A 57,671-nucleotide genomic window follows, 5' to 3' on the forward strand; every position below is an offset into this window, starting at 1 on the left:
GCCCGGTGCGGTAGTCGACGTGGTTGACCAGCGCGACGGCGGTGCGCTCGCCGGCCGTCACCGCCATCTCCGCGGCCGGCACCGCCCGTACGGTGTGGCCGGTCAGCCGGGCGGCGGAGGCGGCGATGTAGCCGTCGGTGGGGAAGGTCGCGGCGTCCACCAGGATCTCGGTCCGGCCGGGCCTGGCCATCCGGACGGCGGCGACGAGCGCCTTGAAGACGTTGACGCTGGTCGAGTCGCCCACGACGACCTGGCCGGGGGCGGCACCGACGAGCGGGGCGATACGGTCGCCGATCCGCTCGGGTGCGGTCCACCAGCCGCTCTCCTCCCAGGACCTGATGCGCAGCTCGCCCCACTCGCGGGTGACGACGTCGGCCAGGCGCGGCAGGACGGAGGTGGGCAGCGCGCCGAGCGAGTTGCCGTCGAGGTAGACAGTGTCCTCGTCGAGCGCGAACCGGCCGCGGACGGCCCCGAGCGGGTCGGCGGCGTCCAGCGCGGCAGCCCGGGCGTCGAGGCCGGCGGGGCCTTGCGGGCCCGGGCGCTGCGGGCCGGCAGCACCTCGGGCGTCCAGGCCCGGCGCGGGGCTCGCGGCCGGCGGGGCGTCCTGGCCCGGCGCGGGCGGGGCGTCGTACGGGAGGGGCTCAGACATGGCTGCGGGCCGTCCACAGTTCGGGGAAGACGTTCTTCGTGGCCCGCTTCTCCAGCCAGGCCACCCCCGCCGAGCCGCCGGTGCCCACCTTCGCGCCCATCGCGCGCCGGGTCGCCACGAGGTGGTCGTTGCGCCAGCGCCAGACGTATTCGGCGATGTCGGTCAGGGTCTCGCCGAGCCGCATGAGGTCGGAGTCCTGGTCGTCGGCGGCGTAGACGCGCTGCCAGGCCCGCTCGACCTCCGGGTGCGGCTCGTAGTGCTGCGTGAGGTCGCGGTCGAGGACGTCCGCGGGGATGCGGTAGCCGCGCCGGTCCAGCAGCCGCAGGACCTCGTCGTACAGGCTCGGCTCGCTGAGCGCCTTCTCCAGTTCGGCGTGCGCGCGGGGTGTGCCGCGGTGCGGGACGAGCATGGAGGCGGACTTCTCGCCGAGCAGGAATTCCACGTGGCGGTACATCGCGGACTGGAAGCCGGAGCCCTCGCCGAGCGCGGATCGGTAGGCGTTGAACTGCCCGGGCGTCAGATGGGCGATCGGCTTCCAGGAGCCGTTGAGCGCCTCCAGCTCCGGCAGGCTGCGGTGCAGCGCCGCCATCGCGGTGGGCAGGTCGTCCTGGCGCAGTGCCCGGGCCGCGGTGGTCCATTCGTGGACCAGCAGCGTGAACCACAGCTCCATGACCTGGGTGGTGACCAGGAAGGCCATCTCGCCGGGCTCGTCGGACAGCGGGTGCTGCAGATGGGTGAGCACGGACGCCTGCACGTAGTCCTCGTACGGCGTGCTGCCCTCGAACGAGAGGTTCGGGGTCGCCGCCTCGTCGGTCGGGTGGTGGGACATGGTTACCTCCAGTGCGGGTGCCCGGGGTCACCGGGCCACGCCGCGATCATCGGCCGTGGGCGCGGATCCGGCAAGGCCGGCCGCGGCGTGCCGCGGCACCCGACGGCCTGCCTCACCGGGGAGGATGCCCGCTCGGCCGCCCGTTCGGCCGCCTGCTCGGCGGAGGTGTGCCGTCCTGCGGCGGCAGGAGCCGTCAGGGGACGGGAGGCCCGGAGATGTAGTGGCCCTTGGCGTCGTACGGCCACTGGTTGGCGACACAGCCCTTGAGGCCCTTGATCTGCTGCATCATCACCGGCGCGGGCTTGCCCGGCCCCGGGCAGCCCTCGTGGTGGTGGCCGATGCGGTGGCCGACCTCGTGGTTGATGATCAGCGCGCGATAGCCGTCGATCGGGCCGTCGAACTCGGGCGAGCCGAGCATCCAGCGCTTGAGGTTGACCACGACGGTCGGGCCGACGTCGCAGTTGACCTCGCCGCGGGTGAGCAGGCCGGCGGCGCCGCATATCCGGTCCACGGTGTCGGGCGTGGCGATCTTGATGACGAAGTCGGCGTGCCCGGAGGAGACCAGCTGGAAGCCGTCATGGCCGTCGGCGGTCCAGCCGCGCGGGTTGGCCAGGATGTCGGCGATCTCGTGCGCGGCGTCGGTCGCGGACAGGGTGATACCGCCCTCGACCTCGACCTTGTAGCGCCGGATGATGCCGCGGCCCGAGGCCGTGCCGTTGGCCTTGGCGGTGCTGAAGCTGCCGCTGCCGTGCTGGGGCACCGACGTCGGGGCGGGCGTGGGAGAGGTGGTCGGCGCGGCGGACCGTGACGTACGGCCGGTCGTCGGGGTGCCTGCCGGGTGGGAGGCGAGGGTCTGGCCGCCGCGGTTCGAGGCGGCGGAGGGCGGCGTACTCGCCGTGGCGCCGGCGGCGCGGTCCGGCGCGGCGGCCTCCGCGGTGTCGCGGGACTTGTGCCAGGCGGCGTATCCGGCGCTCGCGCCGAGGACGAGGATGACGACCAGGCTCAGCGGCCCGGCTATCGAGGCGCGTCTCTTCGCCCGCCGCCGGCCGTGCCGGTGGCGGCTCCGCTGTGCTGACAAGGACTCCCCCTGGTGCCGCGCAGCGCAGGGGGCGGCCACGACCCAGGCCCCCCGATCCGGCCCCCCGTGGTGCATCCCGTGCTGCGAGTGGACATGCGATCGGACCTGCGCGTGAACGACACGAACTACTCGGGGCAACAATCGCACAGGGGTACGCCGCCGCGGCGCGCGCCCCCCTTCTGTGGCGATACTGCGACATTGCGACATTGCGCCCGCGAGCAGGCGCAAGGGGACGCCGGGGAGGGTGAGGGGGGCGCGGCGGGTGCCGGCTCAGAGCGTCAACTCAGGGTGCCGGCTCTCGGTGTCAGCTCTCGGTGTCAGCTCAGGGTGTCGGCGGCGGTCGGTGAGCTGTCGCGCAGGAAGGTCGTGCAGCGCTCGTACTCGTCCTTCTCGCCGATCGCCTGCGCGGCGCGCCCGAGGGCGTACAGGGAGCGCAGGAAGCCGCGGTTGGGCTCGTGCTCGAACGGCACCGGGCCGTGGCCCTTCCAGCCGGCCCGGCGCAGCGCGTCCAGGCCGCGGTGGTAGCCGGTGCGGGCGTAGGCGTAGGACTCCACCGGGCGCCCGGCCTCGTAGGCCTCGTCGGCCAGCCGCGCCCAGGCCAGCGACGACGCCGGGTACTTCGCCGCGACGTCGGCGGGATCGGCGCCGGAGGCGAGCAGTTCGCGCGGCTCGGGGTCGTCGGGCAGATGGGTGGGGGCCGGACCCCCGAGCAGGTTCTCGTGATTGGGCATGCGTTCCAGTCTGCCCGAGCCCGCACGCGAAGGGGCCCCCGGCGTCCGCCGAGAGCCCCGAACCGTATCCCGCGTCCGAACCGTATGCCGCGCCCTGCCCGGTATCCGGCGGGCGTCGCGGGCTACTTGCGCTTGTTGCCCGCTGAGCGCAGGTTCTCCGCGGCGACGACGACCCGGGCGGCCATGCCCGCCTCGGCGGACTTGCCCCACACCCGCGGGTCGTACGCCTTCTTGTTGCCGACCTCGCCGTCGACCTTCAGCACACCGTCGTAGTTCTGGAACATGTGCGCCGCTACCGGCCGCGTGAAGGCGTACTGCAGGTCGGTGTCGATGTTCATCTTCACCACGCCGTTCTCCAGCGCCTCCTCGATCTCCTCGATCGTGGAGCCGGAGCCGCCGTGGAAGACGAAGTCGAACGGGCTGGCCTTGCCGTACTTCTGCGCGACGGCGTCCTGCAACTCCTTCAGGATGCTCGGCCGCAGCACCACGTTGCCCGGCTTGTAGACGCCGTGGACGTTGCCGAAGGAGGCGGCCAGCAGGTAGCGGCCCTGCTCGCCGAGGCCCACGGCCTCGACGGTGCGGAAGGCGTCGTCGACCGTGGTGTAGAGGTGCTCGTTGATCTCGTGCGAGACACCGTCCTCCTCGCCGCCGGTCGGGGTGATCTCCATCTCCAGGATGATCTTCGCCTTCGCGGCCTGCGCCAGCAGCTCCTTGGCGATGGCGAGGTTGTCGTCGAGGTTCTCGGCGGAGCCGTCCCACATGTGGGACTGGAAGAGCGGGTTGCGGCCGGCGTCGACGCGCTCCTGCGAGATGGCCAGCAGCGGACGGACATAGCCGTCGAGCTTGTCCTTCGGGCAGTGGTCGGTGTGCAGGGCCACGGTGACCGGGTACTTCTCGGCGACGACATGCGCGAACTCGGCGAGCGCGACGGCGCCGGTGACCATGTCCTTCTTGTACTGGCCGCCCAGGAACTCCGCGCCGCCCGTGGAGATCTGGATGATGCCGTCGCTCTCCGCCTCGGCGAGCCCGCGCAGCGCGGCGTGCAGCGTCTGCGACGAGGTGACGTTGATGGCCGGATAGGCGAACTTCCCCGCCTTCGCCCGGTCCAGCATCTCGTTGTAGACCTCGGGGGTTGCGATGGGCATCGTTTCCGCTCCTCAGATTCGGCGGGGGTGGTGGTGCTGGCGTGGCGACGTCATCGTCGGCCCTATCTTCCCATTCTCGAACGGATACACCACCTCGGTACGGGGCCAGCCCGCCCCGACCTCCCGGGTGTTTCACGTGAAACATCCCAACCTGGACAAAGTCGCAGGTCAGGACGGCTGTGCAGGTGTTACGGCGAAGGGCGTACGGGCCGCCGCCGGACGTGTCGGACCGGCGGCGGCCCGGGGCTCACCTCAGGCCGAGGTCGCCCAGCGTGTACGCGGCGAGATACGGCAGACCCGCCGCCGTAACCTTCGGCTCCGCCCCGCGGTCGACGATGACCGCGACGGCGACGACCTCGGCGCCCGCCTCCCGGGCCGCCTCGACCGCGGTGAGCGGCGAACCGCCGGTCGTCGAGGTGTCCTCGACGACCAGCACCCGGCGGCCGGCGATGTCCGGGCCCTCGATCCGGCGCTGCATGCCGTGCGCCTTGGTGGCCTTGCGCACCACGAAGGCGTCCAGCCGGCGCCCGCGCGCCGCGGCGGCGTGCAGCATCGCACCGGCCACCGGGTCCGCGCCGAGCGTCAGCCCGCCGACCGCGTCGTAGTCCAACTCGGCGGTGAGGTCCAGCATCGCCGCGCCGACCAGCGGCGCGGCCTGCCCGTCCAGGGTGATACGGCGCAGGTCGATGTAGAAGTCGGCCTCCAGCCCGGAGGAGAGGGTCACCTTGCCGTGCACCACGGCCTTGTCCTGGATCTGCTGCAGCAGCGCACTGCGTACGTCGTCGCTCATGCCCACCAGTATCGGGGCTCAGGGCCGCACGGGTGCGCTCGGCCGATGCGCGGTCAGCCGATGCGGTGCCAGGTCCACAGGGTGCTGATCTCCAGCGGGTCGATCGGGGTGACCAGCCGCGGGGTGGTGTTGAGGCCGTTGGGCGGGCCGGACTGCGGCTCGACGCACACCGCCTCGGGCTGCTCGTCGTAGACGACGACCCACTGCGTCGGGCTCTGGATGTTGAGCCGCAGCTCACCGGGCCAGGTCAGGGTGACATCCACTCCGTCGGGCATGCCGAAGCAGTCGTCCCAGGGGCCGGGCTTGGGGGTGATGCGGTTGCCGGTCGGGAGGTGGTTGTCGCCGCGCTCCTCCTGCCAGCCGGCGCGGAAGGACAGCTCGACGTCCTGGCCGCCGTTGCCGAGGTTGCGGTTCCACCACGGGTGCCAGCCGGCCTGCGCCGGGAAGGAGTCGCCGCCGGCCGGCACCTCCACGCTGAGCGTCAGCTTGAGCGAGTGCGGCGCCAGTTCCACGGTGTGCGTGACCTTGCCCTGGTACGGCCAGGGGTCGGCGAGGTCGACATGGTAGGACGCGGTGGTGTCGGTCGCGGGGCTCGCCTCCTGCCACGCGGTGTGCCGCACGGTGCCGTGGATGGCGTGCGGCGGTGCGTCGACCGGGAGCTGGTGCGTGACGCCGCCGTTGCGGAAGACGCCGTTCTCGGTCCGGCCGGCCCACGGCACCATAAGAAATGCGCCGAAGCGCTCGCCCTGGCGCAGGAGTTCCGTCCCGGCGACCTTCAGCGAGGCGATCCGGCAGCCGTGCCCGGGCTCCAAGGTCAGTTCGGCGTCGCCCGCCGTCAGCTTCGTCTCGTTCTGCACGTCACGAGCCTAGCGGGCGGGGGTTCTGACGTTCACTTATGGTCCGGCGAGCGGGTGGCGGGGCGGACTTCCGTACGGGCGGGGGTGCGGGTTGCCGTACGGGGGTGGCGGGCCGCCGACGGTTGTCGGCGGGGTCGCGCGTGGCGCCGATCGCGGGGCTGTCCCGCGGAGCTGCCCGCGCAGCTATCCGCGGCGGCGCAGCACCCGGCTCACGACGACGGCCGACGCGACCAGGGCCGCCGCCACCGGGGCCGCCCAGCGCAGGGTGGCCGCCGCGGCGGAGGAGCTGTCGGGGGCCGGGACCGGGGCGTAGCGCCCGCGCGGCGGCGCGTGGTCGACCTCCTCGGCGCTGCGCCCGATCATCGTCCGCCGCGCGTGCGCGGCCTCGGCGGGCGGGACGAGGTCGTCCAGGGCGGCGGCGCTCTCCGGCACCTCCACCTCGACCTCGACCAGGTCGAAGTCCTCCAGTTCCGCGCCGGGCACGGGCTCCCCGGTGTCGTCGACGACATCCTCCTCGGACTCGTCCGCTGCTCCCGCGCCGGGCGCTGCGGCTTCCGCCTCCCGGAGCTGGTCGTCGTCGGCGCCGGGCGCGTCGGGCTCGTCGGCTCGGGGCTCGTCGGCCTGCTCGGCGGACTCCGCCGGCGCGGCCCCGCCCGCAGCGGCTGCCTCGCCCGCCTGCGTAAGGTCCGCCGGACCGCCGGACCGCGCCGGGCCCGCCTCCTCGGCGGCGTGCGGCGCGTCCCCGGCCGGGGGCTGCCCGGGCGCCTCCGCCGAGCCCGCCGCGGCAGCGGCTTCGTGCGGGTCGCGTACGTCGCCGGCCGGCGCATGCGCCGCCAGGTCCAGGCAGAAACGGTCCAGCAGACGCCGTACGGTCGCCTCGACGACCGCGGGCTCGTACGACATGACCCGCCCGTGCGCCTCGGCCTCGGCACGCCAGACCAGCGTCACGCCGGCCTCGGGCTGCACCGCCGTCACGACGCTGACCTCGGCGGCGACCGAGACGCCACCGCCGCCCCGCACCTCCGTACCGGCCGCCGACACGGTGAAGCCCGGGCCGTCGCCGCTCACCACGAGCGTGCCGCGATAGGTGACGGAGGAGCCGCCCACGCGCAGCCGCAGCCGTCCCACGGCGGCGGTCCCGTCGTCGGCGCCGCCCTCCTGGGCGCCCTCGGCAGCCGCCGAGTCCGGCTGCCAGCCGGGCAGGCTCGCCCGCACCACTTCCGGCGTGCGCAGCGCCTGCACCATCCGCGCGGTGGTCATCCCCGGAACGAAGGACTCATGCTCCATGCGGCGGAGCCTACCCACGCACGCGCCACCTTGACGTTTCCGCGGCCCGGTCTTTTTCCTCCGGAGCTGCCGGAGCAACGAGGGATACGTCCCCCGAGCCCGCGCCCGTACGCCTGACGCCCGTACGCCTGACGCCCGTGCGCCTTACGGTGCCGGCACCCGGGGCCGCAGCAGCGTCGAGGGCGGGAAGGCCCGCGCCGGCCGTGCGACCTCCCGGAGCTCCCCCGCCGCGAGCCCCGCCGCCCCGCCCCGCGCGCCCGCCCCGCCCGCCTCGCCCCCGAGCCTGGGCGCCGAACCCCGCGCGGCCAGCACATAGCCCCGGCCTCCGCCCCCCGCACCCGCCCCGTACGGCGTGGTCCGCAGCCCCGCCGCCCGCACCGTCGCGTCGATCGTCCAGAACGTCCGCGCCTGACCCGCCATCGCGCCCCCGGGCACGGCCAGCCGCCCGCCGGGGGCCAGCGCGCGGGCGGCGAGGCCGAAGAACTCCTGGGAGTAGAGCTTGGCGCTGCGCGTCAGCCCCGGGTCGGGCAGGTCGGCGAGCACGACGTCGTACGTCGCGTGCCGCCCGTACCGCAGCCAGTCGAACGGGTCGGCGGTCACCGTGCGCACCCGCGGGTCGGCGTAGGCGTGGCCGTTGAGCCGGCTGAGCCCGGGGTCCGTGCGGGCCAGCCGCAGCAGCTCGGCGTCGGGCTGGACGGCGGTGACGGCCGCGACGTCGCCGTAACGGAGCACTTCGCGCAGGGTGAGCCCGTCGCCGCCGCCGAGGAGCAGCACCCGGGCGTGCGGGCCGGCGAGCGCGGGCCGGACGAGGGCGCGCGCGGAGCGGACGGTCGCCGGGCCGGCCACCCGCAGCCGGCCGTCGAGGTAGAGCCGCAGCGGGTGGCCGGGCGTGTCGCCGCCGGTCAGGACGATGTCCTCGACGTCGCTCTGCTCGGCGACCCGGACGTCCCCGCCGTACACCGCCCGCCGCGCGGCCCGCTCGAACGGCCCGGCCGCCGCGGCGGCGCCGGCCAGCACCGCGAGGACCAGCACGTTCGCCAGCAGCAGCCAGCCGCGGGCCCGCCGGCTCAGGTCGCCGCGGAAGAGCCACAGCACGGTCGCGCCGCCGGCCGCCGCGTTGACCACCCCGGTGACGAGCGCGCCCGTGAGCTGCCCGGCGTGCGGCAGCAGCAGGAAGGGGAAGGCGAGCCCGCCGACCAGCGCCCCCACGTAATCCGCGGCGAAGAGGTCCGCGACCGCGCCGCCCGCGTCCTGCCGCCGGACCCGCTGCACCAGCACCATCAGCAGCGGCACCTCGGCGCCGGTGAGCACCCCGATCGCGAAGGCGCAGCCGACCATCGCCGCCGTGGCCTGCCCCCACCACGCGAACACCGCGTAGAGCACCATCACCGACAGCCCGCCGACCAGCGCGAGCCCCGTCTCGATCGCGGCGAAGGCGACCGCGGCGCGCCCGCGTAACCGTTTTGCCAGCAGCGAGCCGCAGCCCATCGCGAAGACCATCACCGACAGGATCACCGACGCCTGCGTCACCGAGTCGCCGACCAGGTAGGAGGCCAGCGCGACCAGTTCCAGCTCGTAGACCAGCCCGCAGGCGGCGCAGACGAAGACGGCGGCGAGCACCAGCGCCCGGGCCGCCCCCGCGGCCACCGGTAGCCGCGCGGCGAGGCTGGGTCCGGGGCGGCCGGGTGCTTCGCTGCGGTGGCGCTGGTCGATCATGAGTGCACGCTATGTCAGGGGGCAGCCGCCACCGGTCACCCACAGGAGTGCAAATCGGCGCCCGCGGGCGCGCCGGGGGCGGTATTCGGGTCAGGCCAGCGCGTTCACCCGGGTGCGGGTGGTGACCAGCCGCCCCTCCTGCGGATACGCATGCCATGTGCGCCAGCGCACGCCCCCGTCCGCGTACTGCACCAGCATCGCGGTGAAGGCGTGCGGGTCGCCGGGGAAGGTGCCGGCCAGCCCGTGCGGGTGGTCGGCGACGAGCGCGAGCAGCTCCTGGGCGCGGCCGGCGAAGGAGCCCTGCGACAGCGTCTCGATGCGCGCGGCGAACTCGTAGTCCCAGCCGCCCACCCGCCGCGCGACCCCGAACGGCAGCGGCGCCTGGCTGCCGGGCATGCACGCCACGGTCTCCGAGCAGTCGCCGCGCCCGGCGTCGACCAGCACCTGGTGCGAGGCGCCCAGCAGGCGTAATTCGACCTTGGCGCGCACCCGCAGGCCGTCGCCCACCTCGACGTTGAGCGTGGCGAGCGCGGGCAGCGCGTCTTTGCCGAGGCACCAGGCGAGGTCGCCCGCGCGGGTGTCGGTGTAGGAGGTATGCAGGGTGGTGAGCATGGATCGGCTCCGCAAGCACGCAAGTGGATGTCATGGGCCGGTGACGCCCGGCAGCAGGGCGCGTGTCGGCTCGTGCCCACGTGGGGTCTGGGACCCTGGACACGCGAGGGGCCCGGCGAGGGCCCGAGGAGGCCCGGCGCAGCCCGGGGAAGCCCGGACGTCGGTCGCCGCAGCCTCCGAGGGGTCCCCGCTGAAGCCCTCGAAATGGGTCCGAGAACTACGGAATCATGAATCGCGTGCCGCCTTCAGGGTTTTTACCCATCTGTGCGCACTTTCCATCCCTTGGAGCGCCCACGGGGTCAGGTGTTCACCCGCCCCCGTCCCGCGCGCTCCCCAGTACGCTCGCGTGACCCGGACAACGCGACGGCGGACCACGGAGAAGGCGAGCGCAGCGAGTGACTCACCCCATCAACCCCCCGACCGGCACCCCGACCGGCACCCCGGCAGGCGTCCCGGCCTGCGGCGGCCTCGCGAGCCCTCGCCGCCCGTTGCTCAACCGCAGCCTCGACGGCCTCGGGACGACGATCTTCGCGGAGATGTCGGCGCTCGCCGCGGCCACCGGCGCGATCAACCTCGGCCAGGGCTTCCCGGACACCGACGGCCCCGAGGCCGTCCGCGAGGCGGCGGTCCGCGCCCTGCGCGACGGCCGCGGCAACCAGTACCCGCCCGGCGCCGGCGTCCCCGAACTGCGCGCGGCGATCTGCGCGCACCAACGCCGCTTCTACGGCCTGGAGTTCGACCCGGACACGGAGGTCCTGGTCACGGCGGGCGCGACCGAGGGGATCGCCGCGGCGATGCTCGCCCTGCTCGAACCCGGCGACGAGGTCATCGCGTTCGAGCCCTTCTACGACTCCTACGCCGCGAGCATCGCCATGGCCGGCGGCGTCCGCGTCCCCCTGGCCCTGCGGGCCCCCGACTTCCGCCCCGACCTCGACGCCCTCCGCGCCGCGATCACCCGCCGCACCCGCCTGCTCCTCCTCAACTCCCCCCACAATCCCACCGGCACGGTCCTCACCCGCGACGAGCTCACGGCGATCGCCGCCCTCGCCGTCGAACGCGACCTCCTCGTCGTCACCGACGAGGTCTACGAACACCTCGTCTTCGACGACGGCGCACACATCCCCCTCATCTCCCTCCCCGGCATGCGCGACCGCACGGTCTCCATCTCCTCGGCGGGCAAGACCTTCTCCTTCACGGGCTGGAAGGTCGGCTGGGTGACGGGCTCCGCGGAGCTGGTCTCCGCCGTCCGCACGACGAAGCAGTTCCTCACCTACGTCGCCTCGGGCCCCTTCCAATACGCCGTCGCCGAAGCCCTCGCCCTCCCCGACGCGTACTACGCCGCCTTCCGCGACGACCTCCAGACGAAGCGCGACCTCCTGACCGCCGGCCTCACCGCAGCCGGCTTCGAGGTCTACCGCCCCCAGGGCACGTACTTCATCACGACCGACATCGCCCCCCTCGGCGAAACCGACGCCCTCACCTTCTGCCGCACCCTCCCGCAAAGGTCCGGCGTCGTCGCCGTCCCCAACTCCGTCTTCTACGACCACCCCACCGCCGGCCGCACCCAGGTCCGCTTCGCCTTCTGCAAACGCGAGGACGTCCTCAAGGAGGCGGCATCCCGCCTCCGCACGACATTCGACCGCTGAGGGAGGGCGCAGTGGACGCGTCGGACGAACCGGGCGGACCGGGCGGACCGGCCGGGGACTGCCCCTTCTGCGGGATCGCCGCGCATCCCGACCGGGCGCGCGTGGTGTACGCGGACGAGCACACCGTGGCCTTCTTCCCGCTGTCGCCTGCGACCCGTGGCCACACGCTGGTCATCCCCCGTGTGCACACCCCCGACCTGTGGGCGATGGACGGCGCCGCTGCCGAGCGGCTGACGCACATCGTGCTGAAGGTCGGCCGGGCCTTGCAGGACCTGCTGGAGCCGGAGGGCCTGAACGCCGTCAGTTCGGCCGGGAGGTCTGCCACGCAGACCGTCTTCCACACGCATGTGCATCTGGTGCCGCGTTGGCGGGGCGACGCGATGGGACCGATCTGGCCGCGCCCGGAAGCGGGCTTCGGGGACGACGCGGCGCTCGACGGGATCGCTCGGCAGCTCGCCGCTGTGCTCGGCGGCCCGCCGGGTGCGTGATCACAGCGTGGCGGCGAGGACTGCCAGGTCGGCTACCAGCAGGGCGCCGTGGAAGAGGATCAGCGTCCTCGACAGCGCGGCGTCCAGAAAGGAGGTGCGCGCCAGATAGGGCCCGACGTTCATCGACATCATCTCGACGCTGCTGTCGACGTGGCGCACATCGTCGTAGAGCCGACGGAAGAGGCGCTCCTGCTGGAGGAAGTAGCCGTCCAGGGACCAGAAGCAGAGCAGCGGCACCAGCCCGACCGTGGCGATCTTCCAGCTCAGCTGACTGGCCGACACCGTGAGGAGCCCGGCGGCCAACGTCAGCACCCAGCCCTTGACGAAGAACGAGTTCGTCGCCATCCGGTTGATGACCGCCTGGATGAACTCCAGGTGCTTGATCCGGTCTTCACCGAGCGGTGAGCGTTCGGCGCCGACCCGCATGTCCGGTCCGTCGCTGGTCGACGTCATCTGGCAACGGCCCCCCTCCGCGAACGCCCCTGCCGCAATCGTATCGGTACGGCCACCCCGAGGGGGCGAAGTCGCTTACCACGGGCGGGCGTTCAGGCACGCACGGCGTAGAGGCGACCGCTCGACGACCCGACGTAGACGATCCCGTCGGCGACAACCGGCGAGGAGCTGACGGGCCCGTGGGTGTCGAACCGCCACAAGCGGCGGCCCGTCGTGGCGTCCAAGGCGTAGAGAAGCCCGTCATGGCTGCCCACGTAGACGGTGTCGCCGACGACACAGGGTGTGCTGACCACCCTGCGGTCGGTGGGAAAGGCCCAACGGCGGGTGCCTGTCGCGGCGTCGAGGGCGTAGACGTACGAGTCGTTGCTGCCGATGTACAGGACGCCCTTGTGGAGCGCGGGAGACGAGTGCACGGGCGCGCCGGTCTCGAAAGCCCATAGCTCCTGCCCCGTGCCGGTGCCGAGCGCCCGGACTTGGCAGTCCTCGCTGCCGACGTAGACCGTGCCGTTCACCACCGCGGGGCTGGAGACGACCGTCTGACCGATCGCCTCGGACCACAACTCCTTCCCGGTGTCGGCGTCGAGGGCGCTGAGCCGGCCGGCGAGACTGCCGACGAAGAGCCGGCGGGCGGATATGCAGGGCGAGGAGGACAGGTCGTACGCCGGTGCGGCGGGCGACGCGGCAGGGCGCTTGTGACGCCATTTCGGCACCGGGGTACCGGCCCCGTCGGACAGCGAACGGGCATAGACGTTCGCGTCGTACCCGGCGGCGTAGACCATTCCGCCCCTGACCAGTGGCGTGGACCGGATGGGCTCCACGGTCTTGAAGGACCACACGGAGACGCCGGACTCGAGTGCGAAGGCGGCGACCCCGTGATCGCCGCCGAGCAGCACCAGGTCGCGCGCGACGGCCGGCGCGGCATGCGACCGGCCGTCGCCCGCAGCCTTCCAGACACCCGTCAGGTCGTGCCGGCTGACCGCGTGCAGCAGGCCGTCGTCGCTTCCGACGACCACCAGATCGCCCGCGACCACCGGCGAGGCCAGTATCGGCCCGCCCGTCGGGTAGGAGCCGACGAGTGAGCCCGGCAGCGTCGACGAGAAGGACAGGGACCTCTTCGGTGGCGTCGCCGCGGCGGACGGGCGAGGGGACGGTGCGGGCGCCTGGGGCGGCGGGGCCGATGCCGGCTGTACTCCCCCGGCCTGCCCGGGGAAGGGCGGCTCGGTGACCGGCGTCGTTCCCTTGCCCGCGGCGGCTGCGACCAAGCGGTCCCTGGCCACCTCGACGGGCACGCCGTAAAGGGTCACCGCGACGAGCGGGTGGAGCAGGGTGGGCACGACCTCCTTGGGCGTGTTCTCGACCAACACCGGGAGCAGCCGCTTCTCCTGCCGCATGCTCTGGAACGCGGTCCACTCGTCCTGTGTGAAGCGCTGCGGCTCGAAGTACGCGGGCGAGAAGAGCGCGACCATCCGGCGTGCACGCTGCAGCGCCTGCGACATACGGGCGACGGCGTTCGCACCGGCCTCCCAGTCCCAGTCGTCCAACTCGGCGGTGTAGCCCTCCTGACGCAGGGTCCAGGTGACCCACTGTGCCCAGTCCAGGTTCGGCCCGGCGTAGCTCACGAAGAAATCGAGGTCCCTTGCCATCGCAACTCCTTCGCTGCCCTATGCCCGGCTCCGTTTCCCATCATGCGCCGGAGCCGCTGTCCGGTTCCTTCCCGAAGACGCCTGTCTTTGGCGAATTGGCACCTCCCTGCGCATCCGCCCTTCCCGCTACCGTGCTTGCAGGGGGACGCCGCGCTACGCCCGCTTTCCGTCCCCGGCGTCGTGAACGACGGGAGGGAACGGGTGAAGCTCTCCCCCGACGGGCAGCGCGGGCCGACGTTCGACGACTGCACGCCCTCGGTCGGCCCCTGGCCGGCTCCGCGTCTGTCGCCGCGGGAGGACGGCGGCGTGGCGCTCCGGGCGTTCGACCAGTTCGTCGTGAAGCTCCACAGCCGCTGCAACCTGGCCTGCGACTACTGCTATGTCTACGAGTTGCGCGACAGCGGGTGGCGTACGCGGCCACGGACCATGCCCGTCCAGGTGCGTAGCCGCTTGGTGCGGCGGATCGCAGAGCATGTGCGCGGCAACGGACTCGACCGCATACGGGTGATCCTGCACGGCGGTGAGCCGCTGCTGGCCGGCCCGGACGTCGTGGCCGGGTTCTGCTCTGCGGTGCGGGAGGCGCTGGACGGTTCCGGCGCGGTGGTGGAGCTGGCGGCGCAGAGCAACGGCCTCCTGCTCACCGGGACGATGCTCGACGTGCTGGCCGGGCACGGCGTCACGGTCGGTGTCAGCCTGGACGGCGACCGCGAGGCGCACGACCGCCACCGTACGCATCGCGCGGGGCGCGACGGCCGCGAGGCGGCGGGCAGTTACCGGGAGGTGGTCGGCGCGTTGGAGCAGCTGAACCGGCGCCGCTACCGGCACCTGTTCGGGGGCCTGCTCTGCACGGTCGACACGGCCAACGACCCGGTCCGCACCTATGACGCCCTGGTCGCCCACCGGCCGCCCTTCGTCGACTTCCGGCTGCCACACGCCACCTGGGACGATCCGCCGTCGCGGGATCCCGGCCAGGACGCGTCGTACGGCCGGTGGCTCGCGTGCGCCTTCGACCGCTGGTGGCAGACCGGCCGCCCGGTCCGGGTACGGCTGTTCGACGCGATCGTGGGCCTGTGGGAGTCGCAGGCATGGGAGACGGCCGGCGCCGCGCCGATGGTCAGCGACAGCGAGGTGGTCGGCATGCTGCCGGCCGCCTCCGTGGTGGTCGAGTCGGACGGGACGATCTCGTGGGCGGAGTCGCTCAAGGCAGTTGCGGACGGCGCGGCCGGCACCGGGGTCAGCGTATTCAGCCACTCCTTCGACGCCGTGCTGTCGCTGCCCACCGCCCCCGGCTACGGCGTGAGCCTGCTGAGTCAGGAATGCCGGGCGTGCCCTGTGGTGGGAGTCTGCGGCGGAGGAGTGCGCGCTCACCGGCACGGCAGGGGGGCCGGCTTCGACAACCCGTCCGTCTACTGCGCGGACCTGGCCTTCCTGATCGGCCACATCGGTGACCAGCTGCGGGAGTGGCAGCGGCTCCCTCGTTCGGATGAGGTTCGGCCAAATTCGGCGTTTGCCAGGCGAGTGGTGGGCAAACTTCCTTAGAGTAGCCCTGAAGCGGTGTGAGTGCACGTGATGCCCTCGGCAGTCTGCAGCTGGCCGTTGCCGTGGGTCGGGAGCGCGAGTGGTTCCAGTCCGAGAAGGCTGGCCCTTGGGGGGTTGCGATGGGGCCGTCGTTCTACACCAGCTATGCCAGTTCAGCCGGTGACAGGGGAACGATCCAGCGGTTCCATTTCGATGTCCAGCACGAGCTTACCCGCCGCGGCGGGTCGTACGCCAACGTCCGCGGCAGCCTCCGGCGTGCCGAGCCGGCCTCGGGCCCGCCGCCGGATCTCCTCGACTGCGCCGCGCTCCTCGCGCTCTACTCCCCGGAGTATCTGGAGGAGGAGGCGTGCGCCCTGGAGTGGTCCGTCTTCGCCGAGCGCATGGACCGGCTGGAGCGCCTGACGGGCCGGCGGCCGGCGTCGCTGGTGGGGGTGCTGTGGCAGCCGGAAGGCCTGGTGCTGCCCCAGGTCGTCACAAGCAGCGGCCGGATTCTGGCCGACGTCTCGGGTCAGGGCTACCGGGGCCGCGGGGTGCGCGAACTACAGAGCGACCCGCACGCCCGGATGCTCTACCGCCGCACGGTGAGCGCCGTCGCGGACGAACTGCTGCGGGCCGTCGCAAGCCCGCTGCCCGCGATGAGCGAGGCCGCCGCCCGCGACGTACAGCCCCGCTTCGGCCCGTCGCGCGGTGGACGCCGTCCGGAGCCACCGCCCGCGGCGCCGACGACACCGGAGGAACGGGAAGGCCCCGTCCGCCGATTGGTGGTGGCCCTGGTCGCCGGCACCAGCGCCAAGATGGAGCAGTTGCGCACCTCCGTCGCGGCCTACGGCAGTACCCCCGAGGAGTGGTCGCCGTTCGCTCCGCAGAGCCTTGAGTCGGCGGTCTCGGTCGTCAGCCGCACCCTGCGGGCGTGCGGCCTCGACGGCGTGCGGTTCGTCGCGCTGGACGCCGACCACGCCCTCCCGCGGCTGCGGACCGACGACGACTCGGCCGTGGTGCTGGTCGTCGACCCCTGGCTGACGGAGGACGCCGCCTTCCCGGTGCTCTGGGAGCGGCTGGCCCGCTGCGAGGCGGGGGTGTCCGCGGTGATCGTGGTACTGCCACGCCAGGACGACGAGAGCCGACTGCACACCTCCCGGCTGCGGGACTCCTTCGCGCGCACTCCGGCACGATTACTCGGGGCCGCCCACCACGAAGTCGGCACACCGCAGGCGCTGGCCTATACCGTGGCGGGAGTGCTGGCCGACGTCGCCTCGGAGGGCGGCGGGCAGGGCATTCCGCTCGGTCCACCGGTCGAGAGCGCCGCGGAGAGGCGGTCCCGCAGACGCCGGGAACGGGCGGAATGGCTCACCCCTGCTACCGGGCAGCAGGCGTCACTTGTCGGCAGGGCTTCGGGAGAACTGTGGGGCGATGGATGAGCAGCACCGGCCATCCAGCTGAGATCATTTCGTTCTATTCCTTCAAGGGTGGCCAGGGCCGCACCATGGCCCTGGCGAACACCGCGTGGGTGATGGCCACGCACGGCAAGTCCGTCCTGGTCATCGACTGGGACCTGGAAGCACCGGGGTTGCACCTCTACTACCGCCAGTTCCTCGCGGACCCGGACCTGGGGAACACCGACGGCATCCTCGACATGTTCCACGGCTTCGTGACCGCGGCCGGCCCCCGCGACGCCGACGAGGCGCCCGAGGACTTGCGGGCCCTGCATGCCGAGCACGCCGCGTTCGAACGCTACAGCGTCAGCGTGGACCACCCCTTCCCCCAGGGCGGAAAGCTGCACTTCATCGGTCCCGGCCGGCTGGACGACGAGTACGTACGGCGTCTGCACTCCATCAACTGGAGCGGCTTCCTCAACAGCGAGGACGGACAGGAATACCTCGCGGTGTTACGCGGCAGGATGCAGGAGAGCGACTACGACTACATCCTGATCGACAGCAGGACGGGCTACTCCGACGGGGCCGACATCTGCACCCTGGCGCTGCCCGACAGCGTCGTCGTCGGCGTGGCGATGAACAGCCAGGCCATCGAGGGCGCCGCCCACATCGCGCAGCGACTGGCCCGCCACGATCGGGCGATCCGGCTGCACCTCGCACCCATGCACATCGAGCTGTCGGAGAAGACCCGGCTGGACGAGCGGATGGCCTACGCGCGCCGCGTCCTCGACCGCTATCTCCCCATGGACGACGAGGACGAACTGGCCTCCTACTGGGGCGAGGTGCAGGTGCCGTACCGGCCCTACTACGCCTTCGGCGAGGAACTCGCCGCGATCGTGGAGGACCCGCGGCACAGGGCCAGCGTCATCGCCCAGTACGTACAGCTGGCCGCACGTATCACGGACAGCGCGATCAACGACATGCAGCCGGCCACCGCCGCGCAGCGCCTGTCGTACGTCGAGGCCTACCGGGCGGCACGGCGCCCGGAGACCGCGGAGCAGACCGTCAGCATGCTCTACGACACCGGCGACCAGCTGTGGGCCGACTGGATCGCCCAGCAGTTGCGAGACGCGGGTGTGACCGTCACGAGCTGCAAGCCGGAGCACTGGGAAGAGGAGGCCGGCAAAAGCGCCGACCCGCTGCTCGTCCTGCTCTCCCCGCACCTCCTGTCGTCCGCGGCCGGCCACGTGGTCGAGCAGATCACCGCGGATGCGGACGCCGGCCGCGCCCCCGAACGGCAGCCCGTCGGCATACGCGTGAGCGGCGCCCGGCTGCCCCAGCAGTTCGACTGGCCGGGTGTGCCGGACCTCTCCGTGCTGGACGAGGACCGCGCCCGCAGGGCGGTACTCGCGCGCTTCCGCTTCTTCACCGGCGACGTCCCCCTGTCCCCGCCCGCCGGCGGTCACCTTTTCCCCGGCCGCCAGCCGGCCGTGTGGCAGGTCGCGCCGCGCAACGCCGACTTCGTCGGCCGCGAGGCGGCCCTGACCGGGCTGTGGGAGCAGTTCGCGGCCCAGCCGGGCCCGCAGGTGCTGTGGGGTCTGGCCGGTGTCGGCAAGACGCAGATCGCCCTGGAGTACGCGCACCGTTTCGCGTCGCAGTACGACATGGTGTGGTGGGTCCCCGCCACCGACGCGGACAACATCAGGGCCACGCTGGTCCGGCTGGACCACAAGGTCTCGACCGCCTCCGGAAGTACGCCGCGCAAGGACTGGGAGGCGCTGGTCGACGAGCTGCGCCAGGGCAAGCACTTCCAGCGCTGGCTGCTGGTGTTCGACGACGCCGACAGCTACGAGTCCATCGCCCCCTTCCTCCCCGGCGGCAACCACGGTCATGTGCTGATCGCTTCACGCAACCCCGACTGGGCCGGCCTCACCACGCGACAGGTGGAGGTCTTCACCCCGCAGGAGAGCCTCGCTCTGCTCAGCCGGAAGCTCCCCGGCGCCGGCGACTCCGAGCTGGATGCGCTCGCACAGCGGCTCGGCCACCTGCCGATCTGGGAGACCGCCACCACGGCCTGGCTCGTCAACACCGGCGAATCGGTCGCCGAGTTCATCGACCAGCTCGACGCCTCGGGCCCGCGGGTGGTGGCCGAGAGGCAGTCGCCGAGATTCGAGGAGGCGGCGGAGGCCTGCGTCCTGGCGTACGAGCGGTTGCGGGAGCAGGCACCGGCCGCCGCCAGGCTGCTCGAACTGTGCTCGTGCATGTCCTCCGACGGTGTGGGGCTGCGCATCGTGCAGTCCCCGGCGATGACGGCGCTGCTCGGTACCGTGGATGCCGCGGTGCAGGACTCCATGAGGGTGCCCGGCCTGGTGAACCAGCTCAGGGTGCAGACGCTGGCGGTCGTCGACCCGCACACCCACCTCCTCAAGGTCCACCGGCTCGTACAGTCCCTGGTTCTCGACCACATGTCGGAGGAAGAACGCCGGGCCACGCGATCGGACGCCCTGAAAGTGCTCGCCGCCCAGGTGCCCGACGCCCTCCGCCGCGACGCCCGGGAGTTCCGCGACGTCTTCGCCGAACTCGACAAGCATGTGACGGCCTCGGGTGCCCTGGACAGCGACGACCCAGGAGTGCACGACTGGTTGATCAGCCAGGTCCGCTACCGCTGGTTCAACGGCCAGTGGGAGGCCGGCCGCGAGCTCGGCACGCGGGTGCTCGACCGGTGGCGGACCAGGCTCGGCGAGGACCACTCCAGCGTGCTGAAGCTGGAAGCCCAGGTCGGCGCGGCCTGCCGGATGCTCGGACGCTACCGGGAGGCGCTGACCCACAGCCAGCATTCCTGGCGCGTCCAGCGCGACCGTGCCCCCCGCGACCCGTACACGCTGTTCGCGGCCCGCGGATACGCGGCCGATCTGCGGGCGCACGGCAAGTTCATCGAGGCGTACGAGGAGGACCGCGCCACCTACAGCGGCCTGTGCGCGGAGATCGGCGAGGACCAGGTCGAGACGCTCAACGCATCGTCCAACCTGGCGCTGTCCCGCTACTACTGCGAGTCGGCGGAGAGCGCGGCCCGCCAGGATCTGAGCACCTTCGAACTGCGACGACGCGTCCTGACCGACGACCACCACCTCACCTGGAAGTCGTGCGCGAGGGTCGGGGCCGACTACCGTGAGGCGTGGCAGCTCGACCTGTCGGAGCAGTATCTGGCGCAGGCCAGGGACGGGTTGGTCTCTTTGCAGGGCCCGACCGACCCCCTCACCCTGCAGACGGTGCAGAACCTGGGCATGACCTTGCTGCGGCAGGGCCGTACCACCGATGCGCTGGCCATGATCCAGTCGACGCACCTCTGCTTCCAGCAGTGGCAGGACGACCACCCCCTGACGATCTTCTGCCGCATGGCCATGGCAGCCGCTCACTACGCCGCCGGCGCGCCCGACGCCGCGGTCGGGTATGCGAAGCAGGCACTCGCCCAGCTCGTCGAGGTCTTCGACGCCGGCCATCCCTTCACGGGTATCTGCTCCACCAACCTGGCCCTCTACCTGCTCGCCGACGGCGACGCGGAACAGGCCGCGACCCACGCCCGCAAGGCGGTCAAGCTGCTCCGGGAGAGCTTCGGCCGCGACCACCGCTACACGCTGGTCGCGGAGATGAACCGGAACAACTGCCTGGCAGAACTGGGCGAGATAAGCGGGGGAGAACTCGCCGACGAGGACAAGGACCTCTACTCGCGCTGCTCGACTCCCACGGCGTGGGGCCCCAGGCACCCGGTCACTCTCACCGCCCTCGCCAATCACGCCAGTTCGAGCCGGAACGACGGCGACGCGCTCCGGGAGAGCCTCAGGATCCACAGCATCGCGCACATCGGTGAGGCGCACCCGCTCACCCTCGCCTGCACAGCGGAGCCGTACCACCGACTCGGCCTGGATCTGGAGGTGCAGGATGTCTGAGCCGGCAGAGGCTCTGGACGACACGACACAGCCCGGCGTGCGGTACCCGAGCGGAGGAAACCCGCAGATGAAAGAGCTCGCACTGACGCTGCGCAGCTTACTCAGTCCCGAGGGGCCGGCCCACATGGTGCTCTACGACCGGGACACGCCCAGGATCGTCGTCGACGCCCCGGGGATGGAGGAAAGCGGCCACGAAAGAGCCGGCCGGCTGCTGTACTACGTCCTGGAGGAGCTGGCGCCGGACTTTGCGAACCTGCGCACCGGCGCCCTCATACGCACGGTGCTGCGCGTGCCGTCCGGTGCGGTCTTCTTCTACCTGATCCAGTCCGGGATCCACCTCTACGCGGCCACGGACCGCGTCGACCGGCTCGAAGAGGTGGACGAGGCGCTGGCGGACAAGGTCAACGACATCAGGGCGTCCATCAACTACTCCGTGCTGGACTTCGGCTCGTTCATGAGCAGGGCCGCGCGGCGCGCGGCGGCGGACCCTTCGGGGAACCCGGCGGCGGCCGGGGCTCCCGCCGCCCCGGACCACGACGAGAAGACTGCCGGGAGCGGCACCGTCGACCTCGAAGAGCACGTCCACACCGTCATGGGCCGCGTGCCGGCGCCCGGCCGTACGTCGGAGGTCCTCCGGGAAGCCCTCGACCTGCACGGCTTGCACTACCTTGCCTACTACGACGGCTCCACCGCCCTCCACACCACCGACATCTTCGCCCACCCCGGCCTGGGCCGGTACTTCCTCGGCCCGACCCCGCGAGCACGGCGCGAGAGGTACGGCCGGCTCGGCCGGCTACTGCCCGGGGTGGTCCGGCGCCTGAACACGTCCGTGGGTCCGGTGATGCAGGGCGAACTGCTGCAGGTCGTCCTGGACGTCGAACAGGGCGCGGCCTACTACCACGTGCTGCGTGATGGACACTTCCTGGTCGGCGTGACGCTGGATCAGGCGCGGGTGGCGGAGGCGGACAAGCGTATGACCCGGGTCGGGCGGGACCTGATGTCCGCCTGACCGTTCGTGCCGGACCACGGCTGTCCAGGAGTGGGTGAGGATGATGGTCGCCGTGCGCACCAGGTACCGTGCCGTCGCCGTGGCGCTGACCCGTTCGCTGCTGCTCCCGCTCGGCGTCGCCGCGGTCGGCGTCCTGGCGGGCCAGTGGCTGACCGTCGACACGGGAGCAGGTGGCGGGGCGTACGCCTATGTCACGTATGCACTGCTCGCCGTGGGGCTGTACGGGAGCGCGTCGGGAATCTCCCGGCCGGAGCAGCGCGCCGATGTCTACCGGATCGTGGTCGCGATCACCGTCGGCGTCGCAGCGAAGGCCGCCTTCATCGCCGCCGTCCTGGCGCTGGTCTTCCTCCGGAGACCGGAATACCTCGTGCTCGCCGTCGCCATGGCGCAGATCGACCCGCTGTCGGTGTCCGCCATGCTCGACGCCCACGGCATGTCGCCGCGCGCGAAGTCGCTGCTGGCCGCGTGGGCGTCCTTCGACGACCCGGTCACCACGATCCTGGTGGTCGTCATCAGCTCGATCGTCCTCGACGGCGCCCAGGGTGCCGGCGCCGGCAGCGCCGACTACAGCGTGTCCCTGCTGCTGAACCTGCTTCTGCTGCTGGCCGCGGCAGCCGTCTGGCGGGTCGTACGCCGCCGCGCCCGCTCGGTCCAAGTCCTGGCGCTCGCCGTCCTGATGGGTGTGGCCGCCTGGCAGTTCCTGATGCTCGGCCTCGCGCTGTCGGCGCTCTTCTTCCGCCCCCAGCTGGGCCGCTGGATCGGTCGTACGACCAACGCCGCGTTTCTCGTGGCGACGTTCCTGCTCGGCGTCCTCCTCGCCCGCGGAATGAGCCCCGGCGTGGGCCTCGTCCTCGGCTGCGCCACTTTCACGGCCCAGATAGTGGTGGGCGCCGCGCTTTCCTGGGGCTTCCCCGCCAGGGACCGCCTCTCCCTGTGCTTGAGCCAGCAGAACGGCATCACGGCGATCATCCTCGCCCTGCTCCTCGAACCCCTGCTCCCGGAGGCGGTCGCGGTCATCGCCCCGGCGATCCTTGTCGTCAATGTGCTCCACGTGGTGGCCGACGCGCTCGCTTCTCCCGCGGGAAGGTCCCCCTCCGACGCCCCCGCCTCCGCCGGCGAACCGCCGGGAGCCTCCCGCACGGCCGCGCTGTCCGCGGCGAAACGGGACTCGCTGTGCCCGCAGGGCCGAACCGAGTGAGCGAGAGCGGAGTGCCGACCGGGGCGCCGGCGCTCCGCTCGCCTCGGGTCAGTCGGTGCCGAGTTCCATTGCTGCGCGGTCGAGGAGTTCGTCGGCCTCGGCTTCGGCGTCGGGGGTGGTTTCGCCGCGGGAGGCGATGATGTGGGCGCCGCCCTCCGCCATGCGGGGCATCGTGCCGATCAGGCCGGTCGCCGCGGCCTGGGCGGCGCCGATCGCGGGGCTGCCGGTGCCGATGAGGCCGAGTTGCGCGTACTGCTCCAGCTTCGCGCGGGAGTCCGCGATGTCGAGGTTGCGCATGGTGAGCTGTCCGATGCGGTCGACGGGGCCGAAGGCCGGGTCGTCGGTGCGCTCCATGGAGAGCTTGTCCGGGTGGTAGCTGAAGGCCGGGCCGGTCGTGTCGAGGATCGAGTAGTCCTCGCCGCGGCGCAGCCGCAGGGTCACCTCGCCGGTGACGCCCGCGCCGACCCACCGCTGCAGCGACTCGCGGATCATCAGCGCCTGCGGGTCCAGCCAGCGGCCCTCGTACATCAGCCGGCCCAGCCGCCGCCCCTCGGTGTGGTACTGCGCGAGGGTGTCCTCGTTGTGGATCGCGTTGACCAGCCGCTCGTACGCCGCGTGCAGCAGCGCCATGCCGGGGGCCTCGTAGATGCCGCGGCTCTTGGCCTCGATGATGCGGTTCTCGATCTGGTCGGACATGCCGAGGCCGTGCCGGCCGCCGATGGCGTTGGCCTCCCTCACCAGATCGACGGGGGTGGCGAACGTCTTGCCGTTGACGGTGACCGGGCGGCCCTGCTCGAAGCCGATCGTCACGTCCTCGGTGACGATCTCGACCGCGGGGTCCCAGGACCGTACGCCCATGATCGGCTCGACGGTCTCGATGCCGGTGTCCAGGTGCTCCAGGGTCTTGGCCTCGTGGGTGGCGCCCCAGATGTTGGCGTCGGTGGAGTACGCCTTCTCCTGGCTGTCGCGGTACGGCAGCCCGTGCGCGAGGAGCCACTGCGACATCTCGGTGCGACCGCCGAGCTCGCTGACGAAGTCCGCGTCGAGCCAGGGCTTGTAGATCCGCAGGTGCGGGTTGGCGAGCAGGCCGTAGCGGTAGAACCGCTCGATGTCGTTGCCCTTGAAGGTCGAGCCGTCGCCCCAGATCTGCACGTCGTCCTCGAGCATCGCCCGCACCAGCAGGGTGCCGGTGACGGCGCGGCCGAGCGGGGTGGTGTTGAAGTACGCCCGCCCGCCCGAGCGGATGTGGAACGCCCCGCAGGTGAGCGCGGCCAGGCCCTCCTCGACCAGCGCGGCGCGGCAGTCGACCAGCCGGGCGAGCTCGGCGCCGTAGGTCATCGCGCGGCCGGGCACCGAGTCGATGTCGGGCTCGTCGTACTGGCCGATGTCGGCGGTGTAGGTGCACGGGACGGCGCCCTTGTCGCGCATCCACGCGACCGCGACGGAGGTGTCGAGACCACCCGAGAAGGCGATGCCGACGCGCTCGCCGGCCGGCAGGGAAGTGAGGACCTTGGACATAGAAAGAGTATGCATAATCCCGCATGGCTATGCAACGCCCGGACCGATCCGGCCACCGCTCCCCCGTGACGCCCGCCCGGGCGCCCGCCCGGGCGCCCCCTCCGCGTCAGCCCCCCCGGGCTCAGCGCCGCCTCCGGGCTCAGTCCCGCAGGATGCCCGCCGCCCGCACCGCCGCCAGCCACTGCGGGAACTCCTCCAGCAGCCGGTCGTAGAGCTCGGCGTCGGACAGCGCCGCCGGCTTTGGCCCCGCCGCGAAGAACCCGGCGTTGTCGACCACCCGGCGCCCCGGCACCGGCAGGTCGTCGAGCCGGCGCAGGAAGCGGAACTCGTCCTCCCCGAAGCCGACGAACTGCCAGAAGATCGGCAGCCTCGCCGATGTGCACAGCACATGCTCGGCCGCGGCCTTGGACGTCGGGGAGCCGTCGGTCTGGAAGACGACGAAGGCCGGGTCGGTCGCGCCGCACGCCTCGTAGTGGTCGATGACGGCCTGCATCGCGAGGTGGTAGTTCGTCCGCCCCATGTGCCCCATCGACTCGTGCAGCGGACCGATCCGGTCCCGGTAGGCGTCGAGGCTGATGTCGGCGGTGCCGTCGATGTCGGTGGAGAAGAAGACGACCGGCACGACCCCGTCGTCGTCGAGGTTGGCCGCGAGCGCGAGGGTCTGCTCGGCCAGGTGCTGCACGGAGCCGTCGCGGTAGAAGGGGCGCATGCTGCCGGAGCGGTCCAGGACCAGGTAGACCGCGGCACGCTCGCCGCTGACCTGGTTCTTCACCAGCGAGACGGCGGCGGATTTGTACAGGTCGACAAGCCCGGGGGCGCGGTCGGCCACCTTCTCCAGGCTCACGCCCGCGGCGGCCCCGGCGGGGCGCTTGCGGTAGTCGATCCGGTACGGCTTGCGGTAGTCGATGGTCATGCGCCGTGATTCTGCACGCCGGGCCCCCGCCGCGCCCACCCTTCGCCCGAATTGCGCGCCGGCCCCCGGGGAGCGATGAGTTTCCGGCGGCCGGACGGTCTGCAGAGGGACGGAACGATTCCAGCGCTGCACAGCAGGAGGCGACATGTTCGGGGAGACGAAGGCGTTCAGCGGATTCGCGGTCGACGACGTCGAGGCCGCGGCGAGGTTCTACGGCGACACGCTGGGGCTGAAGGTGTCGCGGGCGAACGGCATGCTGACGCTGCACATCGCGGGCGGGCGGGACATCCTGGTCTACCCGAAGCCGGACCACGTACCGGCCACGTACACGATCCTGAACTTCCCCGTCGTCGACATCGAGGCGGCCGTGGACGAGCTGGGGCGCAGGGGGGTGCGCTGTGAGCAGTACGGGGAGCCGGCGACGGATGCGAAGGGGATCCACCGGGGCGGCGGGCCGCTCATCGCGTGGTTCACGGACCCGGCGGGCAACGTCCTGTCGGTCCTGGAGGACCCGGGCGCCTGAGCCGTCACGCCGGTCTGAGCCGTACGCGGCGGGTCGTACGGCCGGCGGCTGAGCCCGTACGCCGCGAGGGGACCACGCCCCGGGGCCCGTACGCCGTGGGGGGCCGCGCCTCGGGGGCCCGTACGCCGCCGGTACGACGCCCCCGTACGCCGTGCCCGTCAGCCCTCGGTCGGGCCCTCGCCCTCGGAGGAGCCGTCCGCCCCGCCGTCGCCCTCGCCGCCGCCGTTCACGTCGTCCGCGTCCTTGGCCAGGCCCAGCGTGTCGACGACCCACTTGTCGAACTCGATGCACGCCCGCACCCAGCTCACCGTGCTGGACACGAAGTGCTCCAGCCCGACGCCGAGGCCGATCAGCAGCTGCGCCTCGCCGATGAGGCGGACGCTGCCGTCGTCATGCGTGTGGGTGTAGACCTTGGGCCACAGGGTGCGGCGGTTCCAGTCGTCGATGACCTCGTGGAGCTGCGGCTTGTCGTCGACCGAGAACGGGCGGTCGTAGAACGTCCGGACGGCGAAGACCTGCTGCTCCCCCTCGCCGCGGAACATGAAGTACGTGCGGAATTCCTCCCAGGGAGCGACCAGGTCACCCTCCTCGTCAACCAGGTGCTTGAGCTCCATCTGGTCCAGCAGCTGCTTGACGAGGTTCTGGTCGGGGATGACCACGCTGCTGCCGTTGCCGGCCGGGTCGGGGTCCGGCTGGCCCCCGAAATTGGGAATCGAGGACGGGTCGATGCTCACCGTGAAGTCCCTTCGTGACGTCTGACTGCCATCCTCCCTCATCCCCACCCGCGAGTGGCAACCCCGGGGGGTACGCGTCCGGCGTACCCCCCGTGCGCCCCCGGGCACCTCCCGCGGCCGGCCGGCCCGGCTACTTGCCGAGGTCCAGCCCCTGCGCCGCCCCCACCAGCAGCCCGTCGGCCGCGCGGTCGACCCGTACCGTCTGCCCGTCGGTGATCTCGCCGGCCAGCAGCGCGCGGGCCAGCGGGTCGCCGATGGCGGTCTGCACCAGGCGGCGCAGCGGCCGGGCGCCGTACGCCGGGTCGTTGCCCTCCTCGGCCAGCCAGTCCAGCGCCGGGTCGGTGATGTCGAGGCCGAGCCTGCGGTCCTTGAGCCGGGCCGCGAGCCGGTCGGTCTGCAGCTTGGCGATGCGCCGCAGCTCGTCCCTGGTCAGCGCGGAGAAGACGACGATGTCGTCGAGCCGGTTGAGGAACTCCGGCTTGAAGGACGCCCGCACCGTCGCCAGCACGTTCTCCTTCTTCTGCTCCTCGCTGAGCGCCGGGTCGACCAGATACTGGCTGCCGAGGTTGGACGTCAGGATCAGGATCGCGTTCCTGAAGTCCACCGTACGGCCCTGGCCGTCGGTCAGCCGCCCGTCGTCGAGCACCTGCAGCAGCACGTCGAAGACCTCGGGGTGGGCCTTCTCGACCTCGTCCAGCAGCACGACGCTGTACGGGCGGCGGCGCACCGCCTCGGTGAGCTGGCCGCCCTCCTCGTACCCGACGTATCCGGGCGGCGCGCCGACCAGCCGGGCGACCGAGTGCTTCTCGCCGTACTCGCTCATGTCGATACGGACCATGGCCCGCTCGTCGTCGAAGAGGAAGTCCGCGAGCGCCTTGGCCAGCTCGGTCTTGCCGACACCGGTCGGGCCGAGGAAGAGGAACGAGCCGGTGGGGCGGTCGGGGTCGGCGATGCCGGAGCGGGAGCGGCGCACCGCGTCGGAGACCGCCCGCACCGCCTCGGTCTGGCCGATCAGCCGGCGGCCCAGCTCGTCCTCCATCCGCAGCAGCTTCTGCGTCTCGCCCTCCAGCAGCCGGCCGGCCGGGATGCCGGTCCAGGCCGCGACGACGTCGGCGATGTCGTCCGGGCCGACCTCCTCCTTGACCATCGTCTCCTGCGCCGCGGCCTCCTGCTCCTCGCGGGTGGCCTCCTCCAGCTCGGCCTCCAGCTTGGGCTTCTCGGCGTAGAGCAGCTTGGAGGCGGTCTCGAAGTCGCCGTCGCGCTGGGCGCGGTCGATGCGGGTGTCGATGTCGTCGAGCCGCTCCTTGAGCTCACCGACCCGGTTGAGGCCCTGCTTCTCCTTCTCCCAGCGGGCGGTCAGGCCGCGCAGCTCCTCCTCGCGGTCGGCGAGGTCCTTGCGCAGCTTGTCCAGGCGCTGGACGGACGCCGGGTCCGTCTCGTTGCGCAGCGCCATCTCCTCCATGCGCAGCCGGTCCACCGAGCGCTGCAGCTCGTCGATCTCGACGGGCGAGGAGTCGATCTCCATCCGCAGCCGGGACGCCGACTCGTCGACGAGGTCGATGGCCTTGTCCGGCAGGAAGCGGGAGGTGATGTAGCGGTCGGAGAGGGTCGCCGCGGCGACCAGGGCGGAGTCGGCGATCTGCACCTTGTGGTGCGCCTCGTAGCGGCCCTTGAGGCCGCGCAGGATCGCCACGGTGTCCTCGACGGTCGGCTCGGCGACCAGCACCTGCTGGAAGCGCCGCTCCAGCGCCGGGTCCTTCTCGATCCGCTCGCGGTACTCGTCGAGCGTCGTGGCGCCGACCATGCGCAGCTCGCCGCGGGCCAGCATGGGCTTGAGCATGTTGCCGGCGTCCATGGCGGAGTCGCCGCCGGCGCCCGCGCCGACGACGGTGTGCAGCTCGTCGATGAAGGTGATGATCTGCCCGTCGCTGTCCTTGATCTCGGCGAGCACGGCCTTCAGCCGCTCCTCGAACTCGCCGCGGTACTTCGCGCCGGCGACCATCGCGCCGAGGTCGAGCGAGACCAGGCGCTTGTTGCGCAGCGACTCGGGCACGTCACCCTTGACGATGCGCTGCGCCAGGCCCTCGACGACGGCGGTCTTGCCGACGCCGGGCTCGCCGATCAGCACCGGGTTGTTCTTGGTGCGCCGGGAGAGCACCTGCACGACGCGGCGGATCTCCTGGTCGCGCCCGATCACCGGGTCGAGCTTGCCCTCGCGGGCCGCGGCGGTGAAGTCGGTGCCGTACTTCTCCAGCGCCTTGTACGTGCCTTCCGGGTCCTGGCTGGTCACGCGCTGCCCCCCACGGGCGGTCTCGAAGGCGGTCAGCAGCTCCTTGCCGCCGGCCCCCTGACGGGTGAGCAGGTCGCCGGCCGCGCCGCCCTTGACGGCGGTCCCGATCAGCAGGTGCTCGGTGGAAAGGTACGCGTCCCCGAGCTCCTTGGCCCGCTCCGCGGCGTCCGCGATGACCGCGAGCAGCTCCCGGTTGGCCTGCGGCGGCGCCACGGTCGACCCCTGCACCTTCGGCAGCCCCTCGACCAGCCGCTCCGCCTCCGCCCGCACCTCCGCCGGGTCGGCCCCGACGGCGGTGAGCAGGTCCAGCACGTTCTCGTTGTCCGCCCCGGTCAGCAGCGCGAGCAGCAGATGCGCGGGGGTGAGGTCGGGGTTGCCCTCGGACACCGCCCGTGTGTTGGCGGCGTTGAGCGCTTCCCGGCTCTTGTTGGTCAGCTCGGCGTCCACGGGGTCGGGTCCTCCTCGGTGCGATCGCGGGTTGCCTTAAGGAACATGAACTACATTGAGTCTACTCCACTCAACTTCGCTTCGGCCAGCCGCCGTACGGGTGAACGCGTGAGCGAATCCGCCGCCGGGAGGCGGGCGGAGCCACGGAGCCTCCGGAGCCCCGGAGCCGCGGGGAGCCTCCCGGAGCCCCTGAGCCCCGGCCCCGAGCCCCGGAACGGCGACAGGGCCCGCCCCCCTCACGGGGTGGCGGGCCCTGCCCACAGCTCGGTGCTCCGGGTGGCTCCCCGGACGTCAGGCCCCGTCGCGCTTGGGGCGCCAGACCACCAGCGCGCTGGCGTGCTGGACGTCCTGGTACGGGACCAGGTCGCGGCGGTAGGAGGCATGGACCGCGGCCTCGCGCTGCTGGATGAGGGCGGCGGCGCCCTCCACCGTGGCGGTGAGCTCGGCGACCCGCGCCTGGAGGGCGGCCACCTGGTTCTCCAGCTCGATGATGCGCTTGATGCCGGCCAGGTTGATGCCGTCGTCCTGGGAGAGCCGCTGCACCTCGCGCAGCTGCTCGATGTCGCGTGCCGAATAGCGCCGCCCGCGCCCGGCCGTGCGGTCGGGCGAGACCAGCCCGAGGCGGTCGTACTGCCGCAGCGTCTGCGGGTGCAGGCCCGACAGCTCGGCCGCCACCGAGATGACGTAGACCGGCGTCTCCTCGGTCAGCTGGTACGGGTTGCGTCCGCGCGGGGCCCCGGCACCGGCTCCCGGACCCGGACCGCCGGGGCCGCCGCCGCGTGCGCCGCCGGAGCCGCGCGGGCCCGGCGCCGTACCGTCCATCCGGCCGTCGATGCTCATCCGTTCACGCTCCCTTTGCCGCCTTGAACAGCTCGGCCCGCGGGTCGAAGTCCGCGGTCGCCTCCCGGTAGGCCTCCAGCGCGTCCAGCGCCTTGCCCTCGCTCTTGTCCGGCACCGCCACCTCGACGGTCACCAGCAGGTCGCCGCGCGAGCCGTCCTTGCGGACCGCGCCCTTGCCGCGGGCCCGCAGGGTACGGCCGTTGGGCGTGCCCGGCGGGAGCTTCAGGGTGACCGGCGGGCCGCCGAGCGTGGGCACCTTGACCTCGCCGCCGAGCGCCGCCTCCGTGAAGCTGACCGGCACGGTCACCGTGAGGTTGGCGTCCTTGCGGCCGAAGACCGGGTGCTTGCCGACGTGCACGACCACGTACAGGTCGCCGGCCGGTCCGCCGCGCTCGCCCGGCGCGCCCTTGCCGCGCAGCCGGATCCGCTGCCCGTCGGTGACGCCCGGCGGGATGCGGACCTGCATCGTGCGCGAGCTCTTGGCCCGCCCGCTGCCGTGGCAGACCTCGCACGGGGTCTCGGCGATCAGGCCGCGGCCCTTGCAGTCCACGCACGGGTCGGTGAGCGAGAAGCCGCCCCCGCCGCCGCGCGAGACCTGGCCCGTACCGACGCAGGTCGGGCACACCCGGGGCGTGCCGTTCTTGTCGCCGGTGCCGGAGCACGCCTTGCAGGGCGCCTGCGAGGACATCCGCAGCGGCACCGTCGCCCCGTCGACGGCCTCGGTGAAGCTCAGCGTGACCTCGGACTCGATGTCCTGGCCGCGCCGCGGCTGCACCCTGGTGCCGCCGCCGCGGTTGAACAGCCCGCCGAAGACGTCGCCGAGACCGCCGCCGAAGCCACCGCCCTGGCCGCCGCCCTGCGTCGTGGAGCCGCTGCCGCCGAACAGGTCGCTGAGGTCGAAGTTGAAGCTGCCGGTGCCGCCCGCGCCGGGACCGGGGCGGAAGCCGCCGTTCCCGAACAGGGCGCGCCCCTCGTCGTACTCCTTGCGCCGCTTGGCGTCGGAGAGCACGTCGTTGGCCTCGGAGATCTCCTTGAAGCGCTCCTCGGCCTTCGCGTCGCCCTTGTTGGCGTCCGGGTGGAACTCGCGGGCGAGCTTCCGGTACGCCTTCTTGATCTCGGCTTCCGTGGCGTCCTTGGGGACGCCGAGGACCTTGTACAGGTCCTTTTCGAGCAGGTCCCTACTGATGCTCATCCCCGGCGTCCCTCCTTCCGGTCCTCTTTACACCGTCAGCCCTGGTCAGGGCCACCGTTCTCCTCGTCGTCCGGCTGCTCCGCCTTGGTGTCCGCGTCGTCCGCCGACTCGTCGGCCGCCTTGCCCGCGGCGCCGGCCGATCCCGTCGACCCGGGCTGCGGCTCGGCGACCGCGACCCTGGCGGGCCGCAGATTGCGCTCACCCAGGCGGTACCCGGGCTGCAGGATCTGCACGCATGTGGTCTGCGTGACATCCGGCGAATAACTGTGCATCAGGGCCTCGTGCACCAGCGGGTCAAAGGGCTCGCCCTCCTTGCCGAACTGCTGCAGCCCCAGCTTCGCCGCGACCGTCTCCAGCGACTCCGCCACCGACTTGAAGCCGCCGACCAGCTCGCCGTGCTCCCGGGCCCGGCCGATGTCGTCCAGCACGGGCAGCAGCTCGGTGAGCAGGTTGGCCACCGCGATCTCCCGGACGGCGATCCGGTCGCGCTCCACCCTGCGGCGGTAGTTCTGGTACTCGGCCTGGAGGCGCTGCAGGTCCGCGGTGCGCTCGTTGAGCGCGGTCCGCACCTGGTCCAGCTGCGCCCGCAGGGCGGTCAGCTCCTGGGCGTCCCCGCCGCCGGCCCCCGGGGCCGCCTCCTCGGCGGCCCCGGAGTCCTTGCCGTGCTCCGGCTTGGTGTCACCGGCCTCGGAAGGGACGTCGGGCTCCTCCTGGAAGCCCTTCGGCTCCTCCGTCACGCGGCACCGTCCCTCTTGTCCTCGTCGACGATCTCGGCGTCCACGACGTCGTCGTCAGCGGCGGCCTGCTCGCCGCCGCCGGCCGCACCGGCACCGGCACCGGCCTGGGCCGCGCCCTCGCCCGGCGCGTTGGCGTACAGCGCCTGGCCGAGCTTCTGGCTGACGGCCGCGACCTTCTCGGTGGCCTCGCGGATCGACGCGGTGTTCTCGCTGTCGGTCGACTCGTTCTTCAGCTTCTCCTTGAGGTCCGCGATGGCGGCCTCGACCTCGGACTTGACGTCCTCGGGGAGCTTGTCCTTGTTGTCGGCGATGAACTTCTCGGTCTGGTACGCCAGCTGCTCGCCCTGGTTGCGGGTCTCGGCGGCCTCGCGGCGCTTGTGGTCCTCCTCCGCGTACTGCTCCGCCTCGGAGCGCATGCGGTCGACCTCGTCCTTGGGCAGCGAGGAGCCGCCGGTGACGGTCATCCGCTGCTCCTTGCCGGTGCCGAGGTCCTTGGCGCCGACGTGCATGATGCCGTTCGCGTCGATGTCGAAGGTGACCTCGATCTGGGGCATCCCGCGCGGGGCCGGCGGCAGGCCGGTCAGCTCGAACATCCCGAGCTTCTTGTTGTACGCGGCGATCTCGCGCTCGCCCTGGTAGACCTGGATCTGCACCGACGGCTGGTTGTCCTCGGCCGTGGTGAAGATCTCCGAGCGCTTGGTCGGGATCGTGGTGTTGCGCTCGATCAGCTTGGTCATGATGCCGCCCTTGGTCTCGATGCCGAGGGACAGCGGGGTGACGTCGAGCAGCAGGACGTCCTTGACCTCGCCCTTGAGCACACCGGCCTGCAGGGACGCGCCGATGGCGACGACCTCGTCCGGGTTCACGCCCTTGTTGGCTTCCTTGCCGCCGGTCAGCTCGCGCACGAGCTCGGCGACGGCCGGCATACGGGTCGAGCCGCCGACCAGGACCACGTGGTCGATCTCGGACAGCTGGATGCCGGCGTCCTTGATGACGTTGTGGAACGGCGTCTTGCAGCGCTCCAGCAGGTCCGCGGTCAGCTGCTGGAACTGCGCCCGGGTGAGCTTCTCGTCCAGGTGCAGCGGGCCCTCGGCCGACGCGGTGATGTACGGCAGGTTGATCGTCGTCTCGGTGGACGACGACAGCTCGATCTTGGCCTTCTCCGCCGCCTCACGCAGCCGCTGGAGGGCCATCTTGTCGCGGGAGAGGTCCACACCGTGGCCGGACTGGAACTGCTTGACCAGGAAGTCCACCACCCGCTGGTCCCAGTCGTCACCACCGAGGTGGTTGTCGCCGTTGGTGGCCTTGACCTCGACGACGCCGTCACCGATCTCCAGCAGCGACACGTCGAAGGTGCCACCGCCGAGGTCGAAGACCAGGATCGTCTGGTCGTCCTTGTCCAGGCCGTACGCGAGCGCCGCGGCGGTCGGCTCGTTGACGATGCGCAGCACGTTCAGACCGGCGATCTCGCCGGCCTCCTTCGTGGCCTGCCGCTCGGAGTCGTTGAAGTACGCCGGGACGGTGATCACCGCGTCGGTGACCTTCTCGCCCAGGTACGACTCCGCGTCCCGCTTGAGCTTCTGCAGGATGAACGCGGAGATCTGCTGCGGGTTGAAGTCCTTGCCGTCGAGGTTGATCTTCCAGTCGGTGCCCATGTGGCGCTTGACCGACCGGATGGTCCTGTCGACGTTGGTGACGGCCTGGCGCTTGGCCACCTCTCCGACCAGCACCTCGCCGTTCTTGGCGAAGGCGACGACGGACGGCGTGGTCCTGGCGCCCTCTGCGTTGGTGATGACGGTGGGCTCGCCGCCTTCCAGAACGCTGACGACGGAGTTAGTCGTGCCCAGGTCGATGCCGACCGCACGTGCCATGGTGAAATCCTCCTGCTGACTTGAGTGGAACTGACTCAAGAGTGCATGAGAGGTCGGACTCTGTCAACAGAGGTGAGCCGAGGCGACTCAACTTAGCCGCGCGCATCCGACGCACCCAGAGTGCCACGCCGGTCACCGCGCGCCATGTGCGACGTACGGCGGCGTACGGCTCTGCCATATGCCACGCCGAGCCCCGCCATATGCGACGCGCGACACAGATCACCAGTGGTGCGGCTTTATGGCCTCGGCCTTCCCGGGTAACCTCAGCCAGGAACGGATTAAGTTACCGCTTAGTAGACCTCGTACTCGTCCACCGTGCGCAGGCCCGAGGAGCCCCCATGCAACTCGCCGCGATCATCGTGTCGCTGGTCCTCACCGCGGTCGGCGTCGCGCTCTTCAGCCTCGCCGTCGCGCAGATCTACCGGTTCATCCGGATGGGCCAGTCCGTGCCGGCCGGCAGCCGTACGAACGACCCCCGGGCCCGTACGACGACGATGCTGCGCGAGTTCGTCGGCCACACCCGCATGAACAAGTGGGGCGTCATCGGCGTGGCCCATTGGTTCGTGGCCGTCGGCTTCCTGACCCTGGCGCTGACCATCGTCAACGCCTACGGCCAGCTGTTCAAGGCCGACTGGATCCTGCCGTGGATCGGTACATGGCTGCCGTACGAGGTCTACGTCGAGTTCATCGCGACCTTCACCACGCTCGGCATCCTCGCCCTGATCGTCATCCGGCTGCTGAGCCTGCCCTCGCGCGCCGGCCGCAAGTCCCGCTTCGCCGGCTCCACCTCGTGGCAGGCGTACTTCGTCGAGTACGTCATCCTCGTCATCGGGCTGGCCATCATGACGCTGCGCGGCCTGGAGGGCGCCCTGCACGGCGTCGGCCACTACGAGGCCGCGTACTGGGCCTCGTACCCGCTCGTGGCGGGCTTCCGGGGGCTGAGCACCGAGACGCTGCAGAACCTCGTCTACGCCACCGCCATGGTCAAGCTGGGCGTCACGATGACATGGGCGATCGTCGTCGGCACCAACATCGACATGTCCATCGCCTGGCACCGCTTCCTGGCCTTCTTCAACATCTGGTTCAAGCGCAACGCCCATGGCGAGGTCTCGCTCGGCGCGCTCCAGCCCATGACCAGCGCCGGCAAGCCCATCGACTTCGAGGACCCGGGCGAGGACGACGTCTTCGGCGTCTCCCAGGTCGAGCAGTTCTCGTGGAAGGGCATCCTCGACTTCTCCACCTGCACCGAGTGCGGGCGCTGCCAGTCGCAGTGCCCCGCGTGGAACACCGGCAAGCCGCTGTCGCCCAAGCTGCTCGTCATGTCGCTGCGCGACCACGCGCACGCCAAGGCGCCGTACCTGCTCGCGGGCGGCGGCAAGTCCATGGAGGGCGAGGAGCGCGCGACGGCCGAGCAGCTGGCGGGCGTGCCGGCCGCGGCCCTGGCCGAGGCAGAGCGACCGCTGATCGGCACGGCGGAGGAGAACGGCGTCATCGACCCGGACGTGCTGTGGTCCTGCACCACGTGCGGCGCCTGCGTCGAGCAGTGCCCGGTCGACATCGAGCACATCGACCACATCATCGACATGCGCCGCTACCAGGTGATGATCGAGTCGTCCTTCCCGTCCGAGGCGGGCACGATGCTCAAGAACCTGGAGAAGAAGGGCAACCCGTGGGGCCTGCCCAAGAAGCAGCGCCTGGCGTGGGTCAAGGAGGTCGACTTCGAGGTGCCGGTCGTCGGCGAGGACGTCGAGGACCTGACCTCGGTCGAGTACCTGTACTGGGTCGGCTGCGCCGGCTCCCTGGAGGACCGCGCAAAGAAGACCACCAAGGCCTTCGCGGAACTGCTGCACATTGCGGGCGTCAACTTCGCCATTCTCGGCGGCGAGGAGAACTGCACGGGCGACTCGCCGCGCCGGCTCGGCAACGAGTTCCTCTTCCAGCAGCTCGGCGCGGAGAACGTCGCCATGCTGAACATGGCCTTCGGCGAGGAACTGGACGACGACGGCAAGGTCGTCCCGGCCAGCCGCAAGCCGCGCTCGGCGAAGAAGATCGTGGCGACCTGCCCGCACTGCTTCAACACCATCGCCAACGAATACCCGCAGCTCGGCGGCGAGTACGAGGTCATCCACCACACGCAGCTGCTGCAGACCCTGGTCGACGAGGGCCGCCTGGTGCCCGTCACCCCGGTCGAGGGCCTGATCACGTACCACGACCCGTGCTACCTGGGCCGGCACAACAAGGTCTACACGCCGCCGCGCGAGATCATCGCCAAGGTGCCGGGCCTGCGCAGCGAGGAGATGCACCGCCACAAGGACCGCGGCTTCTGCTGCGGCGCGGGCGGCGCGCGCATGTGGATGGAGGAGCGGATCGGCAAGCGCATCAACAACGAGCGCGTGGACGAGGCGCTGTCCCTGAACCCGGACATCGTGTCCACGGCGTGCCCGTTCTGCCTGGTCATGCTGACCGACTCCGTCAACGGGAAGAAGAACGACGGCAAGGCGAAGGAGTCGCTGCAGGTGGTGGACGTGGCGCAGTTGCTGCTGGACTCGGTGCGGACGCCGGCTGCCGCGGCGGCGGTCGGGGCGGGGGCGGATTCGGCGGCGGGCTGAGGCGGGGGCGTGCCCGCAGGGGCCGCAGGAGGGCCTGGGGGCGGCTTGTGGGGCCGCCGGGCTCGGGGGCGGCGGTTCCGGGCGGCCGGCGCCCGTACGGCGGCCTCAGCGGCTTCCCCGGCCCGCGTCACGGACTCGTGTCACAGGTTGGCAGCAAAGGCCGGGCCCGGACGGCGTCCCGGACCCGGGCCCGGGCGGTAGCGGGTACGTTCGAAGCGTGGCTGGTTACGAGAACCGACGAGGGCAGGACCCGAACGCGCCCGGCGGCTATCCGCCTCACCAGGCCCCCGGGCACCCCGGGTCCTATGCAGCGCCGGGACAATACGCCGCGCCCGGCCCGTACCCCGCCCCCGGCGAGCCCGAGTATTTCGGCCGGCCCCCCGCGTACGACGACGCCCCCGGCCAGACCCGCGCCTTCACCATGGGCGAGCCTGCGCAATTGGCAGAGCCGTACGCATATGGCGGCGACAACGTGGCCACGTACCGCGCCGGCCAGCCCAGCGCCCCGCCGGCCGGCCCCCGGCTGCACTGGAAAGACCTGCTCAGCGGCATCGTGCTGCGCCCCGGCCGCACCTTCTGGCAGATGCGCGACCACACGATGTGGGCCCCCGCCCTGATCGTCACCTTCGTCTACGGCCTGCTCGCCGTCTTCGGCTTCGACGCCGCGCGCAGCGACATCCTGGACGCCACCTTGTCGGCGAGCATCCCCTGGGTGGTCACCACGGCCATCGCCGTGACGCTGTGCGGCCTGACCCTCGGCGCAGTCACCAACACCCTGGCCCGCCAGCTCGGCGGCGACGGCGCGTGGGCCCCGACCGTGGGCCTGGCCCTGCTGATCACGTCCCTGACGGACGCGCCGCGCCTGCTGTTCGCCCTCTTCCTCGGCGGCGGCAACGGATTTGTCCAACTCCTGGGCTGGCTCACCTGGCTGGCCTGCGCGGCACTGATGACGTCCATGGTGGCGAAGTCCCACGACCTGCCGTGGCTCAAGGCGCTGGGCGCGTCCTCGATCCAACTGCTGGCGCTGCTGATGCTGTTCAAGCTCCCGCTGATCTGAGCGGGCCCCGCCGGGGGCTGCCGGGATCAGACCTGCGTGCGGTGGAAGTTGAGGTACGAGCGCGAGGCGGTCGGCCCGCGCTGCCCCTGGTAACGGGAGCCGTACTGCCGCGATCCGTAGGGGAACTCCGCCGGGGAGGTCAGCCGGAACAGGCACAGCTGCCCGATCTTCATCCCCGGCCAGAGCTTGATCGGCAGCGTCGCGACGTTCGACAGCTCCAGCGTCACATGCCCGGAGAAGCCCGGGTCGATGAACCCGGCCGTCGAGTGCGTGAGCAGCCCCAGCCGCCCCAGGCTCGACTTCCCCTCCAGCCGCGACGCCACGTCGTCCGGCAACGTGATGACCTCGTACGTCGAGGCCAGCACGAACTCCCCCGGATGCAGAATGAAGGCGTCGTCCCCCTCGGGCTCCACCAGCCGCGTCAGATCCGGCTGTTCGACAGCCGGGTCGATGTGCGGATACCGGTGGTTCTCGAACACCCGGAAGAACCGGTCCAGCCTGACGTCGATACTCGACGGCTGCACCATCGACGGCTCGAACGGATCCACCCGGACGCGCCCGTTGTCGATTTCGGTCCGGATGTCCTTGTCTGAGAGAAGCACACCCCGACCCTAACGCCTTGCCCTCACTTCTCCCCGCGCGCACCCTCCCCGACCGGCACCGCATGCCGCAACCGCGCACACCTGGGACACCTCACCAACCGCCCCGGCCCCAACCGCTCAGCCCCCAACTGCTGCAACGGAAACGACCCGGTGGTGAACACATGCCCCTCCGCACAACGAACAGTGCGCTCCATGAAGCCCCTTCCCCGACTCCGCGTGGCCGACAAACCCCCACATTAGGGGATCCCCCACGCCCCCACCCCCAGCCACACCGCCCCCGCACCCGAGAACCTACCCCTCCCCCCACCTTCCCCCGCCCCACCCCCACATGCGGTAGAGTGTCCCCGAAGCACCCTCCCCAGGGCGCTTTCCAAGCGGATGTAGTTTAATGGTAGAACATGAGCTTCCCAAGCTCAGAGCGCGGGTTCGATTCCCGTCATCCGCTCCATTAATAAGCCCCAGGTCATGGACTTGGGGCTTAATTGTTGTCTAGTCCAATTCCCCGGACACGCACCACTTGCGCACCAGATCCGACGGTCAATAAGGACCACCGGGCAGGGGCAGAGAAACAGACAGGCACCGACCCCCTATCCGTCTCGAATTCCGAGACGGATTTCAAGTGACCTGCACCACACAGGGAAGTGGGCGCCCGCTACGGACGGTTGAGCCCTCTCCTCCACACATCCCACCGCCGCAGCAGCAACGCCGCTGCTCACAGGGGGACTTCATCCACGCGGAGGAGGGCCAGGCCGCCACGGAGCGTGGCGGCGGGCACGGTTCGGGGGCCGACCCCGAGTGCGGGTCGGCCCCCGAACCGGCGGTCAGGCACCCGTCAGACCCGCCGCACCGCTTCCGCACCAGATGGGCCGTCGCCCGCGCTGTCGCGGCGCTCGGCGCGGACGCGTTCGTCCAGGCCGGCCGCGACCTCCCTCTGCCGCTCCAGCGTCGAATGCTGGTAGATCAGGGCAGCCCGCTCCGAGGACTGGCCGGCGCGGACCATGGCGTCCTTGAGGGTGCCGCCCGACTGGGTGACGAGAGTGTTTCCGGTATGGCGAAGGTCGTAGAAGCGGAAATTGCCGGGCAGGCCGGCTTCTGCGCGGGCTTTGCGCCATTTACGGCCGAAGGTGGATCGACGGAACGGCGCCCCGCGCTCCCCGACGAAAAGCAGGCCGTCCGGTTCCTTGGCGGCGAACCAGTCGAGGTGCCGTCGCACGTCGACCGTAAGGAATGCGGGGAGGACGACCGTACGCTTTCCTGCCCGTGATTTCGGGTCGCCGGTGGCCCGCCGTCCCGTCGTGAGTTCGGGTGATGCCCGGCTGATTCGGAGCAGGACGGGCTCATGGACTACACCCCGCCGCCGCTTCAGCTCTTCCGGCTCCTCGGCCAGGACAACATCGGTACGCCGCAGTTCGGCCTGCTCCTCGGGGCGGAGGCTGCCGTAGGCAGCGAGGTAGACCATCAGGCGCCAGCGCGGACCCATGGCCTCGGCCACCGCATCGACCTGCTCGACGGTGGCGACCGGCCGTTCCTCGGCCTCCTCTTTACCGGCTCCCTTGATCCGGCAGGGGTTGCGGCGGATGAGTTCGTCGTCGGTCGCCGTCTCCAGAATCGCTTTGAGCAGGCGGTAGCTCTTCGCGACAGTCGTGGCGCCCGTGGCCTCCAGCCGTTCGGCTCGCCAGGCCCGCACACGGCTGGGCGTGATCTCGTCGAGGTCCATGTTCTGGAAGGTCGGCAGGAGGTGCAGCCGCAGGAGGCGGCGGTACAGCTCGTCACTGGTCGGTGCGAGGCCGCGCTCTCCGACCCAGCGCAGCGCGTACTCCTCGAAGTTGACCGCCCCGGTGTCCGGGTCGGTCCAGTCTCCACGCGTGAGGTCAGCCTCGATCTGGGAGAGCCATACCTCGGCGTCGGTCTTGGTCGGGAACGTCTCCGGCGCGTTGCGGCGCAGGCCGGTCGGATCGATGTAGCTGGCGGTCCAGCGCCCGGAGCGGTACTGGCGGATCGACCCGAAGCGGCGCTTGGTGCCCTTCGCGTTTCCCATCAGGCCGCCCTCCCGTAGTGGGCTCGGGTCCGCCGGCGAGTGACGGGCTGGACGGTGTTGGCGAGGACGTAGGCGTCGAGTGTCGCTTCGGCGAGACGGACGTGGCGGCCGACCTTGACGAAGGCGATCCGCCGCTCGGATATGAGGCGGCGGACGAAGCGCTCGCCGGTTCCGAGGCGTTCGGCGGCCTCGGCGACGTTCAGAAGGCGTTCAGGCACGGGCGATCCCCTCCTTCGCGGAGCGCGGGGAAGGGAGGTGGTGCGGGTACGGGGCGCGGGGGCGCACGGCAGGGCTCCTTCTCCGGCGGGCGAGGGGTGGCAGCCCCGGTGATGCCGGCCGGTGGTTCAGGGATGGGCGGGTGCGGTAGGGGGTGTTCGGAGGGACGTCATGTTGTACCTCGCGAAACGCGGTTTGGGAAATGGCATTTTCGGGTGTACAACGCGGCTGCGTAAATTCGGGAGCAGGACGCGGGCCGGACGATAGCACCGAATCCCGGACGCGCCCTGAATCAGCCCAGAACGGACAACGCGGACTTCATGCGGGGCGTTGACCTGCACCGCAGCTGCGGTTTGGCCGATCCGTGATCCATGGCTACGGTGCGACCCGTACACCGCAAGGCTTTTCCCGCTGACTTCTCTCGAAAAGCAGAGCTATGTATGGACTGTTCGACCGGGGTGTGGTTTAACTGTCGGTCCCACCGTCCATAACGAGAAAGGCCCCCGGCGCTGAGAACGCCGGAGGCCGAAGCAGAAACCCCGCCCGCCCATCCCTGAACGGTCCGCCAGCACGCCGGGGCTGCCACCCCGCATGGCCCACTGACTAGGAGCTCTGTGCCCCACCTTACGACCCCGCGCCACCACCGCGCACTCCCCTTCGGCCGCCCGGCCCCGAAGGCGGGGTGCTGAGGCATGGCCCGGATACGCACGATCAAGCCCGAGGCGTTCGCCTCGGAGTCCCTGGCCGCGGTGTCCCTGTCGGCCGAGCGGACCTTCTTCGGCCTGCTCACCCAGGCCGACGACCACGGCCGCTTCCGCGACCAGCCCGCCGTCATCGCCGGACTGCTGTGGTCGCTGCGCCCCGACCACGGCCCGATCGGCGTCGAGGAAGACCTCACCCAGCTCGCCACCGCCGACCTCGTCTGCCGCTACGAAGGCAACGACGGCAAGCGCTACCTCCACGTCGTCACCTGGCACCGCCACCAGAAGATCAACCGCCCCAGCGGCGTCCGCGCCCCCGCCTGCCCCCACCACGACGACACCACCGGTGTCCGCGAGCCCTCACCGCGCACGCAGGGAACCCTCTATGAGGGTGCGGTGAGCCCTCACGGAGGCCACACCGAGGACTCGCGAAAGACCATCGAGCCCTCACCGAACCACGAAATCCCAGGTCAGGACACATTCAGTGAGGCTTCACCGAGGACTCACGGAGGCCTCACCGAACCCTCGGCGAGCCCTCGTCATCCGGATCTAGGACCTAGGATCGTGGATCTAGGATCAGTCCCTTCGGGGCGCGCGAGCGCCCCCGCGCCCAGCCTCTCCGTCTCGGCGAAGCAGCTCCTCGACGAATACGTCGCCGCCTGCGCGCACCGCCCGCCGGGGCAGTTCCTCGGACGCCTGGGCCGGACGGTCAACCAGCTCCTCGGCGAAGGCATCTCCCCGGACTACCTCCGCCCTGCCCTGGAGCGGCTCCGGGTCAAGGGTTTGAGCCCGAGCGTGCTGCCGAGCCTGGTCAACGAGGCCATGAACGCTGCACCTGCACCGGGCAACCCGCGCCCGCAGGACCGCGCGTGGACCAACCCAGCCGACGTCGAGGCCGCCTACGGCGGTGATCTGTGACCACCACCGCCACCCGCGAACCGAGCACCGCCGCAGGCGCGGTGACCCGCCTCGCCGCGATCCTCACCGCCCGCGGCATCGACCCAGACACCGTGCCCGCACCACCGGTCCCGGCACCGGTGACCGCGCTGGAGCTGGCCGACGCCCGCATCCCGCCCCGCTACCGGGACGCGGTGGCCGACCACCCACGCGTCACCGCCTGGGTCGCCGAGACCACCGCCGCGAGCAGGCCCGGCCCCGGCGGCACCCGCGGGATCGCCACCGGCCCGTCGCTGCTGATCGCCGGCCCCACCGGCACCGGCAAGACCCACCAGGCCTACGGCGCCATCCGTGGCCTGCTCGCCGCCGGTGTCCGGCTGCGCTGGGAGGCGACGACCGCCGCCGACTTCTACGCCGCCCAGCGCCCCCAACAGGGCAGCGACGCCGAGCAGCAGCTCTGGCGCCTGGCTCGCAGCCCGCTCCTGCTGCTGGACGACCTCGGAGCGGCCAAGCAGTCCCCGTGGACGGAAGAGCTGACCTACCGCCTGGTCAACCACCGCTACAACCACCTGCTGCCGACCCTGGTCACCACCAACCTGCCCGTCGCCGAGCTGCGCGACGCCGTCGGCGACCGCGTCGCCTCCCGCCTCGCCGAGATGACCGACCGCGTCATCCTCACCGGCCACGACCGCAGAAGGCACCCCGCCGGATAACCGGCCCGGGCCGCCCCGCCCGCCTTGACGCCACTCTCCCGCCTTGCTTCTCCGCTGACGCCTGCCCGCGCGCGGTGGCAGAACCCACACCGGAGTTCCCGCATGCCCCTGAACACCCCCGCCACAGCCCACCAGGCAACCGCCTGGGACCGCGCAGCCGTCGCGCTCCTCGGCGCCGCCGGCTGCACCCTGTCCTACGACGCGCTCCAGCAGATCGCCATCACCATCCACGTCCGCCCCGCCCTGACCTACCTCTTCCCCCTGGTCATCGACGGCTTCATCGCCTACGGAGTGCGCGCCCTCCTCGTCCTGCGCGACGCACCCTTCCGCGCCCGCCTCTACATCTGGACCCTCTTCGCCACCGCCACCACAGCCAGCGTCTGGGCCAACGCCCTCCACGCAGTCCGCCTCAACCAGCAGACCCACACAACCGGCCTGCACCTCGGCGACACCACCGTCGGCATCCTGTCCACCATCGCCCCGCTCGCCCTCGCCGGAGCCGTCCACCTCCACATCCTCATCACCCGCCACGACGCGCCTATCACCCACGTCCCCGCGCCCCTCCCACCCGAGGCGCCGCAACTGGCCGAGCCGACGCCCGACGACGACGAAGCGATCACGCATGACCTGACGCCCGAGGCGAACCAGTCCCCCGACGAGTCAGTCCGCCGGATCGGCCGCCCGCCCAGCGCCGAACTCGACGAACTCCTGGCCCTGGTCCGCCCCGTATTCACAGCGCACGAAAACCCCACCCGGAACGTGATCCGGGACCACATCCGCGCCGCCGGCCACACCATCAGCGAGGACCGCCTCACCCAGATCATGGCGACCCTGCGCCGCGACCAGCACGGCCACTGACCGGAAGTCTCACCAGGTCGCGGGCGGACCAGTCACCCTGGTCCGCCCATCCGGTCATCCGGGCAGCCAGCAGGACCCTTCCCCGCGAATCAAGGCCACCAGTCCACACGCGGAACCACCGGACTGAGGAAAAGGGGGTGGGGTCACGGATACCCAAATCCAGTCCCGAGCTGGCTGCCGGGGACCTTCTCACCCACCCCCTATGGCCGCGAGTCCCTCACGATCTCCGTCCGGCACTACCCCGCACCGTAACCGTCACCACCGACAACGCCCCGCCCTACCAACACCCCACCTTCGAACGGAGATCCGACCCGTGCACGACCAGCACCACAACGCCCCCACCCACCCCGAGCGGACAGCGACCAGTCCAGCCCCCGGCGGAGCAAGTTGTGCGCTGGGACACTCCCCCGTCGGTGGAGCGTCCCTGGCCGCAGCCTCCGCCCCGGGGGCGGCGCAGGACACCGGCCGCCGGGGGACGGCCGCTGCGGGGTGCGGGCCCGAGGGCGGCCCCGCACCAAGGACGAGCTCACCGCGTACGCGCCCGCAGCGTCGTATCCGCACGCGTCAGAACAAGCAGCGCGCAGCCGTCAGCGTCAGGCTCAGCACCACAGAGCGTGCCCATCTGAAAGCCGCCGCCGACCACACCGGTGCCAGCCTGGCCAAATTCATGGCCCAGGCGTCCCTGGCCGCAGCCCACGACGTCAACCGCGTAGCGGCGAACCTCCTCGACCTGCGCGGCACCATCCGCGAACTCGTCGCCGCACGAACCGACCTGGCCCGCGTCGGCAACAACGTCAACCAGATCGCCCGCACGGTCAACGCCGGCGGCGACCCGATCGGCGCCGAGGCCACGCTCCTCGCCGTCCGACACGCCGCCGACCGACTCGAAGCGGCCGCCCAGGCTCTGACCGAGCGCGCGTGATCCCCTCCATCCACAAGCCGGGCTCGAACTCGGCCGGTGCGATCGGCTACCTCTACCGAACCGGCCGCGGCCACGAGGCCCACACCGACCCCCACCTCGTCGCCTCCTTCGACGGCCTGGCGCCCGACCCCGGCCGCAACCCCGCAGCGACGTTCAAGCAACTGGCCGCCTACCTCGACCTGCCAGTCAAGGCCATCGATCCGGCCGAACGTCCCGACAAGCCTGTCTGGCACTGCTCAGTCCGCGCCGCTCCCGAAGATCCCGTCCTCACCGACTACCAGTGGGCAGACATCGCCCGCCGCATGACCGCCGCCACCGGCATCGCTCCGACAGACGACGACGGCGCCTGCCGGTGGATCGCCGTCCGACACGCCGACGACCACATCCACATCCTCGCCACCAAGGTCCGCCAGGACGGCGGCAAACCCCGTGACTCCTACTCCTACAAACGCGCCCAAGCCGAAGCCCGCCGCATCGAGATCGACTACGGGCTGCGCCGTGTCACCTCCGGCGACGGCACCGCCGCCAAACGCCCCACCCGCGCCGAAACCGAGAAGGCCCAACGCACCGGCCGACAGAGCACGCCGCGCGAGCAGCTCCGCGCCACGATCCGCACCGTCGTCGCCGTCTCCACCAGCCCCGAGGAGTTCTTCCGCCTGCTTACCGCCAGCGGCATCACGACCGAGGTCCTGCGGATGCCCTCCGGTGACATCCGCGGCTACAAAGTCGCCCTCGACGGCGACATCAACGCCGAGGGCCAGCCCATCTGGTTCGCCGGCTCCACCCTCGCCCCCGACCTGTCCTACCCCCAGATCCGCAACCGCCTCACCGCAACCGAACCGCCACCGACCGGCACCCGCAGGCCCAATCCCTGGCACCAGGCCACCGCCGCCACCGAACGCATCCCCCGCCACCTCGACCGACCCGACGACCCAGCCTCCCAGGCCCACATCACCGCCTTCGCCGAAGCCCTAGACGCCCTCCCCTTCTATGCACCCGTAGACCTGCGATCCCAGCTCCGCCAGGCCGCCCTCGACTTCGAACGCGCCAGCCGCTCCCGTATCCAAGCCGACCACCAGCACGCCCGCGCCCTCCGCGGAGCCATCCACGCCATCGCCAGGCAACCCGTGACCAGCGATGGAGCGGCCGTCGCCGTGTTCCTCGACAGTGCCGTCCTCGCCCTGATCGCCATCCAGCGCTGGCACGCCGCCCGCCACCACGACCAGCAGGTCGAAGCCGCCCGCCGCACCCTCGCCAACCTCCAGACCGCCTACGACCAGGCCGCAGCCGTACCCCTGGCCGCCCTCGCCGACCGTCGTCCACCACGAGCAGCCGCTGAACGCCACGCCCAGCAAGTACACGAATTCATCCCCACCCACGCCGACCGGATCCTCAACGACCCCACCTGGCCGGCCCTCGCCACCGCCCTCAGCGACGCCCGGACCGCCGGCCACGACCCCGCCCATCTCCTCCGCCAAGCAGCCGACCAACGAGCACTCGACGACGCCCGATCCCCTGCCCAAGTCCTCACCTGGCGCCTCCAACGCCTCACCCAGCGCCCCGCGCCGAGCCCCCAAGCCCAAGCAGCGATGGCCCGCAGCACACTTACGCACCAAGACAAGGCCCACTCAGCGCCTCCAATACCCCGGCCGCCAAGTGGCGACCCCATGTCCACCTACCGTCGCGGCCGCTGAGCCGAGGATTCGAGCAGCAGCCTGGGCAAGGTCAGATCCCAGGAATGCCCCCACAGCACCTCGTCGGGCTTTGGCTAGGCGCCACGCTTACCCGGCCCCCCCTACCAGCACCGATCAGGTTGTCATCAGCCCACCCGGGCTACTGACGACCTGATCGGGCCCCTCCAGCGAAACCTCAGCCCCAGGCCCTCCTGGGCTGATGACGGCGCTGCGCTTCGTGGCGCCGTTCATGACGGCAACGAAGTTGCGAGCCCTCCCGGGCTGATAACGGCCCAGGCCACGTCGACCAGGTCGCGCAGGTCCACATGTAGTGAGCACTCCAGGGCTGATGACGGCCCCTGTACCCGCACGCGAACATCCCGCGGAGGGCTTGTTGCGAGCCCTCCAGGCTGATGACGGTCCCAACACTGCCTGATCAGAGAGATATCGCCATGTCGTTGCGAGCCCTTCTGAGCTGATGACGGCGCACCGGGTGTGTAGCGTCCACGGCGGGAGCGTCGCGTTGCGAGCCTTCGTGGGCTGATGACGGCCGCACACGGTCACCAGTGGCGGCCCGGCCAACACTTATTGCGAGCCCTTCAGGGCTAATGACGGCGTCAGCGGTAGCGCCCGTGGTAATAGCGTTAGTGCGGTTACGAGCCCTCCAGGGCTGATCACGGCGCTGGTCCAGGTCGCCGCCGTCGCCGTTGCCTGGATGTTGCGAGCCCTCCAGGGCTGATCACGGCCCGCCATCCGCGACGTCCTCGACGTGCCCTCCGCGTTGCAAGCCCTCCAGGGCTGATCACGGCGGCGTTGGCTCTTGAGCGTCTCCAGGTAGCCGGAGTGTTGCAAGCCCTCCAGGGCTGATCACGGCTCGACGTCGACGCCATCGAGCAGCACACCGCCGCCTGTTGCAAGCCCTCCAGGGCTGATCACGGCGTCTCCAGGAAGATCCGGCGGAGGGCGGTGCCCTAGTTGCAAGCCCTCCAGGGCTGATCACGGCCGTGCTGGCGCATCGCCAACTGCTCGCACTCTGCAGGTTGCAAGCCCTCCAGGGCTGATCACGGCAGGCCGCGGCTGGCGTCGCGCATGGCGCGCAGCTGTTGCAAGCCCTCCAGGGCTGATCACGGCCGCCATAGTCGGCTCCGGCCTCTGGCTCATGCACGTGTTGCAAGCCCTCCAGGGCTGATCACGGCCCGCCGCTGTTCCAGGCCACACAGGTGACCACCCAGTGTTGCAAGCCCTCCAGGGCTGATCACGGCCCCAAGCCCGGGGCAACCATGCCATCTTCACCCGTTGTTGCAAGCCCTCCAGGGCTGATCACGGCCGGCCGCCCGGACTCCAGCGGATCCACCCTCACGGCGTTGCAAGCCCTCCAGGGCTGATCACGGCCGCGGACCCGCAGCCGCTGATGGCGCCGCTCACGCGTTGCAAGCCCTCCAGGGCTGATCACGGCGCCACGGCCTTGCCCATCCCGAACAGGACGAGGGGTTGCAAGCCCTCCAGGGCTGATCACGGCCGGACGAGACGCACCTCTACGTGCTCCCCGAGCTGCGGTTGCAAGCCCTCCAGGGCTGATCACGGCTGCCTTCTTGGAGCACTGCGCCCCGTTGGCCGGCACGTTGCAAGCCCTCCAGGGCTGATCACGGCGTCCGCCCATATGGTGGGTGCGCAGTCCGCCACCTGGTTGCAAGCCCTCCAGGGCTGATCACGGCCGCGGGCCGGCAACCGGTGGGCAACCGGCGCTGCTCGTTGCAAGCCCTCCAGGGCTGATCACGGCCCGACGGTAAAATCGCAGGTCAGAAGACCCTCTGCGCGCCTCCGCAGGTGCCATTCTGCAGCAGTGCATCGGTAATGCATCGCCGCAGGTCAGAGGATGTCGCCGGGCCCGCCCAGCGGAACCCCGAGGGTCGTGGACTCGACGAACTCGGGGGACCGTGCCGTGTACGTCACGATGCTGTCGTAGTCAGGGTCGATCGCCGTGCCGAGGGCCGACATCAGGGCACGGTACTGCGCCGCAGTGAGCTCGCCCTGGAAGACGCTGCGCTGGGTCCAATGGAGGTATTTGCGGCAGGTCTTGAGGACCTTCGGGTTGCGTTCGACGGCGGTGTCGTAGACGAGGATCACGAACACGGCCGGCTCACCACCAGGGCCGGAAGGGCTTGTACGGCGTGCCCTCCAGGCAGAGGCGGACGAGCTTGAGGGCCTCCAAGTGGATGAGCTCTTCGTAGGAGACCTGGCGCTTCAGGGTGCGGTGGTGGACGGTCGTCGCCAGTTCCTCGCGGACGAGGGCGGCGATCTTCTTGCGGCCGTCCTTGCTCAGCGAGGCGCGGCCGACGTCCGTCTCGAAGTCGCTCTGCTTGAGGTGCTTCTGCGCTGCCGTGCGCTTCAGAAGGCGCTCGGCGAAGAGGGGCTTGAAGGGCTCGGCCAGGTCGAGAGCGAGGGTGTTGCGGCGGCGGTCGGTGTCGGCGTGCAGGAAGCCGATGGCCGGGTGGAGGGGGGTGCTGCGCAGCGCGGTCAGGACGCGGGCGTAGACCAGGGAGTTGAGGTAGCTGACGAAGGCGTTGCCGGCGTTCGTCGGCGGTCGGCGGGTGCGGCCGTTGAGGCGCAGCCAAGGGGGGAGCTGGGTGTCCAGGACGGCCCACGCGGTACGGCGGAAGTTGCCTTCCTGGCCCATGAGCGCGTCGGTGTCCTCGCAGACGGGGACGGCCGAGCGAAGCGCGTCGAGAGCCGGGTCAAGGAGATCGGTGTCCAGGGCCCAGCGCAGGTTCTCGGCGGTGGTCAGGACGAGGGAGCGGGCGACGGCCAGGCGGGCGGCGGGGTCGGCAGTGAGTTCGACCTGGCGGCGTACGACGCCGGCGGAGGCCATCGACTCCGCGGGCGCGAAGTGACCGGCGTGGTTGCCGTAGTGGTCGAGGACGTGGAGGGTGACGCCGTTGCGGCTCAGGAGCGACATCGCGGAGGTGTTGACGTCGACGTTGTCGAAGGCGATGAGGTCGCGGATGTCGGTGATCGGGATGCGTACCGGGCTGCCGTCGGGGCGTTCGACGCGGACGCTGTTGTCCTCGCGGCGGATGCGGCAGGGTTCGGTCAGCCAGTAGGTGCGGCCGACGGCGGCCATGGGTCAGTCTCCCCAGCAGTAGTCGGTGTACGAGCACCCGCGGCATTTCCCGCGGGTGAGGCGGCCTGGCGGTTCCGGAGCGGCGATGACGGCCCGGGCTTCGTCTTCGGCGGTCTCGGCCAGTTCGCGTGCCTCGTCGTCCCACGGGACGTCCGTCGTACGACGGATCAGCGGGTAGTGGACGATGCCGCCGCGAACGTTGATGCCGCGGCGCTCCAGAAGCAGGCAGTAATGGCGTACTTGGGCGTCGTGGGCGACCGACGGGGCGCGAGAGGACTTCGTCTCGTGGACGATCGCTCCGGTCGTCACCCAGTCGATGCGGGCTTCGCCGAGGTCGATGTCGCGGCGGCGGGTGAAGGTGGTCTCGTCCACGACCTCCCCGAAGGCGACGAGGTCGCTGCGGGCCTCGGGGCGGTATCCGCGCATGTACAGCCAAAGTTGGCGCGGGCAGTGGTGCAGGTACTTGATGTGGACGCCGCCGAGTGACTGCTCGTCCTCGGCGGGGTCGAGCGGGATCGCGTTCACAGGATGGTCTCCGGCTCGGGCGGTCGGCGCAGGCCCAGGACCGGGTCGTAGGTGCCTTCGATGAGGAAGATCCCCAGGTGCCGGTCGAATTCGGCGTTGTAGATCTTGAGCTGGCCGTAGCGCAGCGGGATGAGCAGGCCGGAGGCGAGGAGGGGGTCGCCGTGCCGGCCCGAGACGAGTCGGCGGTATTCGTCGAGGTCGTCGCGGAGCAGCACCTCGGCGGTGTCGAAGCGTTCGCTGAGTGCTTTGGCGTACTCGCTCCGGTCGTGGAAGGGGTCGGTGAAGGTCAGGAACTCCGCCGTGAAGGCGTCCCGCGCGTCGCGAGCCCGCCGCAGCCAGTCGTGCCCCCAATCGGTGTCGTAAGCGAGGGCCAGCAGCCGGTCGATGTCCTGTTCACCGAGCGTGTCGGCGCCTTCCGCGATGAGGGCGTTCAGCGCGGACCAGGCGGCCTCGACGGCACCCTGCTCGTACGGACGGAAACCGGTCCCGCGGTGGACGCGGAATTCCACCGGGCCCTGCGGATGGAGTCCCCGCCGATTGACCCGGCCAGCCCGCTGGGCGACGGCTTCGACGGGCGCGTTCTCCACCGCGCCGCGGTCGAAGTCCAGCGTCAGGGAGACCTCGACGGCCTGGGTCGCCACGACCAGCCCTCCCCGCAGTTCCGAATCGCCTGCCCTCCGTTCGGGATGCCTGCGCAGCAGCCGGCGCTCGATGGCGTCGCGGTCGCGGTTCTTGAAACGGGAGTGGAGCAGCAGTGCGGCGTGCGGGTCGCCAGGTCGGGCGTCGCGGGCCTGGTCGGCGAGTGCGGCGAACAGCTTCTGTGCGGCGTCGACGGTGTTGACGACGGTGAGCACGCTGTGGCCCTCGCCGAGCCAGTCCCTCAGCCGCGCCACGCTGCCGGAATCGCCGATCGGCTGCTCGTCGAGGACGAGCCGGTGCCTGAGCGGTGCGGTGCCGGGCGGCGCCTTGTGGAGGGTGACGTGCTGCTCGACGCTCTCGTCGATGAGGGTGAGCAGCTGCGGTGCGAGCGTGGCGGACAGCACGGCGAAGCGGCTGCCAAGCTGCTCCCACAGCCGGGCGGCGGCGCAGACCCGTCCGAGGATCTCCGGCTCGTAGGCGTGCAGTTCGTCCATCACGAACAGGCAGTTGGCTTGTTCCAGCAGTACGGAGGAGTGCGAGGGCCCGGCGATGGCGCCGCTGAGGAGCTGGTACGGGGTGGCGACGCGTACCCGTTGGGTGAACAGGCGCATGGCGTTGGCGCGTACCCGTGCCTTGACGGCGTCGCCCTTGTCAGGAGCGGTCCGCGCAGGGCTCTCCGCTCCGCAGTCCTCCTCGACGGCCTGGTAGAGCAGGGTGCGTGCGACCGCTCCGTGGAGGAGGCCGATGTCGGCCGTGCGCTCGCCGGGCGCGGGTGCGAGGCCCTTCTCGAAGCGCCGGCGGATGGCGTTGAGCGAGGCGCGGTAGGGCAGGGTCCACACGACGCGGGGCTGGCCGGGCATGGTGGTGGTCTGCCTGGCTGCCCACGCGAGGCCGGCTTCGGTCTTGCCGCTGCCGGTCGGCGCGACGAGGACGAGGTGGCCGAGGGTCGCCCCGGCCTCGCGCTGGTGCATGTGGGCGGGGTACGGGAGCCGGTCAAGGTAGTCGGGTAGCAGCGGCATGTACGTCTGCAGTGCCTCGTGGGCCGAGCCGGCGTGGTCGGCGAGGGTGAGGGCCCCTTGCGCGAGGACGGCCAGCAGGCCCGAGTGCGGCTTCACCGGGCCGCGCCAGGCGTCAAGGACGTCGGTGAGGGCCCAGCTGGCGCGGTGCGCCAACGGCGGGTCCTCGCGGCCGGCCGGTGGTGGGTCGATCGCGAGGAAGCCGGTGAGCCACGCGAGGAACTGCTGGTGCAGATAGCGGGGTACCTGCACCACGGTGCCGCCCGGTCCGGGTGTGGCACCGAATGCCTCGTCCCACCGCGTCCGTGCGTTGTACACGCGCGAGAGCGCCGGCTTCCCTCCGCCGAGCGAGGATGCCGCGTGCAGGGCGCGGTGGTGGGACGCGACCAGGGTGGCGATCAGGAGTCGTTCGGTGGCGCTCCATCCCGCGGCCGGCGCGAGCAGGTCGACGTAGGCGAGCGAGAGGACTTCGTGCCGCTCCCCCCACACGGTCCCGCCGGGCTCGACCTGCCGCTGGAATCCCTCGGCGATCTTGCCCGCGTCGTGCAGGAGTGCCGCACGGCGTACTGCTGTCCAGAAGCCGGGGTGCGTCGCGATCGGTCCCGGGGCGGCGATGCGTGCCTCGATCTGCGCCACGGCGTCGTACACCGCCCGCAGGTGGGTGGTCAGCCGCTCCGGGTCCTGGACCGGACGGGACTTGGCGCGCAGGTCGGCGAGGCTGCGGTGCTGTGCGCCCGGTGTCAGAGGGCCAGCAGCCATACGGCCCGGCCTCCGTCCGGGTCACGGAGAGCGCCGGACACCGGATGCTCGCCGGTGGGTTCGTCGCACCACAGGTAGTCCGACCACGACGTCGTCAGCCGGTCGAGGGACACGCGGCTCGCCATGCGGTACGAGAAAGCCGTACCCACCGGGTGCCCGTCCTGCGGCGCGAGGGCGTGATCCACCACCGCGGCCTTGGCCGGCTCCAGTTCCACCCGCCCCAGGTCCTTGAGATGAACGACGTCCTGCGAGCGGCCCAGACGCAGCGGCCAGCGCGGACGGCGCAGCGCGCGGGCGATGCGCTCCCCGTCCGGCTCGGGGAGCCACACAGTCAGGTGCACGCCGACGAGGAAGGGGCGGTCCCTGATCGTCATCCCGCCCTTGACCGCCCGCACCCGGCCTCCGGAGGACGGGTTGGTGCCGTCGGCCGAGATGGGGTGGTACGTCTCGGTGTCGACGCCGTCGCCTTCGGAGCACGCCGCCATCCCCAGGACGACCGGCTCCTGCGGCTCCCCGGTGGCCGCCGCCAACAGGCCGCGCACGGTGGACGGCGGCGGCACAGGCAGCCCGCGGGTGAGACCGGGGAAGAGAGGATCACGGAAGGACGCCACGGGAGCGTAGAACTCCGCGCGCCAGGCCGGAACGGGTGCGGGCGACGTCCGCTGGGACGGGATCACCGGACCGCGTGCCGTACGGGGTCGTCGAACCAGGCGTTGAGCGTGCCGTCACGCAACTCCTCCGCCAGCTTCAGCAGCACGGTCCGGGGGTGGCCGATCACGATCGTCCCGTCGGCGATCTCCTTGGCGCACTGCTTCTCGAAGTCCTCGCGGGCCTGGTCGCGGAAGCCAGGGCGCCACCCGATGCGTACCGGCGCCTCCCACTCCCCCTGCCACGCCTCCAACTCCTGGCGCAGGACGTCGCCGCGCACGCGCACGCCGGTGTCCATGTCGCTGTCGATGACGTTGGCCAGCGGGTTGATGCCGCCCTTGAACGGCACCAGGACCAGCAGCGACGGCACCCGGTCGCCGTAGTGCAGCGCCTGCTTGGCGCCGCCGCTGAGGTGGGCCATCGCCTCCAGCAGCAGCGCGGCCCGCCGGGTGCGCTCCTCCAGCGGGAGCCGCACGGCCGGCTGGTCCCGGAAGCGCAGCGGGCTCGCGCCGAGCGCGGTGGCCTCCGCGACCTGGAGGGCCTGCTCCTCGCTGAGGTAGTTGGGGCGGCCCACACCGTCGACGTTCGGAAGCGTGAACGTTCCGATCCGCGGCAGATCCAGCAGGAACGGGGCCGCGAGGTCCGCGGTGTAGAACTCGTGCCCGTGCAGCACGGGTTCGGTCACCCCGCGGGACATCACTCCGAAGTCGACGGCCGGGTAGACCGGTTCGACGGACATCAGCGTGCCGAGCATGAACGGGCTGTCCCGCAACGTCGTCGCCGAGTCGTCCCGCTTGGCGCCGGCCCGCATGTACCCGAACAGGTCGTCGTCGGCGAACTTGACCGGGTTCGCCTCCGTGTTGGCCTTCTGCGCTTTGCCCTGCGCCTTGCCCACCCGGGTCACCGGGGAGGGCACCGAGCCGAGTTCGACCATGCCGTCCCGAATCCAGCGGCGCACCGCCTGCGCGGAGACGTACGGATGCCTGCGCCCGCGCACCTGGGCGTATTTCACGCGTGCGGTGGTGTCCTCACTCTTGCCGTTGTTGGGCGCGCCCGCCTGGACAGCGAGGACAACGGTGCCCGCCAGATAGCTCATTACGCCGGTCCCATGCTGTAGTCGCTTGCCTCGAAGTCCTGGTCCTGGTTCTCGTCGAAGGGCGGCCGATCGAGTTCGGCCTCGATCTCCCGCTCCTGCTCGGGGTCGGCCACCTTCGCGCCGACCGCGACGCCACGCTGCTGGAGCAGCACCAGCACGCGCGCGAAGAGCAGCATCCGCTGCTCCCAGGCCCGTGGGCGGCGCCCGATCAGCGGCGCCCAGTATTCGGGCCCGGCCACGGGCGTACCGGTGGCGTCCATCTGCAGGCGCACGGACGCCTGAATCAGGAGCTGCCCGAGCTTGTAGTCGCTCAGCGCGGCGTTCTTGTACTCGGCGAGGCGCCCGCGCGGGCTGCTGCCCCGGGCGATCCACTCTGCGAGCACGACGGCCACGGGCTCCAGGTCCGTTGTCATTCCGTAGACCTCTTCGGCGTAGATGTAGGCGAGTCGGGTCAGGGCGTCCCGGTCGCCGAGGTTCCAGGAGTCATCTGTCTCCCACAGCAGGTAGTGCAGTTGCAGCAGCAGAGACCGGCTTCGGCCGTCCTCGGCCTCGAACAGCAGCCGCGCGGCCTCCCCCGCCCCGCCCGCAGTGACCCGGCCCTCGGCGTCGTACCGCGTGAGCGCGCGCCGCAGCACGTTCCAGCCGCGCCGCAGCGAGGCGTTGCCGTCGACCGTCGCGAGGAAAACGGAGACGGCGCGGCGCGTGCGGGTCACCCGCAGCCACGGCTCCTGGTTGTCGTTCTTGAACGTCCACAGCGTCGTGGCACACAGCTCCGAGGCCGCCGCATCACGCAGAGCGGTGACCGCGACCAGCTCGGCACGCGCACCGGCCGCGAGACCGCTGAATCCCGCATGCATGACGCGCCGCGCGCGCTGGACGTTGCGGCGGGCGAACTCCCGCTCTGCCGCGTCCTTCTCACACGACAGCACAGTCGCCGAGCCGGCGGTGACCCACGAGCCGTAGGGCAGCGCCCACATCGCGATCCGGCAGCCGCGGCACACCGGCCAGCCACGAGCGCCGGGCGGCAGGGTGTTGAGCGCCTTGCTCGTGTCGAACAGCGGCAGATTCGACTTCGCCCAGACCGCGCCGGCGCCCGTCCCGCAGAAGGTGCACGGGTTGCGGAGCGCCTGCGGCGCGTCGGCGGCGAAGAGATTCTCGATGTCCGGACGCAGCACGTCCCGATCCGAAGGACGCTTGCTGTGCGTGGCCTTCGAGTTCGGATACAGCGCGAACAGGACCTTCCACCAGTCGTAAGCCGGCTTGTCCTTCGGAGCAGTCGCCGCCACACAGACGTCGTCCACGAGGCGCGACGCCACCGCGTCGAGGTCGTCGGCCGTCAGGTCCGCCGGCTGGCTCCGCCCGGCCATGACCGCAGCGGCCCAGGCCCCGGCCCGCTGCAGCGGATGGCTCGTGGCGACCAGCGCCGACGCCGCCGTCACTCCACCCATCCGAACCCCTGGATCGTGTCCAGCCCGACCCCCCACGAGCGCAAGGCGTCCACGAACCGGGCGTCGGCCTCCATCGCGAGCCGGACCCGCGCCCCGATCCTGGGCGCCCCCCGCACCGCGAACCTCCGCCGCGGACCCGCCTCCAGCACCCGGACCCCGCGCGGAGCGGGCAGGCCGAGCACGTCCGCCTTGTGCGCGAGGTTGTGCGTCACGCGCTCCAGGTAGAAGTCGTCACCGGGCAGAAGGTCTCGTCCGTCATGCCGGACCACGACCGGCGTCGCGGTGGCCACCTCGACGGGCCCGTCCGCGACGCTGCCCTCTCCGATGTCGACGGTGAAGCCCCGCACCCGCAGCTTGACGGTCCCCCACTCGATCTCCGTCCGCCGGGCCAACGCGGCCACCAGCGCCGAGGCGATCTCCGGAACGGGCGAGGCGAACCACACCGACCCCTGCGGCGAGGTCGTGTAGACCCCCTTCTTCCGCCGCGCCCCCCTGAACCGCGGACACGCCACACCAACCGGTTTCAACGGCTGACCCCGCCACCCCTCGTCGTGCAACGACTGGGCGAGAACAGGGTCGTGCTCACGAAGCAACCCGTAGACCACGCCACGGGCGGGACGGTGCAGATCGTCCCAGGCAAGGGACGGCGCGTCCGAGACGACATCGACTCTCAAGCGCATGCCCACCTGCCGGAGTTCCGCCGGCCGGGCCGGGTGAGAGGGGTTAAGGCGACATCCATGGCGAGCAACCTAGCATTGAGAATGCCCATAGAAGGCAATTTCATATGAAAGATCATGATAGCTCCCTAGATATGCTATGCCAGCTCAGGATGACCGAAGAGAACCCAGCGGGGCCACCACACGGTCAGCAAGTTAGCTGCCCCCGCTGACAACAGGCCCCGACCGACCATCCCTCCGACCGACACTCACTAGGCTGAGGGACGCGATGCATCAAACCCAAAACGCTCTGACCTGCGGTGTTGCACTACCGCCGAGTCGCTGCAGAATCGACCGGAAAGCGGCCCCGTGGACGGCCGCTGGCCTGGGCCTTTACCCTCGGGGTCGTCATCAGCCCGGGAGGGCTCGCAACGACTGCGTGTACGCGAAAGCCGCGCCCGAGACCTCCGGTCGTCATCAGCCCGGGAGGGCTCGCAACATGAGGAGGTCCGCGAATTCACCGCGGAGAAAACCGCGGTCGTCATCAGCCCGGGAGGGCTCGCAACCTGAGTGATTTCCGGGCTGCCCGGGCACGAGGACCGGGTCGTCATCAGCCCGGGAGGGCTCGCAACGCGGGGGGCGGCCATCGTCGTCCACCCCCTACTCGAGGTCGTCATCAGCCCGGGAGGGCTCGCAACACTGGCTCCGACGACACACCCGACGGCGCCCCCGAAGGTCGTCATCAGCCCGGGAGGGCTCGCAACGGCCGGGCAGCCTGGATCATGGCGCGGGCGACTGCGGGTCGTCATCAGCCCGGGAGGGCTCGCAACCCGCGTGCGGCACCTCCCCACCGAGCCCGGACGACCCAGGCTGTTTCAGCCCGGGAGGGCTCGCAACAGGTCCGGCACGGCCAGGGTGAGGGTCTGCTCACGGGTCCGTCATCAACCCGAAGGGCTCATAACGCGCAGGCGGGGTCGACGTCCCCGGCGGTGATCACAGTCCATCATCAGCCCGGTGGGGCTCGCACTGTACGGCCCGTCGGGCCCTCATCGTGCCTGCTCCCGAAGCACTTCGCTGACTTGAGAGGGAGGGTTGCTGTGCGGCCACGCATTCCCGCGGACCCGCTTCTGCTCGTCGTTGAGATATCCGTACTGCCAACCCAGGTGACCGCTTGAGCAGCGGCGTCGGCGAGGAGGAAAGCGCGCAGGCGGCGTGGCTGTCTCTGTACCGCGGCCGAACTGGGCAGATGCCCGAGCCCCCGGCCCGGGGCGCAATCCCCATGGGCCCAATCCACAGAAGCCGCTGTCGCTCCGCGTTGAGTCGGTGCCGAAAACGGGCTTCCCACGGCCGAGGAGCAGGCAACGGTAGCGCTGCGGAGCAGCACCGCAGATGACTCCGGTCTTCCTCCCGCACTCGTGTACC

General features: G+C 71.2%; 46 protein-coding genes, 1 tRNA gene and 2 CRISPR repeat arrays (1 of these 49 only partly in view). Of the genes, 16 read left to right on the plus strand and 31 right to left on the minus strand.

Translation table 11 applies throughout. The features are described 5' to 3' along the window. From kynU to HCN08_RS27700, 10 genes are all read right to left on the minus strand, one after another. Window positions 1-649, minus strand: partial view of a kynureninase gene (gene kynU / locus HCN08_RS27655; RefSeq protein ID WP_167985994.1) — the start only. Its footprint begins 833 nt before the window's first position; only the first 649 of its 1,482 coding nucleotides appear in the window; its start codon is at window positions 647-649; its stop codon lies off the left edge, out of view. Beyond that, window positions 642-1,478: a tryptophan 2,3-dioxygenase family protein gene (locus tag HCN08_RS27660; protein WP_167985995.1), complete on the minus strand. Its 837-nt coding sequence runs from the start codon at window positions 1,476-1,478 to the stop codon at window positions 642-644. Before HCN08_RS27660 ends, kynU begins: the two co-directional genes overlap by 8 nt. Before the next feature lie 193 nt (window positions 1,479-1,671). Beyond that, complete coding sequence (locus tag HCN08_RS27665) at window positions 1,672-2,556, minus strand: DUF3152 domain-containing protein (RefSeq protein ID WP_240970498.1); 885 nt, start codon at window positions 2,554-2,556, stop codon at window positions 1,672-1,674. Window positions 2,557-2,873: 317 nt separating this feature from the next. Further along, complete coding sequence (locus HCN08_RS27670; RefSeq protein ID WP_167985997.1) at window positions 2,874-3,287, minus strand: DUF3151 domain-containing protein; 414 nt, start codon at window positions 3,285-3,287, stop codon at window positions 2,874-2,876. 122 nt (window positions 3,288-3,409) lie between these two features. Beyond that, the gene (gene fbaA, locus HCN08_RS27675) at window positions 3,410-4,432 is read right to left on the minus strand and encodes a class II fructose-bisphosphate aldolase (protein WP_167985998.1); all 1,023 of its coding nucleotides are present in this window, start codon (window positions 4,430-4,432) and stop codon (window positions 3,410-3,412) included. A 247-nt stretch (window positions 4,433-4,679) separates the two neighbouring features. Continuing rightward, on the minus strand, window positions 4,680-5,222 hold the full coding sequence (gene pyrE, locus HCN08_RS27680) for an orotate phosphoribosyltransferase (RefSeq protein ID WP_167985999.1): 543 nt from the start codon (window positions 5,220-5,222) through the stop codon (window positions 4,680-4,682). A gap of 53 nt (window positions 5,223-5,275) precedes the next feature. Beyond that, a complete protein-coding gene (locus tag HCN08_RS27685) occupies window positions 5,276-6,079 on the minus strand; it encodes an aldose epimerase family protein (protein ID WP_167986000.1) in 804 nt (267 codons plus the stop codon). 183 nt (window positions 6,080-6,262) lie between these two features. Further along, window positions 6,263-7,366, minus strand: a complete 1,104-nt coding sequence (locus HCN08_RS27690; protein WP_167986001.1) for an SRPBCC domain-containing protein — start codon at window positions 7,364-7,366, stop codon at window positions 6,263-6,265. A gap of 144 nt (window positions 7,367-7,510) precedes the next feature. Further along, window positions 7,511-9,082: a polyamine aminopropyltransferase gene (locus tag HCN08_RS27695; protein ID WP_167986002.1), complete on the minus strand. Its 1,572-nt coding sequence runs from the start codon at window positions 9,080-9,082 to the stop codon at window positions 7,511-7,513. A 90-nt stretch (window positions 9,083-9,172) separates the two neighbouring features. Beyond that, a complete protein-coding gene (locus HCN08_RS27700) occupies window positions 9,173-9,694 on the minus strand; it encodes a DUF2617 family protein (protein WP_167986003.1) in 522 nt (173 codons plus the stop codon). 488 nt (window positions 9,695-10,182) lie between these two features. On the opposite strand from HCN08_RS27700, the gene HCN08_RS27705 reads away from it, so the two are divergent. Beyond that, complete coding sequence (locus tag HCN08_RS27705) at window positions 10,183-11,340, plus strand: pyridoxal phosphate-dependent aminotransferase (protein WP_206319331.1); 1,158 nt, start codon at window positions 10,183-10,185, stop codon at window positions 11,338-11,340. An 11-nt stretch (window positions 11,341-11,351) separates the two neighbouring features. Further along, window positions 11,352-11,828, plus strand: coding sequence for an HIT family protein (locus HCN08_RS27710; RefSeq protein ID WP_167986004.1), 477 nt, complete (start codon window positions 11,352-11,354; stop codon window positions 11,826-11,828). Here the strand turns inward: HCN08_RS27710 and HCN08_RS27715 are convergent, their stop codons facing one another. Beyond that, window positions 11,829-12,281, minus strand: a complete 453-nt coding sequence (locus tag HCN08_RS27715; RefSeq protein WP_167986005.1) for a hypothetical protein — start codon at window positions 12,279-12,281, stop codon at window positions 11,829-11,831. A 92-nt stretch (window positions 12,282-12,373) separates the two neighbouring features. Next, window positions 12,374-13,924 carry a toll/interleukin-1 receptor domain-containing protein gene (locus tag HCN08_RS27720; protein ID WP_167986006.1) on the minus strand — a complete coding sequence of 517 codons (1,551 nt, stop codon included), beginning with the start codon at window positions 13,922-13,924 and terminating at the stop codon, window positions 12,374-12,376. Between the two features lie 201 nt (window positions 13,925-14,125). Between HCN08_RS27720 and HCN08_RS27725 the strand changes: the two genes are divergently transcribed. From HCN08_RS27725 to HCN08_RS27745, 5 genes are all read left to right on the plus strand, one after another. Then, window positions 14,126-15,463, plus strand: a complete 1,338-nt coding sequence (locus tag HCN08_RS27725) for an FxsB family cyclophane-forming radical SAM/SPASM peptide maturase (protein ID WP_322974718.1) — start codon at window positions 14,126-14,128, stop codon at window positions 15,461-15,463. 119 nt (window positions 15,464-15,582) lie between these two features. Continuing rightward, the gene (fsxC, locus tag HCN08_RS27730) at window positions 15,583-16,881 is read left to right on the plus strand and encodes an FxsC protein (protein WP_167986008.1); all 1,299 of its coding nucleotides are present in this window, start codon (window positions 15,583-15,585) and stop codon (window positions 16,879-16,881) included. Then, window positions 16,878-20,783 carry an FxSxx-COOH system tetratricopeptide repeat protein gene (gene fxsT / locus HCN08_RS27735; protein WP_407648900.1) on the plus strand — a complete coding sequence of 1,302 codons (3,906 nt, stop codon included), beginning with the start codon at window positions 16,878-16,880 and terminating at the stop codon, window positions 20,781-20,783. The genes fsxC and fxsT overlap by 4 nt, the downstream gene beginning before the upstream one ends. A 67-nt stretch (window positions 20,784-20,850) precedes the next feature. Next, the gene (locus tag HCN08_RS27740; protein WP_167986010.1) at window positions 20,851-21,792 is read left to right on the plus strand and encodes a hypothetical protein; all 942 of its coding nucleotides are present in this window, start codon (window positions 20,851-20,853) and stop codon (window positions 21,790-21,792) included. Window positions 21,793-21,844: 52 nt separating this feature from the next. Further along, the gene (locus HCN08_RS27745; protein WP_167986011.1) at window positions 21,845-22,990 is read left to right on the plus strand and encodes a hypothetical protein; all 1,146 of its coding nucleotides are present in this window, start codon (window positions 21,845-21,847) and stop codon (window positions 22,988-22,990) included. A gap of 48 nt (window positions 22,991-23,038) precedes the next feature. Here HCN08_RS27745 and argG read toward each other — a convergent pair whose 3' ends face one another. Both argG and HCN08_RS27755 read right to left on the minus strand, forming a co-directional pair. Continuing rightward, the gene (argG, locus tag HCN08_RS27750) at window positions 23,039-24,508 is read right to left on the minus strand and encodes an argininosuccinate synthase (protein WP_167986012.1); all 1,470 of its coding nucleotides are present in this window, start codon (window positions 24,506-24,508) and stop codon (window positions 23,039-23,041) included. 139 nt (window positions 24,509-24,647) lie between these two features. Then, window positions 24,648-25,421: a vWA domain-containing protein gene (locus tag HCN08_RS27755; RefSeq protein ID WP_167986013.1), complete on the minus strand. Its 774-nt coding sequence runs from the start codon at window positions 25,419-25,421 to the stop codon at window positions 24,648-24,650. Window positions 25,422-25,566: 145 nt separating this feature from the next. On the opposite strand from HCN08_RS27755, the gene HCN08_RS27760 reads away from it, so the two are divergent. Beyond that, entirely contained in the window at window positions 25,567-25,944 is a 378-nt protein-coding gene (locus HCN08_RS27760) for a VOC family protein (RefSeq protein WP_167986014.1), read from the plus strand. A 158-nt stretch (window positions 25,945-26,102) separates the two neighbouring features. Here HCN08_RS27760 and HCN08_RS27765 read toward each other — a convergent pair whose 3' ends face one another. The 6 genes from HCN08_RS27765 to dnaK form a co-directional block, all read right to left on the minus strand. Beyond that, window positions 26,103-26,678, minus strand: coding sequence for a type III secretion system chaperone family protein (locus tag HCN08_RS27765; protein WP_167986015.1), 576 nt, complete (start codon window positions 26,676-26,678; stop codon window positions 26,103-26,105). A gap of 130 nt (window positions 26,679-26,808) precedes the next feature. Then, window positions 26,809-29,415 carry an ATP-dependent chaperone ClpB gene (gene clpB, locus HCN08_RS27770; RefSeq protein ID WP_167986016.1) on the minus strand — a complete coding sequence of 869 codons (2,607 nt, stop codon included), beginning with the start codon at window positions 29,413-29,415 and terminating at the stop codon, window positions 26,809-26,811. Between the two features lie 291 nt (window positions 29,416-29,706). After that, window positions 29,707-30,237, minus strand: a complete 531-nt coding sequence (locus tag HCN08_RS27775; RefSeq protein WP_407648902.1) for a heat shock protein transcriptional repressor HspR — start codon at window positions 30,235-30,237, stop codon at window positions 29,707-29,709. Between the two features lie 22 nt (window positions 30,238-30,259). Continuing rightward, window positions 30,260-31,447, minus strand: coding sequence for a molecular chaperone DnaJ (gene dnaJ, locus HCN08_RS27780; protein WP_167986017.1), 1,188 nt, complete (start codon window positions 31,445-31,447; stop codon window positions 30,260-30,262). A gap of 35 nt (window positions 31,448-31,482) precedes the next feature. Beyond that, window positions 31,483-32,184: a nucleotide exchange factor GrpE gene (grpE, locus tag HCN08_RS27785; protein WP_167986018.1), complete on the minus strand. Its 702-nt coding sequence runs from the start codon at window positions 32,182-32,184 to the stop codon at window positions 31,483-31,485. Next, complete coding sequence (dnaK, locus tag HCN08_RS27790; protein ID WP_167986019.1) at window positions 32,181-34,055, minus strand: molecular chaperone DnaK; 1,875 nt, start codon at window positions 34,053-34,055, stop codon at window positions 32,181-32,183. The genes grpE and dnaK overlap by 4 nt, the downstream gene beginning before the upstream one ends. Before the next feature lie 338 nt (window positions 34,056-34,393). On the opposite strand from dnaK, the gene HCN08_RS27795 reads away from it, so the two are divergent. Together HCN08_RS27795 and HCN08_RS35775 are read left to right on the plus strand one after the other, a co-directional pair. Then, window positions 34,394-36,664 (plus strand): (Fe-S)-binding protein, encoded by a 2,271-nt coding sequence (locus HCN08_RS27795; RefSeq protein WP_167986020.1) that lies wholly within the window; start codon window positions 34,394-34,396, stop codon window positions 36,662-36,664. A 217-nt stretch (window positions 36,665-36,881) separates the two neighbouring features. Further along, entirely contained in the window at window positions 36,882-37,721 is an 840-nt protein-coding gene (locus HCN08_RS35775; RefSeq protein WP_322974721.1) for a Yip1 family protein, read from the plus strand. Between the two features lie 26 nt (window positions 37,722-37,747). Here HCN08_RS35775 and dcd read toward each other — a convergent pair whose 3' ends face one another. Continuing rightward, window positions 37,748-38,323: a dCTP deaminase gene (gene dcd, locus HCN08_RS27805; RefSeq protein WP_167986022.1), complete on the minus strand. Its 576-nt coding sequence runs from the start codon at window positions 38,321-38,323 to the stop codon at window positions 37,748-37,750. 374 nt (window positions 38,324-38,697) lie between these two features. Between dcd and HCN08_RS27810 the strand changes: the two genes are divergently transcribed. Continuing rightward, window positions 38,698-38,771, plus strand: a tRNA-Gly gene (locus HCN08_RS27810). 384 nt (window positions 38,772-39,155) lie between these two features. Here the strand turns inward: HCN08_RS27810 and HCN08_RS27815 are convergent. Both HCN08_RS27815 and HCN08_RS27820 read right to left on the minus strand, forming a co-directional pair. Further along, window positions 39,156-40,361, minus strand: a complete 1,206-nt coding sequence (locus HCN08_RS27815; RefSeq protein WP_167986023.1) for a tyrosine-type recombinase/integrase — start codon at window positions 40,359-40,361, stop codon at window positions 39,156-39,158. After that, entirely contained in the window at window positions 40,361-40,579 is a 219-nt protein-coding gene (locus tag HCN08_RS27820; RefSeq protein ID WP_167986024.1) for an excisionase family DNA-binding protein, read from the minus strand. The genes HCN08_RS27815 and HCN08_RS27820 overlap by 1 nt, the downstream gene beginning before the upstream one ends. Window positions 40,580-41,269: 690 nt before the next feature. On the opposite strand from HCN08_RS27820, the gene HCN08_RS27825 reads away from it, so the two are divergent. The 5 genes from HCN08_RS27825 (at window position 41,270) to HCN08_RS36290 (ending at window position 46,362) form a co-directional block, all read left to right on the plus strand. Then, complete coding sequence (locus tag HCN08_RS27825) at window positions 41,270-42,196, plus strand: hypothetical protein (protein WP_167986025.1); 927 nt, start codon at window positions 41,270-41,272, stop codon at window positions 42,194-42,196. Beyond that, a complete protein-coding gene (locus HCN08_RS27830; RefSeq protein ID WP_167986026.1) occupies window positions 42,193-42,888 on the plus strand; it encodes an ATP-binding protein in 696 nt (231 codons plus the stop codon). Before HCN08_RS27825 ends, HCN08_RS27830 begins: the two co-directional genes overlap by 4 nt. A 102-nt stretch (window positions 42,889-42,990) precedes the next feature. Then, window positions 42,991-43,746 carry a DUF2637 domain-containing protein gene (locus tag HCN08_RS27835; protein WP_167986027.1) on the plus strand — a complete coding sequence of 252 codons (756 nt, stop codon included), beginning with the start codon at window positions 42,991-42,993 and terminating at the stop codon, window positions 43,744-43,746. A gap of 202 nt (window positions 43,747-43,948) precedes the next feature. After that, window positions 43,949-44,668, plus strand: coding sequence for a plasmid mobilization protein (locus HCN08_RS36995; protein ID WP_407648901.1), 720 nt, complete (start codon window positions 43,949-43,951; stop codon window positions 44,666-44,668). After that, a complete protein-coding gene (locus HCN08_RS36290) occupies window positions 44,665-46,362 on the plus strand; it encodes a relaxase/mobilization nuclease domain-containing protein (RefSeq protein WP_322974722.1) in 1,698 nt (565 codons plus the stop codon). The genes HCN08_RS36995 and HCN08_RS36290 overlap by 4 nt, the downstream gene beginning before the upstream one ends. Before the next feature lie 436 nt (window positions 46,363-46,798). After that, window positions 46,799-48,121: direct repeats of the CRISPR family, unit length 29 nt; unit sequence GTTGCAAGCCCTCCAGGGCTGATCACGGC. Window positions 48,122-48,210: 89 nt separating this feature from the next. Here the strand turns inward: HCN08_RS36290 and cas2 are convergent. The 8 genes from cas2 to cas6 are packed head-to-tail and all read right to left on the minus strand — an operon-like array spanning window position 48,211 to window position 56,105. Then, window positions 48,211-48,474: a CRISPR-associated endonuclease Cas2 gene (gene cas2, locus HCN08_RS27850; RefSeq protein WP_167986029.1), complete on the minus strand. Its 264-nt coding sequence runs from the start codon at window positions 48,472-48,474 to the stop codon at window positions 48,211-48,213. 7 nt (window positions 48,475-48,481) lie between these two features. Continuing rightward, on the minus strand, window positions 48,482-49,462 hold the full coding sequence (gene cas1b, locus HCN08_RS27855; protein WP_167986030.1) for a type I-B CRISPR-associated endonuclease Cas1b: 981 nt from the start codon (window positions 49,460-49,462) through the stop codon (window positions 48,482-48,484). 3 nt (window positions 49,463-49,465) lie between these two features. Beyond that, the gene (locus tag HCN08_RS27860) at window positions 49,466-49,987 is read right to left on the minus strand and encodes a CRISPR-associated protein Cas4 (protein WP_167986031.1); all 522 of its coding nucleotides are present in this window, start codon (window positions 49,985-49,987) and stop codon (window positions 49,466-49,468) included. Beyond that, the gene (cas3, locus tag HCN08_RS27865) at window positions 49,984-52,401 is read right to left on the minus strand and encodes a CRISPR-associated helicase Cas3' (protein ID WP_167986032.1); all 2,418 of its coding nucleotides are present in this window, start codon (window positions 52,399-52,401) and stop codon (window positions 49,984-49,986) included. The genes HCN08_RS27860 and cas3 overlap by 4 nt, the downstream gene beginning before the upstream one ends. Continuing rightward, window positions 52,383-53,078: a CRISPR-associated protein Cas5 gene (cas5, locus tag HCN08_RS27870; protein WP_167986033.1), complete on the minus strand. Its 696-nt coding sequence runs from the start codon at window positions 53,076-53,078 to the stop codon at window positions 52,383-52,385. The genes cas3 and cas5 overlap by 19 nt, the downstream gene beginning before the upstream one ends. Beyond that, entirely contained in the window at window positions 53,075-54,145 is a 1,071-nt protein-coding gene (cas7i, locus tag HCN08_RS27875) for a type I-B CRISPR-associated protein Cas7/Cst2/DevR (RefSeq protein ID WP_167986034.1), read from the minus strand. Before cas7i ends, cas5 begins: the two co-directional genes overlap by 4 nt. After that, the gene (locus HCN08_RS27880) at window positions 54,145-55,593 is read right to left on the minus strand and encodes a hypothetical protein (RefSeq protein WP_167986035.1); all 1,449 of its coding nucleotides are present in this window, start codon (window positions 55,591-55,593) and stop codon (window positions 54,145-54,147) included. Before HCN08_RS27880 ends, cas7i begins: the two co-directional genes overlap by 1 nt. Further along, entirely contained in the window at window positions 55,581-56,105 is a 525-nt protein-coding gene (gene cas6 / locus HCN08_RS27885) for a CRISPR-associated endoribonuclease Cas6 (RefSeq protein WP_322974724.1), read from the minus strand. Before cas6 ends, HCN08_RS27880 begins: the two co-directional genes overlap by 13 nt. Before the next feature lie 547 nt (window positions 56,106-56,652). Further along, window positions 56,653-57,146: a CRISPR direct-repeat array (repeat unit 30 nt; unit sequence GGTCGTCATCAGCCCGGGAGGGCTCGCAAC). The last annotated feature ends 525 nt before the right edge of the window (window positions 57,147-57,671 follow it).

Origin of the sequence: Actinacidiphila epipremni (assembly GCF_012034175.1) — a bacterium.
Lineage (GTDB): Bacteria > Actinomycetota > Actinomycetes > Streptomycetales > Streptomycetaceae > Actinacidiphila > Actinacidiphila epipremni.

What these genes read in the sequence shown, in the direction of transcription:
- HCN08_RS27660 (WP_167985995.1), bottom strand. Translation starts at nt 1,478, where the DNA reads ATGTCCCACCACCCGACCGACGAGGCGGCGACCCCGAACCTCTCGTTC.
- HCN08_RS27670 (WP_167985997.1), bottom strand. Translation starts at nt 3,287, where the DNA reads ATGCCCAATCACGAGAACCTGCTCGGGGGTCCGGCCCCCACCCATCTG.
- fbaA (WP_167985998.1), bottom strand. Translation starts at nt 4,432, where the DNA reads ATGCCCATCGCAACCCCCGAGGTCTACAACGAGATGCTGGACCGGGCG.
- pyrE (WP_167985999.1), bottom strand. Translation starts at nt 5,222, where the DNA reads ATGAGCGACGACGTACGCAGTGCGCTGCTGCAGCAGATCCAGGACAAG.
- HCN08_RS27690 (WP_167986001.1), bottom strand. Translation starts at nt 7,366, where the DNA reads ATGGAGCATGAGTCCTTCGTTCCGGGGATGACCACCGCGCGGATGGTG.
- HCN08_RS27695 (WP_167986002.1), bottom strand. Translation starts at nt 9,082, where the DNA reads ATGATCGACCAGCGCCACCGCAGCGAAGCACCCGGCCGCCCCGGACCC.
- HCN08_RS27700 (WP_167986003.1), bottom strand. Translation starts at nt 9,694, where the DNA reads ATGCTCACCACCCTGCATACCTCCTACACCGACACCCGCGCGGGCGAC.
- HCN08_RS27715 (WP_167986005.1), bottom strand. Translation starts at nt 12,281, where the DNA reads ATGACGTCGACCAGCGACGGACCGGACATGCGGGTCGGCGCCGAACGC.
- HCN08_RS27720 (WP_167986006.1), bottom strand. Translation starts at nt 13,924, where the DNA reads ATGGCAAGGGACCTCGATTTCTTCGTGAGCTACGCCGGGCCGAACCTG.
- fsxC (WP_167986008.1), top strand. Translation starts at nt 15,583, where the DNA reads ATGGGGCCGTCGTTCTACACCAGCTATGCCAGTTCAGCCGGTGACAGG.
- fxsT (WP_407648900.1), top strand. Translation starts at nt 16,878, where the DNA reads ATGAGCAGCACCGGCCATCCAGCTGAGATCATTTCGTTCTATTCCTTC.
- HCN08_RS27740 (WP_167986010.1), top strand. Translation starts at nt 20,851, where the DNA reads ATGAAAGAGCTCGCACTGACGCTGCGCAGCTTACTCAGTCCCGAGGGG.
- argG (WP_167986012.1), bottom strand. Translation starts at nt 24,508, where the DNA reads ATGTCCAAGGTCCTCACTTCCCTGCCGGCCGGCGAGCGCGTCGGCATC.
- HCN08_RS27755 (WP_167986013.1), bottom strand. Translation starts at nt 25,421, where the DNA reads ATGACCATCGACTACCGCAAGCCGTACCGGATCGACTACCGCAAGCGC.
- HCN08_RS27760 (WP_167986014.1), top strand. Translation starts at nt 25,567, where the DNA reads ATGTTCGGGGAGACGAAGGCGTTCAGCGGATTCGCGGTCGACGACGTC.
- HCN08_RS27775 (WP_407648902.1), bottom strand. Translation starts at nt 30,237, where the DNA reads ATGGACGGTACGGCGCCGGGCCCGCGCGGCTCCGGCGGCGCACGCGGC.
- dnaJ (WP_167986017.1), bottom strand. Translation starts at nt 31,447, where the DNA reads ATGAGCATCAGTAGGGACCTGCTCGAAAAGGACCTGTACAAGGTCCTC.
- dnaK (WP_167986019.1), bottom strand. Translation starts at nt 34,055, where the DNA reads ATGGCACGTGCGGTCGGCATCGACCTGGGCACGACTAACTCCGTCGTC.
- HCN08_RS27795 (WP_167986020.1), top strand. Translation starts at nt 34,394, where the DNA reads ATGCAACTCGCCGCGATCATCGTGTCGCTGGTCCTCACCGCGGTCGGC.
- HCN08_RS27815 (WP_167986023.1), bottom strand. Translation starts at nt 40,361, where the DNA reads ATGGGAAACGCGAAGGGCACCAAGCGCCGCTTCGGGTCGATCCGCCAG.
- HCN08_RS27825 (WP_167986025.1), top strand. Translation starts at nt 41,270, where the DNA reads ATGGCCCGGATACGCACGATCAAGCCCGAGGCGTTCGCCTCGGAGTCC.
- HCN08_RS27835 (WP_167986027.1), top strand. Translation starts at nt 42,991, where the DNA reads ATGCCCCTGAACACCCCCGCCACAGCCCACCAGGCAACCGCCTGGGAC.
- HCN08_RS36995 (WP_407648901.1), top strand. Translation starts at nt 43,949, where the DNA reads ATGGCCGCGAGTCCCTCACGATCTCCGTCCGGCACTACCCCGCACCGT.
- cas1b (WP_167986030.1), bottom strand. Translation starts at nt 49,462, where the DNA reads ATGGCCGCCGTCGGCCGCACCTACTGGCTGACCGAACCCTGCCGCATC.
- cas3 (WP_167986032.1), bottom strand. Translation starts at nt 52,401, where the DNA reads ATGGCTGCTGGCCCTCTGACACCGGGCGCACAGCACCGCAGCCTCGCC.
- cas7i (WP_167986034.1), bottom strand. Translation starts at nt 54,145, where the DNA reads ATGAGCTATCTGGCGGGCACCGTTGTCCTCGCTGTCCAGGCGGGCGCG.
- HCN08_RS27880 (WP_167986035.1), bottom strand. Translation starts at nt 55,593, where the DNA reads ATGGGTGGAGTGACGGCGGCGTCGGCGCTGGTCGCCACGAGCCATCCG.